Below are 57,671 nucleotides of genomic sequence, written 5' to 3'. Positions count from 1 at the left end.
CCTGCACAGACTGTTTCAATGCTGACTATCATGGCCGCAGCCTTTGCTGGCGCTAACCAGCAGCGAGCTCAACCACTGGGTTTACGTGCTGATCGCCGTCACTTGGGGGAGTTACACCTGCATCAAAAAAGCCACGCCGTTGAATGCGGTAGAGGGCTTGTTCGTCGAGACTCTGTTTTTAACACTTGCCATCGTGCTCGCTGTTGCGCTACTTGGATGGAGCCTTGCCTGGCCAGATCCTATGTCAACTCAGGCTCAGTGGCTGCTTCCCCTGGCAGGCGTAATATCGGTCGTTCCCTTGATAATGTTTGCCTACGCCATCGGCAGAATCCCGCTTTCCCAGGCGGCCTTATTTCAATTCGTATTGCCCATCACGCAGTTTTTGATCGCTGTGTATGTGTACAAGCAACCGATCTCGATGAGCGGGTTGCTGCTGTACTCATTCACGGTAGCCGTGCTGATAGTGCTCATGACCTATGAAATAGCGACTCAAAAAACATAATAGTTGCAAGGTAACGCGCATGTGTTCTAAACCTCCAGACATAAGCCCCACGGCGCTTATCATGCGTGCAATGCAAAAATACACCAAAAAGAACAACCCACATTAAACCCAACAGAAAAATACTACACGCATTTAGGAAGTCCTACATTTGCTCAATGCTGGCAACATGGCTTTTACTGAGTGCCATTCAGGAACGATCAGCCTTCTTCCCGCCCCCCCAAAACAGACACTCAACAAGCATGCTTAAACCTATCAAAAACAAGAACGACAACTTATATTACGCTTTGTCTGTCTTCATGAATCTGGACGTCCAGAGAAGCTTATTTGTACTTTACCTACTGCAACTCGGCATCACCCAGGGAGAGGTAGGCATTCTACAGTCGTTCTTGTTTTTTTCTTCAGTCGCGCTGGAAATCCCCTCTGGTTTACTCGCAGATCGATATGGTCGCAAGTGCACGCTTATCATCAGCTTTTTAGGCTTGTGTATAAGTGGAATTGGATTTTTGCTATTTTCATCTTTTGTTCCCTTCGCAATCATATTCTGCCTATTCGGTGCCAGCATTGCCATGGGATCTGGTTCAGACAGAGCATTGCTGTATGACAACTTACTGGCAGAACATCGGGCTGATGAGTATCCTAAAATATTGTCACGCGCCCGTGCTATTGGTGCGATATCACTGAGCTTATCCATGCTTCTTGGCGGCGTCATACAAGACACTTTATCTTGGAATGGAGTCTATATTTTTTTTGCGGCATCAAAACTTATCGGCGCCATAATTGTAGTATTCAACCCCGAAATCAAGCATCCACCCATTTCACTGGGCACCAATAAAGCAAACGCATTAAATGTGAAAACCACAGAGGGTAGCTTTACTTCACTCATCAAATTTTTCAGCTCCAACAGAGGTGCTTTTCTGATACCTCTCTTTGTTGGATATGCTCTATTTGAACTCTCAACCATTCCTCTTTTCATCTACGGCCAGCCATTCTTCTCCCAGCAGGGTCTAGAAATACCTGTTATTGCCGGCATTTATGCCGCCGTTGAAATCATATCGGCTGCCATGTTTATGGTTGCAGGATATATTTGCTCCAGATTCACGCTTGGGGTGATAGCCGTCACTACCACCCTCATTGTCACCGCACTGCTCTTCACCCTATCCTTGAATACCGGAACACTCTCTTCAGTCGCAGTATTTATTTTAATCATGTCACTCCCCGCCATCTATGAAACTGCCTACGAGACCTACATCAATGACAACATAGAGTCACGTATTCGAGCCTCCTGCCTCTCCGTCGCCAATCTAGTCAATTCGATCATCATCGGTATCTCCTACACTGTCTTCGGCGGGCTGCTGGATAAATATGGTTTCTCGTCTACGTTGATTGTTGTTGCAGGGGTCTGTTTTATGGGTCTCTTTTTTGCAAGTACTACCTTACTGCTAGGTGGGCAACAACGTCGTAAAAAGAGCAAAAAGCTTGAATCAACCCGGTTTACTGAAGATGCGCCGTGACTGGCCCAAAGTCGGGTGGATAAATATGTCGATAAACCTGTAGGAGCAAGCTTGCTCGCGAAGAACCCGAGAACGCCGCGTCCACTCAGGACGCCGGCGTCATCGTTGGCGTTTTTCGCGAGCAAGCTCGCTCCTACAGGGGGCTCGGTTGTGATCAGCCCAACTTCGCCACGATGTCGTCTTTGATCAACAAGCGTTTCTTCTTCAGCTTCTCCACATCCTCATCGCTGGCACTTGCCGATTCCGCTTTCAGCACCGCCTTGTCAGCGTCGTCGTACTGCGTGAGCAGCGAGTCCAGGCGTTTGTCGCTCGCCCTGCGTTCGTGAACGACTTCCTTGCTCAACCCCAAGTCCTCATACAGGTCGTGTTTCACTGGCATGGCGTACCTCCGCATGTTGATCAATGGCCTACGCCCTAGAAGCTAGACCATTGCGAGGGGTCTTGTCATGTTCAGGGTCAATACAGCCCCGTTCGTCGCGGCGCGGGTGTTTGGATCAAACCTTTGCGGCGCCCTGCCCTCCACTCTAGATAGCCACCCGAGGGAGAACGGTTTCATGACGCACGCTGCCACCGCTGTCGACACCCAATGCATCAACACCCTCCGCACCCTGGCCATGGATGCCGTGCAAAAGGCAAATTCCGGCCATCCGGGCACGCCCATGGGCCTGGCGCCGGTGGGTTATACGCTGTGGAGTCGCTTCTTGCGTTACCACCCGCAGCATCCCGATTGGCCCAGCCGTGATCGGTTTGTGCTGTCCGTCGGCCATGCCTCGATGTTGCTGTATTCGCTGCTGCACCTGGCCGGTGTGGTGGAACTGGATGCCGACGGCAAGCGCACCGGCCAGGCCGCTGTCAGCCTGGACGATATCCAGCAGTTTCGCCAAGCGGGCTCCAAAACCCCCGGCCACCCCGAATACCGTATGACCACTGGGGTGGAGACCACCACCGGCCCGCTGGGTCAGGGTTGCGCCAACAGCGTCGGCATGGCGATGGCCGAGCGTTGGCTGGCCAAGCGCTTCAACCGCGAAGAAAAAACCCTGTTCGACTACAACGTTTACACCCTGTGCGGCGACGGCGACATGATGGAGGGCATCAGCAGCGAAGCGGCGTCCATGGCCGGGCATTTGAAACTGGACAAGCTGTGCTGGATCTATGACAACAACACCATCAGCATCGAAGGCCACACTGAGCTGGCGTTCAGCGAAGATGTGATCAAGCGCTTCCAGGCGTATGGGTGGCACACCCTGCATGTGACCGATGCCAACGACTTGCAAGCCCTGAGCAATGCCTTGGAGGCGTTCCATTGCAACCGCGGCGCGCCCACCCTGATTGTGGTCGACAGCGTGATCGGCTACGGCTCCCCGCACAAACACAACACGGCCGCCGCCCATGGCGAGCCCCTGGGCGAAGAGGAAATTCGCCTGACCAAGGCGGCCTATGGCTGGCCCGAGGATTCCAGCTTCCTGGTTCCCGATGAGGTGCGCACGCAATTGCGTGATGTTTTGCTTGAGCGCAGCGAGCCGCTGTATGAAAAGTGGAGCGAGCACCTGTCCCAGCTGGAACAGTACGAGCCGGAATTGGCCGATGAATTGAGGCGTATGCGTGCCGGGGAAATGCCGGAGCACTGGCAGAAACACCTACCGGATTTCGATACCGACGCCAAGGGCATCGCCAGTCGTGCCGCCGGCGGCAAGGTGCTGAATGCGTTTGCCGAACAGATCCCCTGGCTGCTGGGCGGCTCGGCCGACCTGTCACCGTCGACCAAGACCAACCTCACCTTTGACGGTGCCGGACGTTTCAGCGCCGAGGACTACAGCGGGCGCAACCTGCACTTCGGCATTCGGGAACATGCCATGGGCGCCATCGCCAATGGCATGGCGCTGTCCTACCTGCGGCCGTACACCTCGACCTTCCTGGTGTTCAGCGACTACATGAAGCCGCCGATCCGCCTGGCGGCAATCATGGAGCTGCCGGTGGTGTTTGTGTTTACCCATGACTCGATTGGCGTGGGTGAAGATGGGCCGACCCACCAGCCGATCGAGCACCTGACCCAGTTGCGCGCAACGCCGGGGCTGCTGACCTTGCGCCCCGGTGACGCGAATGAAACCCGCGAACTGTGGAAGGTGGCGCTGGCACAGACCCATCGGCCGAGCTGCGTGGTGCTGTCGCGCCAACCGCTGCCGACGCTGGATCGTACGCAGTACGCGCCGGCATCCGGGGCCGCCAGGGGCGCTTACGTGCTGGCAAGTGCGGATGCGCCCCAGGTGATTCTGCTGGCCACAGGCAGCGAAGTCAGCCTGGCGGTGGCGGCGTACGAGCAGTTGAAAGAAGAAGGGATTGCCGCGCAGGTGGTGTCCATGCCCAGCTGGGAGTTGTTTGAGGACCAGGACCAGGCCTACCGCGACAGCGTGTTGCCGTCGGCGGTGAAAGCTCGGGTCGTGGTGGAACAGGCGGGCCCCCTTGGCTGGGACCGGTATGTGGGGCAGACCGGGGCCAAGGTGGTGATGAACAGCTTTGGCGCGTCGGCGCCGCTGGCCCAGTTGCAGGAGAGGTTCGGGTTTACCGTGGAGAATGTGGTGAAGCAGGCGAAAGCGCAGATCCAACTGACTCAACAGTGATCGAAATGTGGGAGGGGCGGTGCGACGGTTCGACTTGCCCCCGATAGCGGTGTGTCAGTCGCATATCAGTTGACTGACACACTGTCATCGGGGGCAAGCCCCCTCCCACAAGTTTCCGCTTTCAGTTCAGTTCTTTGGTCAGGAATGGCGCAGTCCGGCTGGCCTTGCTTTTGGCAACCTTCTGCGGCGTACCACTGGCCACCACCTTCCCGCCCATATCCCCCGCCCCCGGCCCTATATCGATCACCCAGTCACTCTGCGCCACCACGCGCATTTCATGCTCCACCACGACCACCGTATGCCCAGCGTCCACCAGTTGGTTCAACTGGCTGAGCAGGCGGTCCACATCCCGTGGATGCAACCCGGTGGTGGGTTCGTCCAGCACATACAAGGTCGCGCCCCGCGCATTGCGTTGCAGCTCGGTCGCCAGTTTGATGCGCTGCGCTTCGCCACCGGACAACTCGGTCGCCGGTTGCCCCAGGCGCAGGTAACCCAGGCCGATATCCCGTAGCACCTGCAGCGAACGCAACACCGCTGGCTGCTCGGCAAACACCTCCACCGCCTGTTCCACCGTCAGCCCCAGCACCTCGGCGATGCTCAAGCCTTGCCATTTGATCGCCAGGGTCTCGGGGTTGTAGCGCGCGCCGTGGCAGGTCGGGCATGGCGCGTACACGCTGGGCATGAACAGCAGTTCAACGCTGACAAAGCCCTCGCCTTCACAATTCGGGCAACGGCCCTTTGCGACATTGAAGGAGAACTGCCCGGCATCGAAGTGACGCTGCTTCGCCGCCGGGGTGGCCGCGAACAGCTTGCGCACGTTGTCGAACAGCCCGGTGTAGGTCGCCAGGTTGGAGCGCGGGGTGCGGCCGATGGGTTTCTGGTCGACCTGCACCAGGCGGCGGATGTGCTCCAGCCCGGCGCGGATGTGGCCCCCGCTGGTTTGCGGGGCGTCGTCTTCCAGGCTTGGTTCTTCGTCGTTTTCCATCACACGCCCAAGGCCGGCGCCCACCAGCTCCAGCAGTGCCTGGCTGACCAGGCTGGACTTGCCCGAGCCAGAAATCCCGGTGACCGCCGTGAAGCAGCCCAATGGGAAATCCACGTCAAGGCCCTTGAGATTATTGCGCGTCACACCTTCCAGTTGCAGCCAGCCGGTGGCTTCACGGCGCACCTGAGTCGACACGCGCTTTTGCGCGAACAGGTACTCACGGGTCTGCGACGCCGCCACCTGCGCCAGCCCCGCCGGCGGGCCGCTGTACAGCACCTGCCCGCCGTGTTCACCGGCCGCCGGGCCGACGTCGATCAGCCAGTCGGCGCGGCGCATGGTTTCCAGGTCATGCTCCACCACAAACAATGAATTGCCGGCCGCCTTCAAGCGGTCGAGGGCAGTGAACAACGCTTCGCCGTCCGCCGGGTGCAGGCCCGCCGAGGGCTCGTCCAGCACGTAGATCACACCAAACAACTGCGAGCCCAATTGCGTTGCCAGCCGCAGTCGCTGCAACTCGCCGGAGGACAGGGTCGGCGTGCTGCGCTCCAGGGACAGGTAACCCAGGCCCAGTTCGGTCAAGGTACTGACCCGCTCCAGCAAGTCCTGGGCGATGCGCTGCGCGGCCAGGCGTTTCTCCACCGACAGCTTCATCTTGTCCTGCCCCGCCGCCACCGGTCGCAGCAACTCTGCCAACTGCGTCAACGACAGTTGCGACAACTCACCGATGTCCACCCCGGCAAACTTCACCGACAGCGCCGCCTGGGTCAGGCGCTTGCCGTCGCACAGCGGGCAGGCGCTGCCCTGCATGAACTGCGACACGCGCTTTTTCATCAGTGCGCTCTGGGTATGGCTGAAGGTGTGCAGGATGTAGCGCCGTGCGCCGATAAAGGTGCCCTGGTAGCTCGGCTCCAGCTTGCGCTTCAACGCATCGCGGGTCTGTTCCGGGGTGAAGCCGGCGTACACCGGGACGGTGGGGGTTTCTTCGGTGAACAGGATCCAGTCACGCTGCTTTTTCGGCAGGTCGCGCCAGGGGATATCCACGTCATAGCCCAGGGTCACCAGGATATCGCGCTGGTTCTGCCCCTGCCACGCCAACGGCCAGGACGCCACCGCACGCTGGCGAATGGTCAGGGAAGGATCGGGCACCATCAACGCCTCGGTCACTTCATACACGCGCCCCAGGCCATGACACTGCGGGCATGCACCCTGGGGCAGGTTCGGCGAAAAGTCTTCGGCGTACAGCATCGCCTGCCCCTTCGGATAACTGCCGGCGCGGGAGTACAGCATGCGGATCAAACTCGATAACGTGGTCACGCTGCCCACCGACGAACGCGCACTCGGCGTGCCGCGCTGCTGTTGCAGGGCCACGGCAGGCGGCAGGCCCTCGATGCTGTCCACGTCCGGCACGCCGACCTGGTCGATCAACCGCCGCGCATAGGGCGCCACCGACTCGAAATAGCGGCGCTGGGCCTCGGCATACACCGTGGAAAACGCCAGGGACGATTTGCCGGAACCCGACACCCCGGTGAACACCACCAGGGCATCGCGGGGAATATCCACGTCGACGTTGCGCAGGTTGTGTTCGCGGGCGCCGCGCACGCGGACAAAGCCGGCGGGTTGGGCAGTGATCGGAGGAATATTGCGCTGTGAAGTCATGGACAACCTTGTCGGGCGGTGAGCACGCTGCGCACCCGTTGCGTCAGCGCTTCGGGGCTGTAGGGTTTGCTCAGCAGATGAATATCGGGGCTCAGCAGGTGATTGCTGGAGAGAATGTCACGGGTGTGGCCGGAGGTGAACAGCACCGGCACGGCAGGTGTCTGCTGGCGGGCCCAGTCGGCCAGGTCGGTGCTTTTGACGCGGCCGGGCATGACCACATCGGTGAAGATCAGATCCGGTGGCGAGCCTGCCTGCAATTTCGACATGGCCTGGTCGCCGTCTTCGGCGGTGAGCACGGTGTAGCCGGACTGTTCGAGCAATTCCACGACGGTCAGGCGTACGCCTTCATTGTCCTCGACCACCAGGATGGTTTCCTGTCCGCCGCTGTGCTGCACCTGGTCCATATGCACATCGAGGCTTTCCGGTTCCAGGCTGTGGGGGAAATACATCTGCACCACCGAGCCCTTGCCCTCCTCGCTCCACATTTCCACATGCCCGCCACTCTGGCGCACAAAGCCGAACACCATGCTCAGGCCCAGGCCGGTGCCATAGCCTTCACGCTTGGTGGTGAAGAAGGGTTCAAAGGCACGCTTGAGGGTGCTCTCGGACATGCCGACGCCGGTATCGGCCACCTCCAGGCGCACATACTCGCCGGGCTTGATACTTTTACCCGCGCAATCGGCCGGATTGAGGATGATATTTTCGCCGGAGATGCGGATCACGCCTTCGCCCTTCATGGCGTCGCGGGCATTGATCGCCAGGTTGAGCAGCGCGTTCTCCAGTTGGTTGCGGTCGACATTGATAAACCAGGCATCCTGGGGCATCTGCACGTCGATATGGATGGTTTCGCCCAACGCCCGTTGCAGCAACTCGCCAAGCCCCGCGTAAATGCGTTGCGGGTTGTACACCGCCGGCGACAGCGGTTGGCGCCGGGCGAACGCCAGCAGTTGCGAGGACAGCTTGGCCCCACGCTCCACCGCCGCAATGGCGGCCGTGACACGCCGCTGCACCTGGGCGTTGTCCGGTTCCTGGCGGGCCAGCAGGTGCAGGTTGCCGGCGATCACTTGCAGCAGGTTATTGAAGTCGTGGGCCACGCCGCCGGTGAGGCCGCCAATGGCTTCGAGTTTCTGCGACTGGCGCAACTGGTCCTCGGCCGCGGAGCGCGCCTGCACTTCGGCGGCCACCCGTTGTTCGAGGTTGTGCGTGAGTTCCCGGCGTACTTGTTCGGATTTCACCAGTTCGGTGGTCTCCACCACAATCGCCAGCACGCCAGCCGGTTGTTGATCGTCGCCGGCCACCGGGCTGTAGTAGAGGTCCAGCCACACGGTTTCCGGCTGGCCGTTGCGCAACAGCACCAGGTCCTTGTTGTTGAATGACAGGGTGCCGCCGGCCAGGCAGGTGTCCATCACATGCCGATTGAAGTCGGCCACTTCCGGCCAGCCGAGCTCAACCGGTGTGCCCAGCAGGTAGGGGTGACGGCCACCGGCAAAGGCCGAGTAGCTGTCGTTATAGATCATGTGCCCCAGGCGTCCCCACAACATCACCATCGGCACGGGCGAAGCCAGCATCATCTGTACGGTACACGCCAGGCTGGTGGACCAGCGGTCAATGGGGCCCAGGTCGGTGCCCGACCAATCGAATGCGCGGATCCGCTGGGCCATTTCACCGGCCCAGCCTTCGCAGCCGTGGGGGTTGGATAAGAATTGCATCGGTTGGCTCTGTGCGCTAAGAGAACATCGGCAAGTTTTGGAGCGCTGCAAACCCGGATGGTTTCACCTCATCTGCATCAGAAGTGATTACAGCAGAAACCACGGGATTCAGTGAAAATCCCGACTGCGCACATTGATCCCTTCCAACAAGGGCGTCAGGTCGGTCAGGCGCCCGGCGATCAAGTGCCGCACCTCGCCCACCGCTTCCCAGCGCCCGTCCACCTTCAACAGCCGCGAGCCCACCAGCGCCTGGCGTTGACGCTCGGCCAAGTCACGCCAGACCACCACATTGAGGTTGCCGAATTCATCTTCCAGGGTGACAAAGGTCACACCGCTGGCAGTCCCCGGGCGCTGTCGACCGGTCACCAGCCCCGCGACGCAGACATTGCGTCCATGTTCCACCGCCATCAGTTCATGGGAACTGCGGCAGCGGCGCTTGCGCAATTCATCCCGCAGCAACGCCAGCGGATGCGGCCCCAGGGTCGTGCCCACGGTGGCATAGTCGGCCTGCAGGTCCTCGCCCACGCTCGGTGCCGGCAACTCGACCAGCGCTTCATCCGGGCTCGGCAGGCCGGCAAACAGCCCCAGTTGCTTGTGCACGCCAGCCACCTCCCAGCGCGCCTTGTGCCGGTTATCGGCCAGGGCGCGCAAGGCCCCGGCATCCGCGAGCAAGGCCTGGGCACGCGCATCCAGCCCGGCGCGCTCGTCGAGGTCGGCAATGTTGCTGAACGCTCGACGCAGGCGCGCGGCTTCGATGCGCCGCCCATCCTCTTCGCGAAACCCGGAGATCATGCGCAAGCCCATGCGAATCGCCGGCTGCGCGCCGTCGATGGGCTCCAGGCTGCAATCCCAATCGCTGGCCTGCACATCCACCGGGCGAATCTGCAAGCGATGGCGCCGTGCGTCCTGCAGGATCTGGTCCGGGCTGTAGAAGCCCATGGGCCAACTGTTGATCAGCGCACAGGCAAACGCCGCCGGTTCATGGCACTTGAGCCAGCAACTGGCGTAGGTCAGCAAGGCGAAACTGGCCGCGTGGGACTCGGGGAAGCCATAACTGCCAAAGCCTTTGATCTGCTCGAAAATCTGCGCGGCAAAGGCTTCGGTGTAACCGTTTTTCAACATGCCAGTGCGCAGGCGCTGCTGGTGCGGCTCCAGGCCGCCGTGGCGTTTCCAGGCGGCCATGGAGCGGCGCAACTGGTCGGCCTCGCCGGGGCTGTAGTCGGCGGCGACCATGGCGATCTGCATCACTTGCTCCTGGAACAACGGAATGCCCAGGGTGCGTTCCAGAACGGTTTTAAGCTCCGGCGAAGGATAGGTTTCGGGTTCTTCCTTGTTCCGCCGCCGCAGGTACGGGTGCACCATGCCGCCCTGGATCGGCCCCGGTCGCACGATGGCCACCTCGATCACCAGGTCATAGAACTTCTGTGGCCTGAGCCTTGGCAACATCGACATCTGCGCCCGCGATTCAATCTGGAACACGCCGATGGTGTCGGCCTTGCTGATCATCGCGTAGGTGGCCGGGTCTTCCTTGGGGATCGTCGCCAAGGCCAGGTCGCGGTTGCGGTGGCGGCGCAGTAAGTCGAAGCAACGCCGGATTGCACTGAGCATGCCCAAGGCCAGGATATCCACCTTGAGCAAGCCCACGGCGTCGAGGTCGTCCTTGTCCCACTGGATGATGGTGCGCTCGGCCATGGCGGCGTTTTCCACCGGCACCAGGGTGTCCAGCGGGTATTCGGAAATCACGAAGCCGCCAGGGTGCTGGGACAGGTGCCGAGGGAAGCCGATCAATTGCTGGGTGAGCGTGAGCACCCGGCGCAACAGCGGGCTGTCGGGATCGAAGCCGCCTTCGCGCAGGCGCTCCAGCGGCGGGGCATCGTCGCTCCAACGCCCGCAGCAGTCGGCCAGGGCGTTGATCTGGTCCGGCGGCAGCCCGAGGGCCTTGGCCACATCGCGTACCGCGCCGGCGGCGTGGTAACTGCTGACCACCGCCGTCAGCGCCGCGCGGGTGCGGCCGTAGCGCTGGAACACGTACTGCAGCACTTCTTCGCGGCGCTCATGTTCGAAGTCCACGTCGATGTCCGGCGGCTCGTTGCGCTCCCTGGACAGGAAGCGCTCGAACAACAGGCTCGTCAGGCTCGGGTCGATCTCGGTGATACCCAAGGCAAAGCACACCGCCGAGTTGGCCGCCGAACCGCGGCCCTGGCACAGGATCGAACGGCTGCGGGCGAACTGCACAATGTCATGCACCGTGAGGAAATAGCTTTCGTAGCCCAGCTCGCTGATGATCTTCAGTTCGTCATGGATCTGCTGCAAGGTCTTGGCGTCGACACCCTGCGGCCAGCGTTGGGCGATGCCCGCTTCGGTCACGGCGCGTAGCCAGGATTTGGCGTCGTGGCCACTGGGCACCAGTTCACGCGGGTAGTGGTAGCGCAACTGGCTGAGGTCGAAGGTGCAACGCCGGGCAATCGCCTGGGTTTCATCGAGCAAGGCGTGCGGGTACAGCGCGGCCAGGGCATCGAGGCTGCGCAGGTGCCGCTCGCCATTGGGGTGCAGGCGCGTGCCCGCTTCGGCCACCGGCACGTGATGGCGGATGGCGGTCATGGTATCTTGCAGGGCGCGGCGGCCACGCGCATGCATGTGCACATCGCCACAGGCCACCGCCGGGAGGTGCAGGCTGGCGGCCAGGCTCAGGCGTTGTTCCAGGTGGCGCGCATCGTCCTGGCCGCAGTGCAGGTGCACCGCCAGCCACAGCCGTTCGACGAAGGTGCGGCGCAGCCACTGGATCGAGACCTGGGTGTCGCTGTCTTCGGCGACCCACAGTGCCAGCAGGCCGGGCAGCGGTTGCGCGAAGTCCTCGTGCAACAGGCGATAGCGGCCTTTTTCCGCGCGCCGCCGGGCCACGGTGATCAAGCGGCACAGGTGCTGGTAGCCGCTGAGGTCTTCCACCAGCAGCACCAGTTTCGGGCCGTTTTCGATGCGCATCTCGCTGCCGATAATCAGCGGCAGTTCCACCGCCTTCGCCGCCTGCCAAGCCCGCACGATGCCCGCCAGGGTGCATTCGTCAGTGATCGCCAGGGCGCTGTAGCCTTGGCGCTTGGCCCGCTCGAACAGCTCCAGCGCACTCGACGCACCGCGCTGGAAGCTGAAGTTGGACAGGCAGTGCAGCTCGGCGTAATTCATGCAAACCAGCCTTGCAGCCACAACCCATCGCTTTGCCCGACGTTACGAAAGGCCCAGCCTTGCTGGCCGGCGCGGGTCTGGATCAGGTAGTAGTCGCGGCGGATATCGGCGCCGTCCCACCAGCCGGACTCGATGCGCTCCGGCCCCATGAGGATGTGCACACCGTGCTCGGCCAAGAGGGTGGGTTCGCTCAGCAACCAACCGGGGCGTTGCACCTTGTGCAAGGTCGGGCATGGGCTTTTATCGGTCGCTGTTTGCCAGGCGCATTCGGGGCGGTGGTCGGCGTGGAAGCGCAAGCCCTGCACGGCCTCATCGCCCAGGCGTGCACGCAGGCGTTCGCGCAACTGTTCCCACGGCAAGGTCTGTTGCGGGCGGTCGTCGAACAGGTCCTGGCGCTGCGGCACGAACACCGGCAAATCCTGGGCGACCAGGCGAAAGCCGCGTACCGGTGAGGTGACCTGTACCTGCTCCAGGCGACCCCGGGCCAATTCAAACAGCATCGCCGGTTCACGCTCGGCGCTGAGCAGGCCGACCTTGATCAGCGTGTCCGGCGCCTGGGCGTGTTCCAGGTGCAAGTCAAAACGCTGTACGCCACTGTCACGGCCACACAGGAAGGCCGACAGATCGCCCGTCAGGCGTCGCAAAGGAAACAGCAGCGCCTGATGGGACTGCACGTCGAAATTCAGCTCGATGCGCACATCGAACCGGTCCGGAGGCTGATAGAACGCCAAGGCCAATGGGCGCTGGCCGGTCAACGCATCCAAGTGCTTGAGCAGGCCGGCATCAAAACGTCGCGCCAAGGTGTGCCGAGGCAGCGCCTGCACCTGGGCCAGGCGGCGCAGGCCCATGCGCGACAACGCTGTGGCGGCCTGCGGGTCGAGGCCGGCGCGGTCGATGGGCAGCGGCGCCAGGGCCTGCAGCAAGCCGTCATCCTGCACCGCCAAACCATCGTAGATATTCGCCAGCACCCGCGCCGCCGCCGGGTTGGGCGCCGCGACGATACGGTGACGAAAGCCCAATTCGGTCAGCTCCTTGCGCAAGCGTGCTTCAAACCGCGGCCACGGCCCGAACAAGCCCAGGCTCGATTCGATTTCAAACAACAAGGCACGCGGGTAATACAGGCTGACCTGGGAACTGAACTGGTAGGCCCAGGCAGCCAGGAACTGTTGGTGGCGCTCGATCTCGGCGGGGTCGTATTCGACGCTGGCAAAGGTCTTGGCCAGGGCATGCGCCGCCGTCAGGGATTGGCCCGGGCGCAGGCCCAGGGCGTGGGCGGCGTCATTGACGGTTTGCAGCACACGCCGCTGTGGCGTGCCGGCCAGCAGGGCCAGGGGTTGCTCCGGCTCGGGATGCACACGCAGCACTCCGTCCAGCGCCAATTGCGGGAAGACAATACACACCCAGCGCATGACAACCTCAGTGCCCCGCCAGGGCAATCGGCGCCGGATGGGCCAAGCCGCCCCGGCACTTGAGCACCCGTACCTGCGCGGGCCTGGCCTCGACGGCCAGGCGTAGCGCGGCGGGCGATGAGTTGACCGACTCACTCAAGGCGCGCCAGGCAAACGCCAGGGTCTGCCCGGTTTCCGCCGCCACTTGCAGGCGCCGCAGCGCCCGGTCATCGGCCTTGCGCGGCCAGCACAGCACCGCGCCGCAACTGCCGGAACGCAGGCATTGCTCCACCGCCCACAGGGCGTCGCGTTCCTCGGCCTGGATCACCGAGAGCAGGCGCAGGTCCACTCCAGCGTTCTGCCAGGCATGGGGGTACGGCGTGTACGGCGGCGCCACCAACACAATGCGCTCCCCCGCCTTCGACAAACGCGCCAGGGTCGGCAGCACCAGTTGCAACTCGCCCACACCTTCCTTGGCCATGAGGATTTCACTCAATGCCGCCTCCGGCCAGCCGCCCGTGGGCAGCACTGCGTCCAACGCCGCCAGCCCGGTAGGGTGCACGCTGGACGGCGGCGCGGCAGGCCGGCCCTTCCAGACACGCCCGCCATTAAACAGCGTGTCCAGCGCAACCACGGCGCCCATCAGCCTTGCCTCACCAAACCGCAGAACACCCCTTCGATGGCCAGGTCCTGGTCAGGCCCCACCACGATGGGTTGATACGCGGGGTTGCGCGGCAGCAGACGCACGCTGTCGCCACTGCGCTCGAAACGCTTGATGGTCACTTCGCCGTCCAGGCGCGCCACCACGATCTGCCCGTTCAAGGCCTCGGCACTGCGGCGTACGCCGACCAGATCACCGTCGAGAATACCGTCCTCGATCATCGAATCGCCCTGCACGCGCAACAGGTAGTCCGGGGTTTTCGCGAAGGTCGACGGGTCCAGTTGCAGGCGACTGTGCACTTCAGCATCGGCGCCGATAGGCAAACCTGCGGCCACGCGACCGAGCACCGGCACATCCAGCCATTCCGGGCGCACCGGCTGGTTGAGCAAACGAATGCCACGCGCCTGGTGGGGGTTGACCTCGATAAACCCGGCTTCGGTCAGCGCCAGCACATGCTTGCGCGCCACGCTGCGCGAGGCAAAACCGAACGCCTCGGCGATCTCGGCGAGGCTCGGGGGCTGGCCTTGCTGCGCGATGCGGTCGCGGATAAAGGTCAGGATGGCGGTACGGCGGGGGGTGAGAGTCGTCATGGAGTACATTTGTACTCCTGTGGGAAATTTCTGACAATAGCCGCTAGTCGCGCGATAGCGGACAAGCGTTATCGAACCGTCCCACATAACCGCCGGATAAGCTCTACTCCCCTGCCCTGCAAACGCCCGCAAAGTCCGTCGCCTGACTACACAGTGCGAGGGATTGCAGATGGCGTTATGGGTTTGGGCTCCGGTGGATGGGGCTGTTTCATGATCGAAGTGACCAGCCAAACCATTGGCTATTTGGTACTGGCCACCCTGGATTCAAAGACGCGAGACGTCGAATCCGTTATCAGCGACTTCAAGCGCTGCCTCAATCACTACGACGCCTGGGCTTCGAGCTTTTTCAGCTTTTCGGCGCTGGATATCGAACAGGTCTTCAAGGTGGGGGATGAAGTGGCGCTGGTCGCGCCGATCAACCGCTCCCTGTTTCCCAGCACAACCACCGCAACCTGCCGGGCAGACGGCACGCTGACCCTGGTGCATATGTTCCAGAGTTCTCGATTCGTACCCATCGGCGATACGCCCGTGATGGTGCAGCGCATCGATCCGGACGGTGGCCCGCTCGGGGAGCCCCTCCATAAAACCATCGGACCCAGCGGCATTCTCGAAATCAAGGAATGTGATCGCAACCAGCAGTACCGGGTCAGTTTCTACCCCAACGTTTCCAAGGCGCACTTCAAGGCGCTGTACGCCTCTTACCAGTCGGTTATCGAACCGCTGGAAGGCTGGTTGCGCCGTGAGTGGACCACCACCTTCGCCGCCTTATGGATGGGTTATTCCGAAGCCAACTTTCTCAAGCGCTACCTCTCGCTGCACCAAGCCTACGCACGCGGGTTCAGCGGGGCGTTGTATTCACTTTGGGACAACATCAAGCAGATGCTTCAGTGGTTTCTGGACCCACTGAAGCATGCCGAAAAGCTACTGCATTACCTGAGCCAGGAAGAATTCGAAAAGCTCTTGAAGCTTGGCACCGAAAGCATCGCAAAGGGCCTGCTGGTGCTGAGTGATGAGCCGTTGCTGTTCATTTATCTGTCGGCAATGGTCAGTTGGATGCGGATGTTACCGCCGCCCTATATGAATGAGCTGCTGGGGGAAATCAGCGCTGAAGTATTGATCAATTTGCTGCTGTGCCTTGCCACGGCCGGTATGGGGATGGCGGTACGCATCAGTACGAAGGTGCTGGGCAGCATCAAGTCTCAACGTGTGCGCACATGGCTTGAGCACATGGCTGGGCAGTTCGGGAAATTTCGTGCGGATGATCACACGCAGGTGGCCAAGCCGATATTGCTCAGTAGCCAGGCGACGACGATCAAGACGATTCCGGATGCGCCCTTGAAGGCTGGGGATCAGGTGGTTGCCAACGCGGTGCCGGTGGTTCGGGATAAGGCCACGCAGCGGACGGTGCTGGTGCGGCAGGAGCCTGTGGATGATGTGCCGGCTTCTGCTCGAAACCCCAATGGGGATGCGGCGGCGCCTGCGGACAAGACCGCCACTAACGGCTGCCCGGTGTCGATGGTCACCGGCGAGGAATTGCTGACCCTTACCGATGGGACGCTGGACGGGATCTTGCCGTTTGAGTGGACTCGCTTGTACCGCACCAGTGCGGTGGAAGTGGATTGCGGGCTGGGGTTTGGCTGGAGTCACTCGCTGGCGCATCGGCTGGTGGTTGAGGGTGATTCGGTGGTTTGGACCGATCATGAGAATCGGTCGACCACCCTGCCCTTGCCCACGGCTGTTCGGCCTGCGATCACCAACAGTCTGGCCGAAGCGGCGATCTACCTAGGGTCGTTGCCTGATGAGTTGGTGCTGGCTCAGGCATCGCGTTTCTACCACTTCCGCGACGGTGTACTGACGGCGATTAGCGACGCGTATGACAACCGGCTGCGCATTACCCGGGACTTTCTGGGGCGTGTTGAGCGGGTGGACAACGGCGCGGGGCGCTCGCTGTTTTTGCGCTATGCATCGGGCCGCATCGTGGCGGTGGATTACCAGATTCATCGCGTCGTGGATGAGGGGCCGTTTGTTTGGGTGACGGAGCAGACGGTTGTTTCCTACGCCTATGACGAGCTTGGACGACTGGTTTCAGCGACCAATGCCGTCGGCGAAAGCGAAGTTTATCGGTACGACGAACAGCACGTCATTCTTGAGCGTGGCTTGGCCGGTGGGGCGAGCTTTTTCTGGGAATGGGAACGGTCTGGCAAGACGGCGCGGTGTGTGCGGCATTGGGCGAGTTTCTCGCAGATGGACACGCGCTATGCCTGGGATGACAACGGCCAGGTCACGGTGTTTAACGCCGATGGCAGCCAGGAAGTCTACGTGCATGACCAGCGGGCGCGGCTGGTACAGCGGGTTGATCCTGACGGGGCCGAGCATTTCAAATCCTACGATGACCAAGGCCGGCTGACCGTTGAGCAGGATCCGCTGGGGGCGATCACCGCGTATCAGTACGACGAAGCCGGGCGCTTGGTGGCGGTGTTTCCTGGGGACGATGAGCCGAAGACCTACGAGCATGACAACGGCTTCGTACGGGTTGTAAGGCGGGGTCAGGCGGTTTGGAAGTATGAGCGCAATGACCAGGGCGATGTCATTCGCAAGATCGATCCTGACGGTCACGTTACCGATTACACCTACAACAAATGTGGGCAGCTGATTGGGGTTTGGTACCCGGATCACAGCTGTCAGCGGCTGGTGTGGAACGAGCGTGGGCAGTTGCTTGAAGAGCAATTGCCGAATGGCGGGATCAAGCGTTATCGCTATGACGATCTCGGGCGGCAGATTGCGCGGGAGGATGAGCATGGCGCGCTGACCCAGTACCAGTGGGACGACGTTGGGCGGTTAGTCCAGGTCGTCTTGCCGAGCGGCGACACGCGTAAATATACCTACAACGCTTACGGAAAAATCATCGCCGAACGCGATGAACAGGGGCACGTCACCCGCTACGAATACGCCGACGGCCTGCACCTGATCAGCCGCCGCATCAATGCCGATGGCACCCAGGTCAAGTACCGCTACGACAACGCGCGGTTACTGCTGACCGAGATCGAAAACGAGGTGGGCGAGACCTACCGGCTCCAGTACCACAGCAACGGCCTGATCCAGCAGGAAATCGGCTTTGACGGTCAGCGCACGGCGTACGTATACGACCTCAACGGCAACCTTCAGGAAAAGACCGAACACGGCGATGACGGCAGTCAGCTGGTTACCCGCTACGAGCGCGACCATGCCGGACGCCTCATCAGAAAAACCCTACACGATGGCAATACCGTCGATTACGCCTACGACCGCCAAGGCAACCTCCTAAGCGTCGAAGACGGCCACTGGTCCCTGGCCTACGAGTACGACAGCCAAAACCGCCTCACCGCCGAACACCAAGGCTGGGGCTCCCTGAGCTACGCCTACGACGCCTGCGGCCACCTGAAAAACCTGCGCCTGCCGGACAACAACCGCCTCACCTTCAATCACGACAAAGGCGGCCACCTCGCCACCGTCGAACTGAATGGCTCGGTCCTCACCTCACACCTGTTCACCGCCGGCCGCGAACAGCAACGCCAACAAGGCCAACTGCTCAGCCACTACCAACACGACCACCAAGGCCGCCTGTTCAACCAGAGCATCGTTGATGCCGAAGGCCCGGTCTATCGCCGTCATTACGACTACGACAAATCCGGCAACCTCACCCGCCTGCTCGACACCCGCAAGGGCGAACACCGCTACCACTACGACCCACTCAACCGCCTCACCCGCGCCGACCACTCCCAAGACGAACAGGAACGCTTCGGCCACGACCCCGCCGGCAACCTGCTGATGCACAACCGCCCCGGCCCCGACATCGTCGCCGGCAACCGCCTGATGATCCAGGGCGACCACCACTATGACTACGACGCCTTCGGCAACCTCATCCGCGAATGCCGCGGCAAGGGCCACGCACTCGTCACCGAATACCGCTACGACTGCCAGCACCGTCTGATTGGCGTTAAAACGCCCAACGACCAGATCGCCAGCTACCGCTACGACCCGTTTGGGCGGCGTATCAGTAAAACCGTAGATGGGATTACGACCGAATTCTTCTGGCAAGGCGACAAACTCATCGCCGAACACCACGCGGATCGGCACCGCAGCTACCTCTACGAACCGGACAGCTTTCGCCCGCTGGCGCTGTTGGAAGGTTTCGGTCCAAAGGAAACCAAGGCCTACCACTACCAACTTGACCACCTCGGCACCCCGCAGGAACTCACTGCCCAAGACGGCGAAATCGTCTGGTCCGCGCATTACCGCGCCTACGGCGAAATAACCCGCCTCGATATAGGAAAAGTCGACAACCCACTGCGTTTCCAGGGCCAATACTTCGATCCGGAAAGTGGGCTGCACTACAACCGCCATCGCTACTACAATCCGGATGTTGGTCGCTACCTGACGCCGGACCCGGTGAAGTTGGCGGGTGGGATCAACGTGTACCTGTACGTGCCAAACCCAACGGGATGGATTGATCCGTTGGGGTTGAATAACTGCCCTGGAGATAACGGGTGCAGGGAAGAGGTAAGTGCTAAGGATCCGGTTAAGTCAGCACAAGTGCACCCAGGGGAAGCTGAACTTCCTAAAACTGGGGGAGCTGAGCGCGCAGCCAAGTACTCCTCAAAGTGGGAGGTAGCAAGCTTAGATGAAAACATTGTCAAGTTTACCGGCACTCACCCAATCGTGACGACGACAGAGGGACTGTCAGATATTTTGTGTGCGGGCCGGTAACGGCCTGCCGTCAGGCAGGCCCTGCTTTTACCAGGTAGGCCTGATAAATCGATCTCCGTAAAGAATCGCAAATTGATTCATCGCACTTTTCCAATCATGGGCCGCTGAGCCCCAGTTGGCGGTGATATTGCGCAGTCCAAGCCAGATCAGTTTTGTCGCCGCATCGTCGGTCGGGAAGTGGCCGCGCGTCTTGATGATCTTGCGCAACTGAGCGTTGATGCTCTCGATGGCGTTGGTCGTGTAGATCACTTTTCGGATCGCCGGCGGGAACACGAAAAATGGGACCACACGATCCCAAGCGCGACGCCAGGCAGCCACTACCGTCGGATATTGCTTGCCCCATGGCCCACTTTCAAACGCATCCAGCGCCTGCTCGGCCGCTTCGGCGGTCACCGCCTGATAGATCGGCTTAAGCGCCTTGGCCAGTTCGCGACGCTTGTCCCAAGCCGCGTAATCAAGGCTGTTGCGGATCAGATGAACAATGCATGTTTGCAGTGTCGTGTCTGGAAACACGGCGTTGAGCGCTTCTGGCATGCCTTTGAGGCCATCGGTCACAGCAATCAACACGTCTTCGACGCCGCGTGTCTTGAGGTCGTTGAAAACCTTCATCCAGAACTTGGCGCCCTCGGTATTTTCTATCCAGATGCCGAGAATATCGCGTGTTCCGTCAGGCAAAACACCCAGGGCCAAGTAGATCGCCTTGTTGCGAACCAGCCCCTCTTCGCGGATTTTGACCCGTAGAGCATCGAAGAAAATAACCGGATACATCGGCTCCAAAGGCCGCTGTTGCCATGCACCGATCTCTGCCATGACCTCGTCGGTCACAGAGCTGATGAAGTCCGGAGAAACATCAGTACCGTACTGCTCGGAAAGAAACGCCCGGATCTCTCTGACCGTCATTCCACGGGCATACATGGCAATGATCTTGTCATCGAACCCGGTGTAGCGGCGCTCGTGCTTGGGAATCAGGATAGGGGAAAAACTGCCGTCCCGATCACGTGGAATATCCAGTCGGAGCGGGCCATCGCCGGTGAGAACCGTCTTGCCGCTCTTGCCATTGCGCTGGTTGGTTTCATCCTCTGGGCGCTGTGCGCCCGGCGGATAGCCCAGGTGATGACCGAGCTCAGCACTCAGCGCTCGCTCGATCAAAGCCTTCTTGAACGCCGCAGACGCGTCCTCGATGGCTTCAGCGGTCATCGGACCATCGGTGAATTGCTCGAGAAGCTCTTTCGGGATTTTCGGCAGCTCTCGCAACGCGGGTTTCTTTTTGGTTGGCATACATGCACCTCTTACTCATGTTATGCCCGAACACAAAATTACTGACACCCCCACGACAGACAAAGGCAAGAAGATCTACAAGAACCCTGAAAATGGGATTGAAATTGTAGAAGACCTCAACGGGGACTACTTCAGAATCCATGACCCATCACAGCCGGGTAAAAGGCGCTACTTGAGCCTTGAGGGCGTGGTTCCTAACAACAGGATATCTCCCTCAGGAAAGCAAATCGGTAGAACGCAAAGCGAATACAATGAAGCGACACACTTTAATAAAAAGGCACACAAAAAATGAAAGTAATCTGCACCCCACTCACCTTAGAGGCCATGAGTTTATTAGACGTAGACGAATGCCCAGAATATTTACTCGAAAGCGTTATCCTTACCCGCGAAGAGTACGGACAACTTATTGAGTCCGGCGTGCTTGAAGCGATAAACACCACGCTTGGAAAAATCATCGACGATTACGAAGACGAAGCCATTTACAACGTTGAGGAGCTCACCAAAACCTTAGAGATCCTCAACAACCATTTGACGCACGAAAACTCATCTACTATGAGCAAAATAATTGCTTTAAACACCCTTGCGATCAAAAACAGAACAGGCCTGTTTTTCTTCTTCTAGAATTTTACAAACCCTGCATTAGTCCCCTTTCACCCCCACGCCACCACCAACAACCCCACCCCCAACACCAGACACAACGGCGAATAAAAATACGTATCCCACCGCGCAAACCTCGACCCACCGACCTTCTTGAAGAACCCCACCAACTCCGAATCCCCAATCGCCCGGGCAAACATCAGTACGGCAATCGCGCTGATGCCCCACTGCAACGCCCCGTGGGACACCGCCGAGAAGTACAGCCCGGCGCGCAGGCACACCAACAGCGCAATGGCCACCAACCCCATCGCCACCAGGAACGTGCCCAATGCCGAGGGCTTGAATGCAGGTCTGGGTCCGTTGGCGAATTCGCCGGGCAGTTGGGGAATGGCGGCCTGGAAGCCGAGTTTGCCGCCGGCGGCCCAGTACAGGTGGACCATGCTGATGCAGGTAAAAACCCCGACAATCCATCGTGCGACAACAAAGCTCATGGCTGGCTCTCCCTGAAAAGGTGCGAAACAGGATAGTCGCCCTGAGATTTTTTGCAGGCATTTCGTCGGCGGCTGATGGTAAAGTGCCGCCCCATGAAACTTGCCCGTGCCGACCGCTCGCTCATTGCCTGGATGCTCTACTGCTGCGTCCTGTTCAATGTGTTCGCCTGCAGTATCGGTCATGGGCAGATGGTCGGGATGCAGCTCAATGGCATAGGCGGCCAGTTCTGTACGGTGGACCCGCGTACCCAGGCGCCCAAGCCGTCCAATTCCACTGAAGAGAATTTACCGACGCTGTCCAAGGCGTTTGGTTGCCCGCTGTGTTCCACCGGCGGCATGGGCCCGGCGCTGAGTTCCAGCCTGAATGTGGCGGTGTTGCCACAGCCCCAAGCACCACCGCCTGCCATTGTCCTGGCTGCCGACATCCCTGCCCGCTTCACCTGGCCTGCGGCTAATCCGCGCGCGCCGCCTGCCTTCACCTGATGCCTTCGCTTTCCGATCTGCACTGAGCACCGTTTCCGCAAGGAAGTACGGGCGCCTGTGCGTTGTTTTCAAGCAAGCTTTTCAGGATTCAACCATGAAACATCTACCCCTGTTGGCAGGCCTGTTCGGCTGCCTGCCTGTCTGCGCCTGGGCCCTTGAGTTGGCCCCGACCACCATCGATGGCGAACAAGCCGCCGAACCCGGCCTGGCCCTGGATCAATCCAGCGGCGTAGCGTCGCGGTTGGGCTTGAGTGTGCGGGAAACCCCGGCGTCGGTGGCCATCGCCAATCGCAATGACATCGAGCGCCATGGCGCCAAAACCTTTCGCGATGCCGCCAACACCTTGCCCGGCGTCAACGCCAGCGCCCCGCCGGGGTTTGGCGGGTTTGTCTCCTATCGCGGTTTTACCAGCAGCCAGATCACCCAGATGTTCAACGGCATCAATGTCGCCACTGGTCTGGCCCGCCCCGTGGATGCATGGATCTATGACCGGGTGGAGCTGGTGGGTGGCCCCTCCTCGCTGATCAACGGCGCAGGCTCCGTGGGCGGCTCGCTCAACTACGTGACCAAGCTGGCCACCCGCGAGGAACAAGCCGCCGAAGGCCAGCTCACCTACGGCAGCTACGACACCGCCGGCATGGCCTTCGGCGTCAACCATGCCCTGACCGAACCTGGCGCCGAGGTGCAGCATTACGCCCGCCTGGATGTGAGCCGCAACACCAACCACAGCTACATCGACCGCGATCAGCGCGACGCCTGGAGCCTGGCGTTTTCCTTGCTCAGCGACCTCACGCCCAACCTGTCCCACACCCTGGCGCTGGAATATCAGGATGAGCATGAAGACAGCCCCTACTGGGGCACGCCGGTGCTCAACCCCAAGGCGGGCGAGTTGAAGATCGACAAACACAACCGTTTCAACAACTACAACGTCGCCGACGGGCGCTACGAACAGCGCACCCTCTGGGCGCGTTCGATCATCGACTACCGCCTCAACGACAGCACCACCCTGAAAAACACCCTTTACCACTTGGACAGCCAACGCGATTACCGCAACCTTGAAACCTATCAGTACAACGCGAACAACACGGCGGTAAACCGTTCGACGGCCTATCAGGTGCGCCATCAAGGTGAACAGAACGGCAACCAGTTCGAGCTGCGCCACGACGATAGCCTCTTCGGCCTGTCAACTACCTGGTCCGGCGGCTTCGAGTACAAGGTCAACAGCACCACCAATACACCGTGGAACGTACCCGGCAACAGCACGGTAGACCCCAACAACTTTGACCCCGGACACTTCTTTGACCTCCCGCGGACCCGGGAAAGCTTCGGCAAGGACAAGACCAACGCTGTCACCACCAAGGCATTGTTCGTGGAGAATCGCCTGGGTCTTACCGACAAATTGTCGCTGTTGACCGGCCTGCGTTATGACGCCATCGACCTGGACGTCACCAATCATCGCGCAATAACCGCCACCAACCCCCGCCACTTCAAACGCAGCTGGGAGCCGGTGACCGGACGCGTGGGCCTGACCTACCAGTTCATCCCAACGGCCAATGTGTATGTGCAATACAGCACCGCCGCCGAGCAACCGAACACCACCACGCAGGTGTTTGATGTCTCGACGGGCAAGCAGTGGGAAGTGGGCAGCAAGTTCGATTACCTGGACGGCCGTGGTTCGGCCACCGTCGCCGCGTACAAGATCGAGCGCAAGGACTTTGCCGTCACCGACCCACAGGATCCCACCAACAGCATTCCGGTCGGCGCACAGTCATCCAAGGGGATCGAATTGGCCAGCTCGCTGCGCATCACGCCAAAGTTGCTGGCGGAAGGCAATTTCGCCTGGGTGGACGCCGAATACGATGACTTCAACGAGAAAATCGCCAGTGGCGCAGTGGTGTCGCGCAAGGGCAACACGCCAACCAACGTACCCAAGCGCGTGGGGAATCTGTGGCTGACCTATGATTTTGCCGAGGATTGGCAAGGGGGCGTGGACGCCCGATATGTAGCCGAGGTGTATGCGGACAACGCCAACACCCAGACAGTGCCGGCCTACACGCTGTTCGGAACGTTCCTGCGCTATAAGGTGGATTCACACACCTCGGTGACGGGCCGTGTGCGCAACTTGACGAATGAGGTGTATGCCGAGTTTGCCCATGTGTCGCCGGCGTATTACTTGGGCTCACCACGAACCTTTGAGTTGGCGGTACAGACCCGGTTCTGATCCTGGAATGCAACTAAATGTGGGAGGGGGCTTGCTCCCGATAGCGGTGAATCAGTCGACCATGCCGTGACTGATACGCTGCAATCGGAAGCAAGCTCCCTCCCACCCTTGATTTGCATTGAACTGAAAGATCCGTGGTTATTTCAGGCTCGCCTCAACCTTCTGCGCCACATCCTCAGTCAACCAAGCCTTCCACACTTCAGGATGCTCCTTGAGAAACGCCTGGGCCACCTCCCGTGGTGCCGTGTGGTTTTCGCTCATGGTCGCCAGCGCCTTGTTCAACGGCTCAATCGGAAACTCGACTTTCTCGAAGAACTGCGCAATCTGCGGATGATCTTTCTGGAACGGCGTCGATACCCCGATACTCAACTTCGACGCCAACGACCGGGTCGGCTTCGGATCAGGGTTATCCGCATCGGTCAGGGTCTTCCATGCCTCGGCATCAAACGGCGGCTCTTCCAGCTGGATCAACTTGTAACGCCCCATCAGCGGCGTCGGCGACCAGTAATAGAACAGCACCGGCTTGCCGCGGCGGATCGACGAGGCGATCTCGGCATCCAGTGCCGCGCCCGAACCACTGCGGAAATTCACGTAGCTGTCATCCAGGCCGTAGGCCTTGAGCTTCTGTTTGTTGACCACTTCCGAGGTCCAGCCGATGGGGCTGTTGAGAAAGCGCCCCTTGCCGGGGGATTCCGGGTCCTTGAACACGTCCTTGTAGCGCGCCAGGTCCTTCACACTCTTGAGGTCCGGCGCCAGGGGCTTGATACCTTTGGCGGGGTCACCCTTGACCACGTATTCCGGCACCCACCAGCCTTCGGTCGCGCCTTTGACCGTGTCACCCAGGCCCACCACTTTGCCTTCGGCCTCGGCCTTGACCCACACCGGGCTGCGGCCGGCCCACTCTTCACCGATCACCTGGATGTCGTTCTTTGCCAGGGCGGTTTCCAGGGTGATGGTGGTGCCGGGCAAGGTATCGGTGGGCAGGTCGTAGCCCTTCTCGACAATCACCCGCAGCACTTCGGTGATCAGGCTGCCGCTTTCCCAGTTCAGGTCGGCAAAATGTATCGGCGCCTCGGCGGCGTTCACTGGCAACGTGGCCATAGACAGCCCCAGGCTCGTCAGCGACGCAGCCAACAGCGTTCTCAATCCTTTCATGCCTTCGCACCTCGCGATATCGCAGCCAATGGCGGACGGCTTTGCTACGTATGCGCGAAGCCTCTGAATAGTTAAGTCAACTCAACTGTAGTAGAGGTTCCGGGAGATAACGGGTGTTCGCGGTTTTTGCTGATTATTCACTGGCCTTGAAGGTGACCAGTTCGCCTTTGCGCCATTTGGCGGCCTTGCCGGTCACGGCCTTCAGGGTTTTGGTCAGGCCTTCCTGCAGTTGCTCGTTGGCGGCGAACACCAGCATCACGCTGTGGCCCTCCTTGAACACGATGCCCTGGCCTTCGGCCGAGGACACAAAGGCGTAGTCGCCCAGGCCATAGACCGTCAACTTGATATCGCGGAACTTCAATTCGAACTTGCCGCCCTCACGACTGGGCAATACCGCCGCCCGGAAATGGTCGCCGACCTTGAGCTCAAGGCGCGGTTTGTCATCCACCACCATCGCCGCCTCGGTATCGATTTCGGCAATGTAGATGCCTTCCGGCGTCTGCTCGGTAATATAAACAAAACGGGATTGGAACTGTTTGACCAACTTTGCGCGCAAATCACCCAGCACGAATAACGCGTGCATATCCAGATTACTGACTGCCAAGGAAACGCCCCCACATGGAAAGAGCGCTGTCCGCCAGAGCGGGCAGCACAAAAAAACGGCCATCACGGCACGATCACACAACTCATTCTTTGAAAAAACTGAAGAAAATCCTGCTGTCGAGCCGAAAGACTAGTACAGACATGCTCGATGGGCCTTGTGCAAGGTCATCAGGCGCCACAGGAGATCACAGGTTCAACGGCCCGAGAATACGGGTCGACCAACTTCAGAGAATAACCCGATTAAAAATGCAGTTTTCCGACATGCATACACAAATGAATACGCTGTCATGGAACCGGACGCTGACTGCTGACGACAATACTAAAACAGCAGCACCGATCAAAACCAGTCAAAACGCTGCAATCCAGTCATCCCGCCAGATCGAAAAGGAGCAGGCCATGCAACGATCACCCTACAGCGCTATGTCTTCGCAAACCCGTTCATCCTGTCAGGACGAGGCTCAATACTACCGCTTGAACAGCTTCGAGGGGTACCCGGATTCGGTTCTTTACCAAGTCGTACCTGCCGGCCGGAACTTCTTCCACGTGCGCGAAGTGCTCAGCGGCCGCATCAAAGGCTTTCGCAGCGACCATGTCAAGGCCTGTGAACTGGCCAGAAAACTGGAAGCCATGTTGCACGCCCCCCACGGAGCAATCGTTTCGTCCGCCCGGTAACTTTACTGCGCCGCCGAACCGCAACAACTGCCATACTGGCCCGTCCACTGAAGTTTGCGCCCCACGGGCCAGGTTTCTCCAGTGCAGTTATCTCCAAGGGAAGGCTCTACGTGACGGAATTTGATATCGGCGAATTTTTCATCCATGGCGACGCAAGGGAAGTAGATGGTGAGTTTCAAGCAGTGATCGTGATGCGGGCCAAGCCACCGCTGACCACTGTGACCACGCACCAAGTGGAAAAAGACCGCTGGTTCAAAACTGTCGATGCAGCCGCCGTCGCTGCAAAAGAGGCCGCCAAGGCGTTAAAGACTGCTGTGGATGCCGGGGCCCTGAATTCCTGAACATTCGATAGAACTCCGCTGCGCTACAACCCTCCCATGCATAACGACCACCCTGCATGGAGAACGAAATGGACGCGCCAATCCCCACCCTTGAAACCCTGTTTGAACAATTAGGCCTGGATTCAACCCCGGAGGCCATCGACGCATTTATCGTCGCCCATCCGCTGCCCGAAGATGTGAAACTGATCGATGCGCCGTTCTGGTCCGCACAACAGGCCAGCTTTCTCAAGGAAGAACTGCGTGACGACGCCGAATGGGCGATTGCGGTGGATGAGCTGAACCAACGCCTGCATCAACCGCACTAAGCAGCCGTCAATGCAGGCTGTCTGACTGCTCCAGCCGCAACAGCGCCTGCCAGGCAGCCCTGCACTCCTCCGCCTCATCGCGACTGGCGAACGCCGTACCGCGCTGCTCTCCATTGAGCAATACCACCCAACAGGCCTTTTGACCCAATGCCCGCAAGGCTTGCGGTACACCACTGCCAATCATCACGGCGACATCGACTTTGTTTTGCATGGAACTTCTCCGCAGCATTAGTTAGCTGGCTAACAATGTTCGCCATGCTACGGTTTTCCTGCTGTTGGAAAAAGCTATCCCCGGAATAGCTCCCTTGCATAAACCGCAATAATCCTAACGCCCGCCTTTCGCGGCCTCGGGCTTGTAACCCAGGCGCAAACCGCCCCAATGCCGGCCCTTGACCATGATCGGCACCGACAGATCGTGCATCAGCTCACCGGTGTCGCGGGTATAGGTTTGCAACAACACCGCCTGCTGATGGCTGCCGCAGCGAATCCCGGTACGGTCATCGAACTTGCGCTTGGTGCGGTTCTGCACAGCGTCCACCTGCGCATCACCGGTCAGCGCCTGGGAAAACGCCTTGTTGTGCGTCGGCACATAGCCCTGGGGCGTGCAGGCAATGGCGAACACCAACCCTTCGTGACGCGGCAACAGCGCCTCCTGGATCGCCGGCAACACCTGGTCGGTGTAACCGTCGAAGCGGGTGTGGTATTTGCTCGGACTGGTGTTGGCAATCGGCGTGTAGCTGCGGTCGAACAGGTCATCCAGGCTGATGCGGTTCTGCTGCACATCGGCCTCGAATTGCGCGGCAATGCGGCTGGCGCCTTCGCGAGCCAGGTCATAGATGCGCTGGTGGTAGTCATCCAGCCCGACTTCCGCCAGACGCTCGCTGATGGTTTCGGCCTGGCCTTCCATTTGTACAGCCGCGTCGGCCAGTTGGCGGGTTTGCTGATCGCTGACGGCGAGGTCGCTGCGCATCTGCTCCACGGCATGGAACAGGCTATCGAGCTGGGTGCGGTTGGTGTCGGTGCCCTGGGCAATTTCATTGACCTGGCCTTCCACATCCGCCGCCAGGCTGGCGATATTTTGCAGCTGCTCGCCAGCGTGCTCTACCTGCTCGACACCGGTGTGCAGGTCCGCCGAGAGCTGGCGAATCTGCTCCACCACCTGGGCAGTGCGTTGCTGGATGTCGGCCACCATCACACCGACTTCATCGGTGGCCGTGGCGGTACGCCCGGCCAGCCCGCGCACTTCGTCCGCCACCACGGCAAACCCGCGACCATGTTCACCGGCCCGCGCCGCCTCAATCGCCGCGTTCAGCGCCAGCAGGTTGGTCTGGCTGGCGATGGACTGGATCACCAGGGTCACGCGCTGGATTTCCTCGCTGCGCTGGCTCAAGGCTTCGATCAGCTCACGGCTGGCATTCGCACGCTGGCTGAGCTGGTGCATGCGGCTGATCGACTGGGCCAGCACTTCACGGCCTTCGGTGCTGCGCTGATGGGCCTGGCTCGCGGCGCTCAATGCCTCACGGCTGAGCTGGGACGTCACCTTCTCAGTGCCGATCATCACTTCGGCACTGCTGACGATCTGCTTGGCCGCACTCAACTGCGACTGCAGGCGCGCCGCCAGTTGCTTGACCGAATAGGCCACGCCGGCGGCGGAGAGTGCGTTATGGCTGGTGGTATAGGACAGGTCGCGGGTCAACTCGCCAATGGCATCGGCGGTGTCGGAAGGCGCAATAACCGGCGTACGATTTTTCAGGCGAGGCAGCCAGATCACCAGCACGGCCAGTGGCAGGCAAAGGTAGAGCGGCAAATTGGCGAACACGAGGCCCAGCAGTACCAGCACCAGGGCGGTGCTCTGCAACAACGGCGTGAGCCAGCCGGGCAGCCCGCGTACCACCGGTTGCGGTGACACAGCTGCGCCCATCAGAGATCCGTCTCCAGCCATCTTCGTTACCCCACTGCTTGTCATTATTGTCGCTGCATTAAACGCCACTATCGGGCCATTATCCATGGGCCTTTAGTGGGGTAGCTTGCAGCAGATCAATAGACGGGGCGTAACGGGTCTTGCCCTGGGGAACCGCGTGGCGGCCCCCCAGCTTCACCGCATCAGGCTTGGCGCTGGTGCTTGTCGATCTGCTCGTGGCGCTCTTGCGCTTCGATGCAGTACTTGGTGGTGGGGCTGATCAGCAGGCGCTTGAGGCCGATAGGCTCGCCGCTGTCATCACACCAGCCAAAGGAATCTTCCTTGATGCGCTCCAGGGCACGCTCAAGCTGCGGCAGCATGCGCTGGTCGCGGTCGATGGCGTTGACCAGCCAGGTACGCTCTTCTTCCACGGAAGCGGCGTCGGCCGGGTCGGCCGGGGTGTCCAGGCTTTCAATGGCGATACGGTTCTGTTCAATGCGCTCGTGGTGTTCCACTTTCATGTCTTGCAGCAACTTCTCGAAAAAAGCGTGCTGTTCGGCATTCATGTAGTCATCCGCCGGCATGGCCAGCAACTTTTCCTTTGTCATTGATTTCTCTATAAAAAATACGTGCATTAAGGCGAATAAGGGAGCGTTCCGGCAGGCCTCTGCAGGTCTCGGAAAGGCGCCGTCCATTTCAAGCGCCACCCGGCACTCAATTTACGAGGGGCGGCAGTCTAAGGCCGACTTGAGGGCGCAGCAACTGAAATGACAGGCATTTTTTCCCGGATAACCCCAAAAGGCACCAGGACGGGCTTGGCGAATGGTTATCGGAGTGCGTTTATAGCAGGAAAGTTCGTGAAACAGCTATAAGCTGCAAGCGACAAGCTGCAAACATCAGCATGCTTGCAGCTTGAGGCTTAACGCTTGCCGCTGCGCCTCAGCGCTTGAGCTTACGCTTGTTGCGGTATTGGTCGATGACCACGGCCACCACAATGATCAGGCCCTTGATGATGTCCTGGATATACGCATCCACCCCGACAAAGGTAAACCCGCTGGCCATCACCCCGAGGATCAGCGCGCCGATCACCGTGCCGGTAATGCGCCCTACCCCGCCCGCCAGGCTGGTACCGCCGATGACCGCAGCGGCAATCGCATCCAGTTCATAGGACATGCCCATGCCCGCCTGCCCGGTCGCAGCACGTGCCGAAGCCACTACGCCGGCCAGGCCTGCGAGCAAACCGGCGATGCTGTAGACAATGATCAGGTGGCGCTTGACGTTGATCCCCGAGGTGCGCGCCGCCTGCATGTTGCCGCCGATGGCGTAGGTGTACTTGCCGTACTTGGTGTAGCGCAGGGCGATGTGGAAGATCACCGCCACCACCAGGAAGATGATCACCGGCATCGCGCCATGGCCGATGGCCGTGTACGAGTCCGAGAGCATGCTCACCGGCTGGCCTTCGGTGTAGTAACGCGCCAGGCCACGGGCCGAAACCATCATGCCCAGGGTGGCAATGAACGGCGGAATGCCAGTGACAGCAATGATGCTGCCGTTGATCGCCCCCGCCAACAGCCCCACACCCAGCCCCATCGCCACCGGAATCCATACCGGCAAGTCGGTCAGGCTGGGGAACACCGCCCGGGAAAAGTCGGAAGTCTGCGCCAAACTGGCGGCAATCATCGCCGACAGCGCCAGCACCGAGCCTGAAGACAGGTCGATACCCGTGGTGATGATCACCTGGGTCACACCGATCGCCAGCAAGCCGATGATCGACACTTGCAGGATCATCAGCACCAGGCGCTGGGAGTTCATCAGGAAGCTCTGGTCGCGCACGATCCAGCCGAACAATTCAAACACCAGGCCAATGCCGATCAGCACCAGGAAGATGCTCAGCTCGGTGGGCATGCGTCGACGACTTTTGGTTGGCACCGTCGCAGGTTTGTTATCCGTTATTGCGTTCATAGCCCATCACCTTTTTATTCTGTACGTCAGTGGACTGCGGTCATCCCGGAGGCCAACTGCATGACTTTTTCCTGGGTCGCATCGCTGCGGTCCAGGGTGCCCATCAATTCGCCCTCGTGCATCACCATGACCCGGTCGCTCATGCCCAGCACTTCGGGCAACTCGGAAGAAATCATGATCACCGCCATGCCTTCGCTGGCGAGGAACGAGATCAGCCGGTAGATCTCGGCCTTGGCGCCCACGTCGATGCCCCGGGTCGGTTCATCGAGGATCAGCAGGCGCGGGTTGGTCATCAGCCAGCGCGCGAGCAAGGCCTTCTGCTGGTTGCCGCCGGACAAGGTGTCGATGCACTGCTCAAGGGACGGGGTTTTCACCCGCAGCTTCTTGCACATGTCTTCGCACAGCGCCCGCAGGGCTTTCTGCTGGATAAAGCCGTTGCCGGTGTAGTGCGGCAGCACCGCCATTTCCATGTTTTCCAGCACCGACAGGCACGGGAACAGGCCACTGAGCTTGCGGTCCTCGGTCAACAGGGCAAAACCTTTCTCGATGGCCATGTGCGGGTCGGTAATGCGCACCGCCTTGCCATCCAGGGTGATCTGGCCACTGCTGCTGGGGGTGATGCCGAAAATGGTCTCGGCCACGTTGGTGCGGCCCGACCCCATCAACCCGGCGATGCCGAGGATCTCGCCGGCATGCAAGTCGAAGGACACGTCCTTGAACACGCCGTCCAGGCTCAGGTCGCGCACCGACAGAAGCAGATCGCCGATGGGCGTCTCGCGCACCGGGAACAGCTGGCTCAGCTCACGGCCGACCATCATCGAGATCAGGCTGTCGCTGTTCATGCTGTCGGCGCGCTGCAGGCCGATGTACTGGCCGTCGCGGAACACCGCCACTTCATCGGCGATGGCGAACACTTCGTTCATTTTGTGCGTGATGTAGACGATGCCTTTGCCCTGGGACTTGAGGTCGGCAATGATCGAAAACAGATGGGCCACTTCCTTCTCGGTAATGGCCGAGGTCGGTTCATCCATGATCAGGATGTCGGAGTCGTAGGACACGGCCTTGGCAATTTCGACCATCTGCCGTTCGGCGATGCTCAGGTTACCCACGTGTTCCTCGGGGTCCAGGTTGATACGCAGGCGCGCCAGCAACTCGGCGGTGCAACGATGCATTTCGCGGTGGTTGACCATGTGCAGGCTGTTGAGCTGCTCGCGGCCGATCCAGATGTTCTCGGCGATGCTCATGTGCGGCATCAGGTTGAGTTCCTGGTGGATCATCGCGATCCCGGCCTTCTGGGCCGCCAGGGGGGTTTCAAACACAATCGGCTTGCCACGCAGGCGAATCTCGCCGGCGTCAGGCTGGTAGATGCCGGCGATGATCTTCATCAGCGTCGACTTGCCCGCACCGTTCTCGCCCATCAGCGCCAGCACCGTGCCAGGGCGAACGCGCAACTGCACGTCGGCCAGGGCCACGACGCCGGGAAAGCCTTTGCTGATGTTGACGATTTCCAGCAGGTAGGGTTCGTCCAGCGGCAGCGGCTGGATACCGGGAGGCTGCGAGACAGCGGCTTGAGCGAGCATAGGGAGGTACTCCATCGGCAAGGCGGGCACGACCGCCCTGCCGGCTTATTGTTGTTATGTAGGGACTACTTGAAGTCTTTGACGTTGTCCGGGGTGATCAGCTGGAACGGGATCACCACGTTCTGCTCGATGGGCTCGTTCTTGGCCATCTTGCGCGCGGTCTCTACCGACTTGTCCGCCTGGCCCTTGGCATCCTGGAAGGCCGACACGGTCATGTCACCCTTGGTGATCGCGTTCAAGCCGTCTGGCGTGCCGTCGACACCGGCGATCAACACGCCCTTCTTGCCCGCAGACTTCAGCGCCATGGACGCGCCGATGGCCATTTCATCGTTGTTGGCCAACACCGCGTTGAATTCACGGCCCTGGGTCAGCCAGTCGTTGACCAGGGTCATGCCCTTGTCACGCAGCCAGATCCCGGTCTGTTCCTGCTCGATCTTGATGCCTGGGTACTTGCTCAGGACTTCCTTCACCCCCTTGGTGCGGTTGGTGGTGGAGTTGTTCGCCAGGTCGCCCAGCAGGATCACGATGTTGCCCTTGCCGCCGAGTTTTTCTGCGATGTACTGCATCTGCAACTTGCCGGCCTCGACGTCGTCGGAGGTCACCGCCGCGACGCCCGGCGCCAGGGTCGGGCTGTCAGGACGGCGGTTGACGAACACCAGCGGGATTTTCGCTGCGGTGGCGGCCTTGATGATGTTGGCGGTCGAGGCGGTATCCACCGGGTTGACGATGATCGCGTCGACTTTCTGGCTGATAAAGTTCTCGACCTGGCTCAACTGCTTGACCACGTCGGCACGCGCATCTTCGAACTGCAACTGCACGCCGTCACCCTTGGGGTAGGACTTGGCTTGCTTGTCCATGTCTTCGCGCAGGTAGGTGAGGAAGGTGTCATCGAAGGCGGACATACTCACGCCTATCTTGAGATCGGCGGCCGAGGCAACACCGCTGGCGAGCAGCATGGACAAGGCCAGCGCGGTAAAACGGATCGGGGTCTTCATGAACGGTCTGTCTCCACTTTCTTGTTGGTTTTTTGGACGTTGCGTTTATCAGAGCTCGGCAGGCAGCCGCACGACCGGTGCGCCGGGAATGCAGCAGACCAGCGCGCCTTGGTTTTCGACGCACAGCACATTAAGGAAGGAGAAGTAAAACGGCCGGGCGCGGGGCAGATCGCGTGGCGTGTGGGCAGGGCGTAAAACTCGCAGTACAGCGTTGAAGATTTTCATCTGACGGTACCTGGTTGTTTTTGATCTTGTTTTTGTTGAGTCGTGCGGATCGAGTCCGAACGTACTTTATGCAACCTGGAAAAGACTTTATTGGAAAATAATTTCCATATCAACCTGTTTTAGAATTTTATTCTATTTTTGTTGAAACCACCTGCTGGCGCTCGGCGCTCAGGCGTGCGGCGTCCAATATACGGGTGGTTTCCAGTGCATCATAGGCGTCCACCGGCAGCGGTCCCTGCCCTTGCACAGCCACTTGCAACTGCCGATAGAACTGCGTCCAGCAGCCCTTCTCCGACGGCACCCGCTCGCGTTCCGGGCCTTGTTCGAACCAGCCCCAGCGTCGGTGTTCTTCCGCCCCCCAGTGCTCGCCTTCGGTTTTCGGCGACTTGCCGGCCATCAAGGCCTCTTCCTGGCCGTCCAGGCCTTCAACGGTGTAGCACCCGGAGGTGCCGCTCACACGAAAGCGTGGCGCCTGGCTGTTTTGCAGGGCATTGCCCCACAGGTGCGAGATGACGCCGTTGGCATGGGTCAGGGAGACAAAGAAGCCATGGTCCACCGTAGGGTGTTCGGCGGTGTAGTGCAGTTGGGCGAACACCCGGTCAACCGGGCCGAACAGTTGCAGGGCCTGATCGACCAGGTGGCTGCCCAGGTCGCGCAACCAGCCGCCACCGCTGGCGTTGCCCACGGCTTGCGGGCTGTAGCGTTCCACGCGGGATTCGAAACGGGTGATTGTGCCCAGGGCGCCAGCGTCGATCAGTTTGCGCAGGGTCAGGTAGTCCGAGTCCCAGCGCCGGTTCTGGTAGACGCTGAGCAACGAGCCCTGGCGTTCAGCGGCGGTGATCAAGGCCTGGGCCTGTTCGGCGTTGGCGGCGAAGGGTTTGTCGCTGACCACGGCTACGCCGTGTTCGATGGCCTCAAGCACCAGCGCGGGGCGGCCCTTGAGGGTGGTGGAGATGACCAGGGCATCGACGCCGGCTTCGACGATCTGGCCGATGGAGTCGAAGGCCTTGAGGCCTGGGTGGTCGGTTGCCAGTTGCTGGCGGCGTTCCGCAGACCTGGTGACCACGCCGACAAATGTGGCACCGGCCAATGTGGCAATCAGCGGCGCATGAAAGAAGCGCCCTCCATGGCCGTAGCCGACTAGTCCGATTCGCATACCTACACTCCTTGCTTGAAGTGAAAACCCGATTCAACTGTGGGAGGGGGCTTGCCCCCGATTACAGTGTGTCAGTCAATGAATATCTATCTGATCCACCGCCATCGGGGGCAAGCCCCCTCCCACATTTTTCACAGCATTTCTTCAGTGATTCAGCCGTAGAAACGTGGGCGATCCGGCAAGCTCACCTTCACAATCTGCTCACTGCCCTGCGCTTCAATACACGCATCCGCCGCCACCGCCGCCGCAAAGCCATCCCACGCCGACGGCCCACCCACCTGTCCGGCGCGCACGCTGTCGATGAACGCCTGCAACTCCACGTCATACGCGCCGATAAACCGATCCTTCCAGTCCATCAGGATCGCGTTGGACAGCTTCGCGCCACTGCGCATCTGCACCTGGGAAGGCTCCGGCAGCTTGGCGATACCGGTCTCACCCACCACTTCGCACTGGATGTCATAGCCGTACTGGCAGTTCACAAACACTTCCACATCGATGCGCGTGCCCTTGGCGGTTTCCAGCAGCACGATCTGCGGGTCACGCAGGTGGGCCAGGGCCTTGCTGGATTTGCGCGGGAACACCACCTGCACCGACACGTAGTCATCGTTGAGCAGCCAACGCAACACATCCAGCTCGTGGATCAGGGTGTCGGTGATCGCCATGTCGGTCTTGTAGTTTTCGACCACCGTCGGGTTACGGTGCGCGCAGTGCAGCATCAGCGGCTCGCCGATCTGGCCGCTGTCGATCACAGCCTTGAGTGCGCGATAGCCTTCGTCATACGGCCGCATGAAGCCGACCTGCACCAGGCGCTTGCCGTAAGCTACCTCGGCGTCAACAATCTTGCGGCAGCCCTCGGCGGTGACCGCCAGGGGTTTTTCGCAGAACACCGGTTTGCCGGCGGCGATGGCGGCGAGCACGAATTCTTCGTGGCTCGGGCCCCAGGACGTCACCAGCACGGCCTCGACCTGCGGCGAGTTGATCAACGCATGGCCGTCGGCGTACACCTCAGCGTCCAGCTTCAAATCGGCGACGACCTTGGCGGCCTGCTCCAGGTTGATGTCAGTCACCGCCACCACCTGGCTGTTGAGCAAGGTCTGGCTGCAACGACGGATATGGTCCCGGCCGATAGCGCCTGTACCGATGACACCTAGCTTCAAAGACATACAAACACTCCTCTTGTTATTAGTACTGCCGGGCCTTCGCCAGGTGTTCATTGAGTTTTTTCGCGGCGGCATTCGTGCGTTCGCTGGTGGACACTTGCGCCACCCCTACCCGCCACCACGACAGGTAGCCGTGGACCATGGTCTTGGGCAGCACCTTGATATCGATCAGCGTCGACACCGTTTGCGTGCGCGCATCCGCCAGCGCCGCTTCGAGTTGCTCCACCGTGCTGACTTTGTAGGTCTTGCAACCATAGGCCGCCGCACTCATAGCGAAGTCCACCGGCACCAGGCCACCGTCGAGCTTGCCGCTCTCAGGGTTGCGGTAGCGGAATTCAGTGCCGAAGCTGTCCATGCCATTGCCGATCTGCAGGTTGTTGATGCAGCCGAACGCCATGTTGTCGAGCAGCACCACGTTGATCTTGCGCCGCTCCTGGATCGAGGTGGCCAGCTCCGAGTGCAGCATCATGTAGGAGCCATCGCCGACCAGGGCGTACACCTCTTTAGTCGGCTCGGCGAGTTTCACGCCGAGCGCCGCGTTGATCTCGTAACCCATGCACGAATAGCCGTATTCGACGTGGTAGGTGTTGACACCCTTGCTGCGCCAGGCGCGTTGCAGGTCGCCGGGCAGGCTGCCCGCGGCGGCGACGATGATCGCGTCGTCGGCCAGGGTCTGGTTGAGCACGCCCAGTACGCAGCTCTGAGTCAGGCACGAGCCGGTCAGCTCGATGAATTCACGCAGCACGCCACGGTCAAGGCGGTCGTCGACCTCGGGCACAAAGGCGTCGCCGTCGTATTCCACCTGGTGCACACGGTCCACTTCGGCGTCCAACTGCGCCTTGGCCTCGACGACCTGCCCACCCCAGCCAGAGCGATAATCGCCGAGGGCATCCGCCAATGCTTCGAGGGCTACCTGCGCGTCAGCCAGCACTTGCACGCCGTCAAGCTTCAAGGCATCGCAGGGGCTGATGTTGAGGTTAAGGAACGTCACCTCCGGGTGCTTGAACAGCGATTTGGACGAGGTGGTGAAATCGGTGTAACGCGTGCCCACCCCAATGATCAGGTCGGCCTCGGGCGCCAGCAGGTTGGCCGCCAGGCAACCGGTTTCGCCAATACCGCCCACGTTCAGCGGATGGCTGGAGACCACGGCGCTCTTGCCCGCCTGGGTTTCGGCGAAAGGAATATCAAAGCGCTCGGCAAAGGCTTGCAGCGCGGCATTCGCGCCTGAGTACTTCACCCCGCCACCGCAGATGATCAGCGGCTTGCGCTTGCCCCGGAAGGCGGCCACTGCATCACCGATCATCGCGCGGGTGGCCGGGCGCCGTTCGATACGGTGCACACGTTTTTGCAGGAAGTAATCCGGATAATCCCAGGCCTCGGCCTGCACGTCCTGGGGCAATGCCAGGGTCACCGCGCCGGTTTCAGCCGGGTCGGTGAGCACGCGCATGGCGTGGATCGCGGCGCTCATCAACTGCTCGGGGCGGTTGATACGGTCCCAGTATTTGCTCACGGAGCGAAAGGCATCGTTGGTGCTGATGCTCAGGTCGTGGAACTGTTCGATCTGTTGCAACACCGGGTCGGGTTGGCGACTGGCGTAGACATCGCCGGGCAACAACAGCAACGGAATACGGTTGGCCGTGGCGGTCGCGGCGGCGGTGAGCATATTGGCCGCCCCCGGGCCTACGGAGGCGGTGCACGCGTAGATCTTGCGGCGCAGGTGCTGCTTGGCGAACCCGATCGCCGCATGGGCCATGCCCTGCTCGTTGCGGCCCTGGTGCACCACCAGGTCGCCGCTGTCCTGCTCCAGGGCCTGGCCCAGGCCCAGCACGTTGCCGTGGCCGAAAATGGTGAACACCCCGGCGACGAACTTGCTCTGCACGCCATCGACTTCGATGTATTGGTTGTCCAGGAACTTCACCAGGGCCTGGGCCATGGTCAGTCGGGTTGTGGTCATGTCGCGCCCCTTATCGTTTCTGCAGGTGGGCGATGCTTGCGCCCAAGGCCTGCTGGATATCCGCCAGCCTGTGCACGCTCTCGGCAAACGGCTCGAACGACAGGTAGCCGCTGTAGCCGGTGCTGAGCAAGGTGTCGATCTGCGCCGCGTTGCCGAGGATGTCGCCCTCGCCAACCAGAACACGGTGGCCGTCGCGAATCGAACTCAGCGGCGCCTCGGTATCTTCGACGCCGGAGATATGGACCAGGCCGGTCAACTCCGGGAAGAACTCATGCTCGCTGGCCAGGTGATGATGGAAGGTGTCGTGCACCAGGCGGAACACATCCAGGCCGCCGATGGACTTGATCGCGTCCACCGCCACACGCTTGCGCCGCAGCGCACACTCTTCAAAGCCCAGGGGTTCGATAAACCCGAGGATGCCGTACTCGCGCAGGATCGGCGCCAGCTCGCTCAAGGCCGTGCGCAAGCCGGCCGCACGCCGGGCCTCGTTGCGCGTGTCCCCCGGCTCGTTGAGCGGGCACATCACCAGGCCCTGGGCGCCGCACTCGCCGGCGTAGGTCGCCAGCTTGATTGCCTGGGCACGGCGCTCGTCGTTCCACACGTCAAAGGGGTACAACGCGTTGATCGACAGCACCGTGATGCCCTGCACCGCGCACAACTCGCGCACGCGGCTGGCCGGGGTGCCAAACTCGATCTGCTTGTCCGCCAGGTCATTGCGCAGCTCGATGGCATCGCACTTGAGTGCCGCGGCCAACTGGATGAAGTCCGGCAGGGACAGGTTGGGCGCGACCATGCGGTTAAGGGCGAAACGTAGAGGCGACTTCATTGTTGTTATTCTCCGTCCAGAACCGCTGATTAGAGGTCCAGCAGCCAGCTGTGCTGCGGGTCGTTGTGGAAATGCCAGGCGCGCTTGGGGCCCGCCATCACGTTCAGGTAATAGGACTCGTAGCCATACGGCACACTGACCGGGTGGTAGCCCCTGGGCACGACGACCAGATCGCTGTTTTCCACGGCCATGGCCTGGTCGATGCTGCGGTCGTCGGTGTAGACGCGTTGGAACACAAAGCCTTGGGGCGGGTTGACCTGGTGGTAGTAGGTCTCTTCCAGGAAGCTCTGGTGCGGCAAATCATCGGTGTCGTGTTTGTGCGGCGGGTAGCTCGATGAATGCCCGGACGGCGTGCGCACCTCCACCACCAGCAGCGAATGGGCTGGCTCGCTGTCGGGCAGGATGTCGCACACATAGCGGGTGTTGGCACCTTTGCCGCGCACGCTGCGCTTGCAGGTTTCCGGGCGGATCAGGCGCGGCTCGTAGCCCTCACTGCCAGGCGCGGCGCAGACCGCGATCTGCACGTCACTCAGGGCGGTGACCTGGGCATCGGTGCCCGGCGGCAGGTAGGCGGCGAACGGTGATTTGTCTTCAAACACCGACTGGCGATCGCCCAGGTTCTGCCAGTTGAAGCCCTCGCCCTCGATGTTCACGCGGCCGCTGAGCAACACCAGGCACAGTTCCTGGTCACCGGCGCTGACCGGCAGGGTTTCGCCCAGGCTCAGGCGGTAGGCGGCGAACCCCACGTACTCCAGGCGCCCGGGTTCCAGGGCGACCATGGTCTGGCCGCGTTTGCTGCTTTTGACCAACAGGCTCATTGTCCGGCCCTCTCATTCAGAAGCGCACGCAAGGTGTCATAGCCTTTTTTCGCATAGAGATAGCTGGGCGCCACGGCCGGGTCCTGTTCGGCTTCCACCACCAGCCAACCTTCATAGTGGGCGGCCAGCAGCACATCGAGCAGTTCGGCGAAGTCGATATCGCCATCGCCGGGCACGGTGAAGGTGCCGTTGACGATGCAGTCGGGAAAACTCCACATCTGGTTGCGCGCCAGTTGCACCACCGGTTTGCGCACGTCCTTGAAATGCACGTGGCAGACGCGGTCGATGTGCTTGCGCAGTACCTCGATGGGCTCGCCGCCGCCCATGTAGCAATGGCCCGAATCGAACAGCAGGCCGACTTCGGGGCCGGTGCGCAGCATCAACTGGTCGATGTCTTCCGGGGACTCGACATAGGCGCCCATGTGGTGGTGATACGCCAGGCGCACGCCCTGGGACAGGGTGAAGCGCGCCAGTTCGGTGAGCTTGTCGGCGTAGTCCTGCCAGGCCTGTTCGCTGTGGAAACGTGGGCGTTCGATCAGGCGGATGCGCGAGCCCTGGATCGAATCGGCCACCTCGCCATAGACCAGTACGGTGGCGCCGTTCTGTTTGAGCAACTCGACATGGCCGGCGATGGCCGCGATTTCTTCCGCCACCGAGCGTCGGGCCAGGCGGCTGGAATACCAGCCAGAGACCAGCGCCAGGTCGTACGGGCGCAATACGTCGCCGACGCCCTTGGCGTCCTTGGGGAATTTGCCGTTGAGTTCGAAGCCTTCGTAGCCGATTTCCTTGCCTTCGCTCAGGGCGGTGCTCAGGGGCGTTTCACCGCCCAGGGCCGGCAGGTCGTCGTTGCTCCAGGAGATCGGGTTGATGCCAATTCGGATTGCGGGCATGGCTGCACCTTTATTATTTTCAGGTATCACTGAGATCTGCTTTTTGCTGTATGTGGGAGGGGGCTTGCCCCCGATAGCTGAGTGTCAGACACCACTGCTGTCACTGAACAACCGCAATCGGGGGCAAGCCCCCTCCCACATTGGATTGCATTTCAAATCAGGAATTGGGTTTAGCCTCGGGAGCTGCGCCAGGCGTTGATCAACTGTTCAAAGGTGGCTTGCACCCGTTGGATCAGGGTTTCATCGTCGATCTCGCCGGCCATCCACGCCCGGCTCGGTTCCTGGAAGATCGTGCGGCCCACCGCAAAACCCCGGCACGTAGTGCTCAGGCGGGCCTGCTGGAAGCCATCGGCGAGGCATTCGGCCGAGGCATTCAGGCCCAGCAGCACCACGCCTCGGCAGTACGGATCGCGCTCCTGGATCAGGGCGTCGAGCTTCTGCCAGTCCTCGGCCGACTGCGCTTCGATCTTCCACCACGCCGGGTAGATGCCCAGGTTGTACAGGCGCTTGAGGCTGCGATAGAGCACGTCGGGATACGTGGACGGGTGGTCCTTGGGCGGGATGACTTCCAGCAGCAGTTCATGCCCGCTGACAATCGACGCCTCGTACACCGCTTTCAGTTGCGCTTCCTGTTCCAGGCGCAGCAGCGGTTCGTCGTCCGGGTGGAATTGCACCAGGCACTTGATGATCTGTTCCTGGGGCCAGGCGATCAGGTTGCTGCCCACCGAACGGCCATGCTCGAACACCAGCGGCCGCGAGTTCTGCACTTCCACCGGGCGCGCGACCCACCAGCCACGGCCGCTGGCGGCGTTGAGTGCGTCCTGGCCGAAGCGCTGGTCGGCGAGCAGGCCGACATCGGCTTCCACGCCTTGTTCGGCGAGCTTTTGCTCGACGCGTTCGATGGCCTGGATAAACAGTTGCTTGGCCTCGCTGATGCGCGCCAGGTCCTGGCCGCCCTTCTGCGCCAGGTCCACCAGTTGCCAGCGATGGTCGAAGGCAAACACGAACAGCTGCTTCCAGCTTTTGCGCGGCACCGTCACGCGGTGCAGGCGTTGCAGGGTCACGTCCTGGTCCGGACGGGTGATCGGCACCGGGCTGTTGAACAGGTATTCCAGCTCCGCCGGCGTCGGCATGGCCGGTGCGCAGGCGTGGCGCGAGACCACCAGGCCACCGCAGGCGTTGGCCAACTGGCTGCAACGCTCATCACTGGCATCGTTGAGCCAGCCGCTGAGGAAGCCCGACATGAACGCATCGCCGGCCCCCAGCACGTTAAGGACTTCAACGCGCACGCCAGGGTAGATGGCGCCGTCTTCCAAGCGTGCGGGGATAGCGCCGTGGATCACCGTGCAGCCTTGCGGACCGAGCTTGACCACCAGGGTCGCCGGGGTCAGTTCGCGCACTTTGCGCAGGGCGACGAGCAAATCTTCACTGCCGCCCGCGATGAGGAATTCTTCTTCGGTGCCGACGATCAGGTCGAAGCACGGCAGGATCTTCTGCACGTGCTGGCTGACATTCTGGTCGGCGACGAAACGGGTTTCGCCATCGGCCTTGCCCGCCAGGCCCCACAGCACCGGGCGGTAGTCGATATCCAGCACACGCTTGACGTTGTGCCTGGCCGCGTAATCCAGGGCCTGGATGCTGGCCTTGTACACGCCGTCGGTGGAGAAATGCGTGCCGGTGATCAGCAGGGCTTTGCTGGACGCGATAAAGGCTTCGTTGATGTCCTCGGCGCGCAGGGCCATGTCGGCGCAGTTTTCGCGGTAGAACACCAGGGGGAAGGTTTCGCGGTCCTTGAGGCCGAGCAGCACCAGGGCGGTGAGGCGTTCCGGGTCGACCTTGATGCCGCTGACATCGCAGCCCTCGCGGGCCAGGGATTCCACCAGGAAACGGCCCATGTGGTCGTCGCCGACCCGGCTCAGCATCGCCGACTTGAGCCCGAGCCTGGCGGTGCCGAAGGCGATATTGGCGGAGGACCCGCCGAGGTACTTGGCGAAGCTGGACACGTCCTCAAGCCGCGCACCGACTTGCTGTGCATAGAGGTCGACGCCCAGGCGCCCGAGGCAAATCAGATCCAATTGACGCCCACTGGCAAAACGAGTCTGGCCCATGCTGGCTCCTGTTATTTTTATCAGCCTGCGTTGTGCCGCCGTGGGGGCGGCAAACGCTCTTGGTGGGAGCAGACTAGAACGTCCGGCGGCGCCAATCAATATTTATTCCAGATATTTTTTCATTGGAATATTTTTTCCATTAAGCTCGTACAGGGGCGCTCCCACCACAGTGCATCGTTTCAGCAGGCCACGCCGGCCGTGATGCCGGGGTATTTTTTTGCGCCTACCCTGTAGACTTGCGCCACCCATCAGCGCAACAGACGAAAACGCCAGAAGGATTGCCCATGTCCCGCACCGATCCCGAGACCACCCTGGAAGACTCTATCGCCAGCCCTCCGATCAATGCCGAGCGCCTGTTGCAGCTAATCACCGACGAATACGAGAGCCTGCCGCGCCAGCTCAAGCGCATCGCCAGCTACATGAGCCAGCAGAGCGACCGGATCATGGTCGACCGCATCAGCGACATCGCCCGCGAATGCGAAGTGCACCCGTCGGCCATCGTGCGTTTCTCACAGCGTTTCGGGTTCAGTGGGTTCAGTGAGATGCAGGCGCTGTTCCGCGAGGCCTACACCCACAAGACCACGCCGGTGCAGAACTACCAGCAGCGCATCCGCAGCATGATCGCCAACAAGTCGCAGAAAGCCAGCGGCGGCGACCTGGCGCGCGAATGCGTCAACGCCACGCTGTCGGGCATCGAGCGCCTGGGCCTGGAGCTGGATGATGTCGCCTTCGACAAAGCCGTGGACCTGGTGGTCAACGCCGACAATATCTACGTGGTCGGCGTGCGCCGTTCCTTTGCGGTGGCCGACTACCTGGTCTACAACCTGCAGCACACCAACAAGCGCATCCACCTGATCTCGGGCCTGGGCGGCAGCTACCGCGAGCAGATGCGCAGCGTGCGCGCCAATGACCTGGTGATCGCCATCAGCTTCACGCCCTACGGCAAAGAGACCCAGCACTGCCTGCGCATCGCCCAGCACCACCAGGCCAAGACGCTGATCATCACCGACAGCAACCTGTCGCCCCTGGCCAAGCGGGCGAACGCAGTGCTGTTGGTGAATGAAGGTTCGTCGTTTGCCTTCCGCTCGTTGAGCGCCACCTTGTGCCTGTGCCAGGCGTTGTTTATTGCGGTGGCGTACCGGTTGGAGTTGAAGGTGGATGAGATTCACGAGCAGGTCGGGTTCGACGACTGAACCTGCCGGCATTGGAGATCCCCTGTGGGAGGGAGCTTGCTCCCTCCCACATGTTTATCGGCGGCGCATCAGGTAGTAGGCTGCGGGAATGACGAACAGCGATAGCAACGGCGCCGTCAGCATCCCGCCAATCATCGGTGCAGCAATCCGGCTCATCACCTCACTGCCGGTGCCGCTGCCCAGCAAAATCGGCAGTAACCCGGCAATGATCACCGCCACCGTCATCGCCTTGGGCCGTACCCGCAGCACCGCACCTTCGGTGATGGCCGCCAATAGATTGCCATCCTTGCGCTCGGCCCAGGCGTTCTTCAGGTACAGCAACATGATCACGCCGAACTCCGCCGACACCCCCGCCAGCGCAATAAAACCCACGCCCGTGGCGACCGACAGGTTGAAGCCCAACCAGTAGAGCAGCCACACGCCGCCGGTCAACGCGAACGGCAAGGTCGCGAGGATCAGCAGCGCCTCCCCCACCCGGCGAAAGGTCAGGTACAGCAGCACAAAGATGATCAGCAAGGTGGCCGGCACCACCAGTTTCAGACGCTGATTGGCGCGTTCGAGGAACTCGAACTGCCCCGAATAGCTGAGGCTCATGCCCGGTTGCAGCTTTACCTGCTGGTTGATCGCCGCACGCAGGTCCCGAACCACCGAAGCCAGGTCACGATCACGCACGTCGATATACACCCAACCGGAAGGCCGCGCGTTTTCACTCTTGAGCATCGGCGGGCCATCGTTGACCTTGATCCTGGCCACCGTGCCCAGGGTGATCTGGCTGCCCTGTGGCGTGTACACCGGCAGGTTGCGCAGCGCTTCCACCGAGTCGCGCCATTCCTTCGGGTAACGCAGGCTGATGGGGAAACGCGCCAGGCCTTCCACGGTTTCGCCAATGGTTTCACCGCCCACCGCACCCGACACGATGGACTGCACATCGCTGATGTTCAGCCCGTATTGCGCAGCGGCGGCACGGTCGATGTCGACGTCGATGTAGCGCCCGCCGGTCAAGCGCTCGGCCAACGCCGAACTCACGCCCGGCACAGTCTTGGCGACCTTCTCCACGGCCTGGGTCACCGCATCGATCTGCATCAGGCTGGTGCCCGCGACCTTCACGCCAATCGGGCTCTTGACCCCGGTCGCCAACATGTCGATACGGTTGCGGATCGGTGGGATCCAGATATTGGTCAGGCCCGGCACCTGCACCACGCGGTCCAGTTCCTTGACCAGTTTGTCCGGGGTCATGCCGGGACGCCATTGGTCCTTGGGCTTGAACTCGATAGTGGTCTCGAACATCTCCAGCGGCGCCGGGTCGGTGGCGGTTTCGGCGCGGCCGGCCTTGCCGAACACATGGGCGACTTCGGGCACCGTCTTGATCAGCCGGTCGGTGCGTTGCAGCAGTTCACCCGCTGTCTGTGTCGACAAACCCGGCAGCGCCGAAGGCATGTACAACAAGTCGCCCTCATCCAGCGGCGGCAGAAATTCACCGCCCAGTTTCGAGATCGGCCACAGCGCGCTCGCCACCATCAGCAGCGCCACCAGCAGGGTCATGCGCGGCCAGCGCAGCACCGCCTCCAGCGCCGGCTGATAGAGCTTGATCAGGCCGCGATTGAGCGGGTTGCGTTGCTCGTCGGGTATGCGCCCGCGAATCCAGTAGCCCATCAGCACCGGGATCAAGGTCACCGACAACCCGGCGGCGGCCGCCATGGCGTAGGTCTTGGTGTAGGCCAGCGGCCCGAACAGCCGACCTTCCTGGGCCTGCAAGGTGAACACCGGGATAAACGACAGCGTAATGATCAGCAGGCAGAAAAACAGTGCCGGGCCGACCTCGACCGCCGCGTCCGTCATCACCTTCCAATGTGCATCGCCCTTGAGTTCCCGGCCAGGGTTGGCGTGGTGCCAGGCTTCGATTTTCTTGTGGGCGTTTTCGATCATCACCACCGCCGCATCAACCATCGCGCCGATGGCAATCGCAATACCGCCCAGGGACATGATGTTGGCGTTGATGCCCTGCAAGCGCATGACGATAAACGCGATCAACACCCCCACCGGCAACGAGATGATCGCTACCAGGGACGAGCGCAGGTGCCACAGGAAAATCCCGCACACCAGGGCCACCACCAGGAACTCTTCCAGCAGTTTATGGCTGAGGTTGTCCACGGCACGGTCGATCAGCTTGCTGCGGTCGTAGGTGGTGACGATTTCCACACCGGGCGGCAGGCTGCTTTTCAACTGTTCCAGTTTGGTCTTGACCGCCGCGATGGCTTCCCGCGCATTCTTGCCGCTGCGCAGGATCACCACGCCGCCGACCGCTTCGCCCTCGCCGTCCAGCTCACTGATGCCCCGGCGCAGGTCCGGGCCGAGCTGGATGTTCGCCACATCGCCGAGGGTGAGCGGTACATTGTTGGCGTCGAGGCGCAGCGGGATGGCGCGGAAGTCAGAGAGATTCTTCAGGTAGCCGGAGGCACGCACCACATACTCGGACTCGCCCAGGTTCAATACCGAGCCGCCGGCTTCCTGGTTGGCCTGGTCAATCGCTGCTTTCACCTGCGCCTGGGTGATGCCGCGACTGGCCAGGGCCAGCGGGTCGAGCTGCACCTGGTATTGCTTGACCTGGCCACCGATGGTGGCGACTTCCGCCACATTCGGCAGGGTCTTGAGTTCGAACTTGAGGAACCAGTCCTGCAACGCGCGCAATTGCGCCAGGTCTTGCTGGCCGGTGCGGTCCACCAAGGCGTACTGGTAGATCCAGCCCACGCCGGTGGCGTCCGGCCCCAATGACGGTTTGGCCGATGCCGGCAGCCGCGCCTGCAACTGGCTGAGGTATTCCAGCACCCGCGAGCGCGCCCAGTACAGGTCGGTGCCTTCGTCGAACAACACGTACACGTAGCTGTCGCCGAAGAACGAAAAACCGCGCACGGTCTTGGCCCCCGGCACCGAGAGCATGGTAGTGGTCATCGGGTACGTGACCTGGTTCTCGACAATCTGCGGCGCCTGGCCCGGGTACGGGGTGCGGATGATTACCTGCACATCCGATAGATCTGGCAAAGCGTCGACGGGTGTGTTCTGCACCGACCAGACACCCCACGCGGTGACGAACAAGGTGGCGAGCAGCACCAGGAAACGATTGGCCACCGACCAGCGAATCAGTAGCGCGATCATGGCTGGGCTCCCGGCTGCATGTTCATCGCAGCTTCCGCAGCGGTGGCGGTAATGCCCTTGAGACTGGCCTCGGAGTCGAGCAGGAACTGCCCGGACGCGACCACCTGCTGACCTTCCTGCAAGCCACTGAGGATCACCGTACGATCCTGGTTCTCCACGCCGGTTTCGACCTCGACCGGACGATAGCGCCCACCCTCCTCGGCCAGCATCACCAGCACGCGTTTGCCGGTGCGGATCAATGCTTCGCTGGGCACCTGCAACAACGCTTGCCCGCTGGTCTGCGCCAGGCTGACCTGGGCGGTCATGCCCGGGCGCAGGGCGCCTTCGGGGTTGGGCAGCTCGACCCGCACTTGCACGGTGCGGCTGTCCGTGGCGGTGGCCGGCAAGATCGCGCTGACCGTGCCGTCGAGCGTCTCGCCCGGCAAACCGACGAAGCGGCTCTGCACGGTTTGCCCCACTTTCAACGTGGCCCCCCGGGCTTCGGGCACGGCGACCTGCAACCACACCGAGCCCAGGCCGTTGAACCGCGCCAGGGTCTGCCCCGGCGCCACGGTCATGCCTTCGCGCACGTCGAGGGTTTGCAGCGCGCCGCTGATCGGGCTGGTCACGGTCAAGACCGACTGCACCTGGCCGCTGCGTTCCATCTGCGCAATCAACCCGGCCGGCATCCCGCTCAGGCGCAGGCGTTGGCGGGCAGCGGCAATCAAACCGCGCTCGGCGCTGCGTCGCAGGGCCAGGAACTCTTCCTGGGCGGCCGCCCACTCGGGTATCAGCAGGTCCACCAATGGCGCGCCGGCCTTGAGCACATCCCCCGGTGCCCGTGCGTAGACCCGCTCGACAAACCCCGCCGCCCGCGCCTGCACCACCGCCACATCACGCTCGTTGAAGGCCAGGATGCCCGACAGGTCCAGGCGGGAGGTCAGCACGCCGCGGCTCACACTCGCCAGGCGCACGCCGATGTTCTGCGCCAGGCCCGGATCGATCTGCACCGCCGGCGTGGCCGTCGATGCCGCCCCATCGGCGTAGCGCGGCACCAGTTGCATGTCCATGAACGGCGACTTGCCGGGCTTATCGAATTGCTGTTGCGGGAACATCGGGTCGTACCAGTACAGCGCCTGCTTGTCGGCTTTAGCGGGCATGGAGGATGCACCGGGCTGCCACTGCGCCAGCCCGTAGCCCGCGCCCAGGCCCAGGCCCAGGCCCAACAGCAACACAGCGGCCACGATTCGATTATTCATTGGCGGGTTCCCCATAGGCGAAATACAACTGCGCGCCGACCAGGGCGCGTTGTTCGATGGCATCGATCTGCTTGAAACGGGCTTCGACCAGCTCACGGCGGGCGTTGACCACCGTCATCAAGTCGCCTTTGCCGGCGCGGTAACCGGCCAGGCTCAGGCTGACTTTTTCCTCGGCCAGCGGCACCAGGCTGTCCTGGCTGCGCTGTACCGCGCGGTCCAGGCGCTGGTAGTCGGCCAGGTCGTCATCGAGCATCTGGATATGCTCACGGGTCGCGGCTGCGCGCTCGGCGTCAAGCTGGTCCAGTTCGGCCTGTTTGGCGGCGATGCCGGGGTTCTGTCGACGGCCGGGAAAGATCGGCAGGTCAAAGGTGAACTGCACGTTGACCATGTCACCGAACTCACGGCTGCGGTGCCCGTAATCGACCTCCCAACTCCAGTCCGAAGTCTTTTGCGCCTTCGCATCCTGCAAGCGCGCCTGCGCTTCGCGGGTGCGCGGCACGTAGGCTTGCAGTGCCGGGTGCTGGTGCAGGTTGTGGTTCAGGCTATGGGGGTCGAAGGTCCAGTTGGGCAGTTGACCGCTGGGAGCTTCGTTAGCGGCCGCGCCGATCCAACGCTTGAGCGCGGCACGGGCCTGGGCACGTTGCTGGGTCAACTCATCGTCGCGCCCGGCCAGCTCGGCGGCTTCCTGCCGGGGGATGACCGCGTCGGCGGCCTGGCCACGGCCGCCGGCCAACTGCGCACGCACGGTGTCTTGCAGCAGACGGTTCTGTTGGTAGAAGTCCTTGAACAAGGCTTGCTTGCGCGCGACCGCATACGCCCGAATCCATGCCTGGGCCGTGGCCTGGCGCACGTTCAGGCGCTCGATGCGCCCCTCGGCAGCTGCCCGTTCGATGGTTGCATCGGCCAGCTCGACCCGGGCCTTGCGCTTGTCGCGGCTGGGCACCTGTTGCTGGATGCCGATCATCTGTTGCGTCATCTCGTCGCCATACAACGTGCCGCGATTGGGCCCGCCAATGGGAAAGTTCTGCAGGCCGACCACCAGCTTGGGGTCAGGCAATTCGCCCGCCGGGATCGCCGCCTGGGTGGCGGCCTGCAACTTGGCCGACTCGGCCTGCAGCGACGGTGCATTGTTTTGCGCCAGGCGCAGGGCGTCATCCAGGGTCAGCGCACTCGCCAACGCCGGCCACGCCAGCACGCCCACCACCAGGGCGCGCATGTAGGAGGCATTCATGTTGAAAATTCCTGTTCCGTTGCGCTGTGCACCGCGTCAGGCGGCCCACAGCAAAACCATCCCGGTCAGGGGATGCGTCTTGAGGTGCAACAGGGGTCAGGAACGGGGTGGGCGCCAGACGCCGGATGGCGTGCGGTCAGGGATGAATTCCGAAGAGGCGCTGACGCGCAGCGGATAGGCCGAGGGCAACGGCGCCTTGAGCACCGCCAGGGACAGTTGCAGCAGGCTACCGGTCTTGCATTCCTGGCCGGGCTTGCAGGCTTTGCCATGTTCAGCACCGTCCTGACAGCAGTCGGGCGACATGTCGCTCATCATCGGCATGCCCGACATTTTCATCGGGCAGGGCTCGGTGCTCGACGGCACACCCGCCATCCCTGTCAGGGGAAGCGTGAGGCTCAGCAGCAGGACCAGGACTAAACGCAGAAGGCGGCTCATGGGGCGCGAGTCTAGCCAAGCACGGGTTAAGCCGCTATTAACAATTGCGTGAGACGTTGGCCGTTACCCCATCAGGTCCGCTGGCTGAACCTAAGCTGTGATATCGAACACAACATTGACATGGAAGGGTGGCTCCTGATTCTTCTGCACCATGCAGTCGAGGCTGCCGGCTGCGCGACCGCTGGCAGGCAGAGAGGTGAAGTTCAACGACCCGCTGATGGCATACGCAAACCCAAAGGAGTCCATCACCGCGAAAAGAGCTCGGGCTTCACGGTTACTCCCTAACACGTAGGTAAGCGCCGTCTGGTCAACGTCCAGCAAGATGGCAACATAGTTCTGAATTCCTAACTCGTTGTACTGCCTGCCAATGAATTCAAAGTAGTTCTTGCTGATGCCGCCGCCATCGACTTCCCTGAGGCTGACAACTGCCGCGTCAAAGTTCTGGTTTGGCAAAGGCCCTCCTACGACGTCTCCTCGCATATAGCCTGTACCTGTAACCGTTGGCAGCCGTACCGGTACTGGCTGGGTAATAAAGCCCGCCAGGTCGATCTGGCCCTGACTGACACTGATGTGTTGGCTGCCGTTTTCTCCCGGGAAGTTGAACGTCCCCGTCAACGTGTCCTTCTGGTCCAATGAAACAGTGAGACTGCCATTTACAGCCGTGTACGGCGTGACACCACCAAGCTCATGAGCCCAATAGATACCCCGAGCAGTAACGCCAAGCACGAAGGTGTGCGACCCACTGCCCGCAATGATGTTCGGTATACGAAAATTGAAACCGTTGAAATCATTGACCGTGGGTCCCAACCTTTGCGTTGCCGCAATGTGTATATATCCACCTGATCGGTACATCAGCATTTCACCGGGATCGCCAATAAACGGTTGGTTCGGTGGAATGACTTGTGGGTTGACGACAGTTGCCGTCAATGTGCCGGTAGTTTGATTCATGACCGTGCTCTCAGTGAGTTGGGACTTAAACAAACTAGGCACTTTCAGAGCCCGGCGATACTGTCAAACTTGACAGGTATAAGCCTTCGTACCCGTAAGACAAAAAAAGCCGCGCCTGTGGAAACAGACGCGGCCTTGAGAAACCTGAGCGAGGATCAGTGCATGAAGATCGCAATCAGGATGATCACCGGGATAGGCACACCGAGGAACCAGAGCAGTAATGAGCGCATGTTGTTCTCCTTGAATTGATTAACGAACGAAGTGTTCGGTTTCGACATACACCACGGCATCGCGGCGGCGACCGCCAAAGGTGGCGGCGAGGCTGGCGAAGAACGCACCGATCAACAGGGCGACGAAGGTCCACAGCGAGGTATACGCAGCCACTTTTGCGGCGGTTTCCGCAGCTTGCTTGGCTTTGAGCTTGGCGTCTTCCACCGCTTTACGGGCGTCACCGTAGACTTTGTCGATGCGCGCTTCGGCATCCGCCTGGCTGAGGTTGGTGCGCTGGCTGATCAACTGGGCCAGGTAGGCACGGTCTTCAGGTGCAAGCTGGCCGTCGTTGCTCAGGGTGCGGGTGAAGATGCGGGCCACCACGCCATGGGCGGCGTCATCGCTGACGGCGACCGGGCGATCATCACGGAACAGGCTGTCAACGTAGTAATCGAAATCGCCGCTGTTGGCACCTTTGGCGGTACTGCCGGCGGCTTGGGTGATACCGCTGGCCGCACCGGCTGCAACGCTGGCACCGGCTTTCACGCCACCGCTGACCACACTGCTGACCGAACCGACCACCAATACCGCAGTGACCAGCGTGGCAACGGCCCAGGCCAGGAAGCCATGGGCGGTGTCGCGAAAGTACACCTCATCGCCATGCATATTGGCCCACTTCACGCGCAACCGGCCGGCGATATAACCGCCCAGGCCGGATGCAACGATCTGGGTAAAGGCCAGCCAAACAATCGTGGAAATACCCAAGCCCTTGGCACTGATACCGCTATCGGCCCACGGCGACACTGCCGAAAAGCCCAGGCCGAAGCCCAGCAGCACCAGGATCAGCGACAGCGCAGCCGCGGCGGCGGCCCCGGCAAAAATCGCCCCCCAGGAAACCCCGGAGAGCGCGCTCGACTCTTGCAGCGTGGATGAGGATGTGATCATTGTTGTTTTGCTCCAAGGCAGAAAAATAGTGTTACAGGTCTCAAAAGGGACAGTGCAGGCACCATGCCAGCCTGGACAAAAAATAAAATTCTTAGATTTCAATGAATTAAGTAAATTGAACTAACCTGATCCATGCAACTTGCAAGAAATGGCCGTTTGAAGCGGGCGTTATGCATTCCCCGGCAGGCGATGAAATCTGTGTCAGTTTTGCCAACATGAAGTTTTATTTAGGAAGCATTCAGCCGTTTCTTGGCAAAATGCCCCCACTTCTAGTGTGAATCGCTCACCAGGTAATCCTATGACCCGTATTTTGACCATCGAGGATGACGCCGTAACGGCCCGCGAGATCGTCGCCGAGCTGAGTAGCCATGGACTGGATGTAGATTGGGTAGACAACGGCCGCGAAGGCCTGGTCCGCGCCGTGAGCGGCGATTACGACCTGATCACCCTCGACCGCATGCTGCCGGAACTCGATGGCCTGGCCATCGTGACGACCCTGCGCACCATCGGCGTTTCCACGCCGATCCTGATGATCAGCGCCCTCTCCGACGTTGACGAACGCGTGCGTGGCCTGCGTGCCGGCGGTGATGACTACCTCACCAAGCCGTTCGCCTCGGATGAAATGGCCGCCCGCGTCGAGGTGTTGCTGCGACGCAAAAGTACGGTCAAGGAATTCGAAACCGCCCTGCGTGTGGCCGACCTGGAGCTAAACCTGATCAGCCGCGAAGCCAGCCGCGCCGATCAACCCCTGAGCCTGCTGCCCACCGAATACAAACTGCTGGAGTTCCTGATGCGCAACACCGGGCAGATCCTGTCGCGGATGATGATCTTCGAGGAAGTCTGGGGCTATCACTTCGACCCCGGCACCAACCTGATCGACGTGCACATCGGCCGTCTGCGCAAAAAGATCGACCCACCGGGCCTCACGCCGCTGATCCGCACGGTACGAGGCTCCGGTTATGTCATTGCTGAACCCCTCTAAAGGCTGGCGCTCCTCCAGCAGTCGCCTGCTGGCGCTGTACAGCTCGCTGTTCGTGGCCTGGAGCTGCATCCTCATGGGGGTGCTGTATTACGAGGTGTCCGGTTACCTGGGCGACCTGTCGCGCCACTCCCTGATGCAGCGCCAGCACCTGTTCCAGCGCTTCGACGGCGAGGAACTGGTGGAGGCCCTGACCACCAGCATGACCTTCGACATGAAGGGCGTGGATGCCTACGGCCTGTTCGATGAACAATTCCGCCCCTTGAGCGGGCCGATTCGTGCGATCCCGCCGGACCTGCCGCTGGACGGCAAGATCCACGCCCTGGCCAATTGCGTCGAGTCCGACGACCCCAAATTGCCCAAAGACAGCTGCGACGCCGTAGCCACTCACACCGAAGACGGCCGTTGGCTGGTGCTGGTGCGGGCCAACGGTTCGCTGTTCGGCGTGACCCGGATCATCTGGCATGCCCTGCTCTGGGCATTGTCCCTGACGATTATTCCCGGCGCGGCCGGCTGGCACTTGCTGCGCCGCCGCCCGTTGCGGCGTATCCGTGGGATCCAGGCCAGCGCCGAAGCCATCGTCGCCGGCGACCTCACCCACCGCCTGCCGCTGTCCAACCGGCGTGACGAACTGGACATGCTCGCGGCCATCGTCAACGCCATGCTCGACCGCATCGAGAAGCTGATGAACGAGGTCAAGGGCGTGTGCGACAACATCGCCCACGACCTGCGCACCCCGCTGACGCGCCTGCGTGCGCAGCTGTATCGCATCAAGCAGGAGGCGGAGGCCGAGTCCGACTACGCGGTGAAACTCGACGATGCAATTGCCGAGACCGACACCCTGATGGCGCGCTTTCGCGGGCTGTTACGCATCTCCGAGCTGGAGGACCATCAGCGCCGCTCCGGTTTCCTGGTCATGGACCCGCTGCCGCTACTGCGCGAGTTGCACGACTTCTACCTGCCACTGGCCGAAGAAGGTGAACTGCAACTGAAGCTCGAAACCCCGGAGTCCCTGCCATGGATCACCGGCGACCGCGCCCTGTTGTTCGAAGCCCTGGCCAACCTGCTGAGCAACTCGATCAAGTTCTCCCCCCCGGGCGGCGCGGTGATTCTGCGCGGGGTCAACGATGCGGGCAGCACGCGCATTGAAGTGCACGACTCCGGGCCAGGCATACCGGCGGCAGAGCGGGATGCGGTGTTCCAGCGTTTCTATCGCGTGGATGAAAGCGACCAGCAAGGTGGGTTTGGATTGGGCTTGTCGATTGTGGCGGCGATCATCAACTTGCATGGCTTCAAGTTGGACGTGGGTACGAGTGAGCAAGGCGGTGCCAGATTGGTTCTGGAGTGCCGCCAGCAACTGATGCCCGAGGCCTGAGAACATGGGCGTCCCAATGTGAGAGGGGGCTTGCCCCCTCCCACATTGGACTGGATCAGGCCGGGAAGTTGGCGCGTAGGGCCTCAAGACCACCGCTGTAGACACCGGCAAACAGCTCCTCAACCGCCGCATCCGTAGTCCCCGCCACTGGTGTAAACACACCGGACCAGGTCACTTTCGCCGAAGCGTCCGTCAGCGCCTCAACCTGCAACGTCGCCAGATACGCACTCACCGGAAACGGCGACTGCTCGATGGTGTAGCTGTAGGTACGTCCGACGTTATCAAAGCTCTGCAAACGCTCGACGATCACTGCGCCGTCCGCCGTTTGCAGGTGACGCACACGGCCACCATCGCTTGGCTCGCTTTTGACAATCAACGGCAACCAGTCCGGCAGGCTGTTGAAGCCGCCGACCAATTGCCAGACCTGATCGGCCGACACCGGGATTTCAATCACAGAAGAGGCTGTTGCCACGATAAATACTCCAGAAAATGAAAAACAATTCAGATCGCCATGCTGTCGACAACACCACCGTCGACGCGCAATGCGGCACCGGTTGTCGCAGAAGAAAGCGGTGAAGCAATGTACGCCACCAGGTTGGCGACTTCATCCACATTTGCCGCGCGCTGGATGATTGATGTCGGCCGCGCATTGCGCACAAACACGTCCGCCTCATCCCGCGCGCTGCGCCCGGATTTTTGTGTGGCGTCCCTGAGCATCTGCTCCAGGCCGTCGGTAAAGGTCGGGCCGGGCAGCACGGCGTTCACCGTCACTCCCGTGCCCGCCAGGCGCTTGGCCAGGCCATGGGACACCGCCAAATTGGCGCTTTTGGTCACACCGTAATTGATCATGTCCGCCGGGGTGGCCACGCCGGATTCCGACGACACGAAGATCACCCGTCCCCAGCCCTGCCCGACCATGCCCGGCACATAATGCCGCGCCAGGCGTACACCGGAGATCACATTGACCTCATAGAAGCGCGTCCATTCGCTGTCCGGGGCATCGAAAAAATCCACATCGTTGAAGATGCCCAGATTGTTGACCAGGATGTCGGCACGCGGTTCGGCGGCGAAGAGTTTCTCTGCGCCCTCTGCGGTGCCAAGGTCAGCCACCAGCCCACGCAGGTCTGCGCCTGGGACAGCCTGACGGATGCTCGCCAGTGCGTCGTCGACCTTGCCGGCTTCACGCCCGATCACCACCACGGTGGCGCCGGAGGCTGCAAGTGCTTGGCTGATGCCCAGGCCGATCCCGGCAGTGCTGCCGCTGACAATCGCTACTTTGCCGCTTACATCGATTTTCATGGTTGAACTCCTGAAGTTAAAGCGGCAGGACGGGCGGTGCCGAAGCCCTGGACGCCGGGCAGTTTGTCTTTCAAGTTCATGATGGATTCCCAACAGTACAAAGGGTCGCTGTGACCGTTGAACAGATCCTGGATTGCAGAGCTCGGACCGTCCAAGACATACTGCGACCAACTTGAGTCCTCATAGGTCTTACATGATCGATCTTCGCCAATTGCGCTATTTCGAAGTAGTCGCTGAAGAAGAACACGTCGGCCGCGCCGCCGAGCGCTTGCACATCTCCCAATCGCCGCTGAGCCGGCAGATTGCCCAACTCGAAGAACGCCTGGGCCTGACCCTGTTCGAGCGCAGCCAGCAACGCATCCGCCTGACCCGTGACGGCCAGACCTTCCTGGCAGAAACCAAGGCGCTGCTGATCCACGCCAACCGCCTGGAGTCCCTCGGCAAGCGCCTGGGTCAGGGAGAAGAAGGCTGCCTGTGCGTCGGCTACATCGAAAACGCCATGCATGCCGGCGTGCTGCCCAACGCGCTGCGAGTACTGCGCGACGACCGCCCGAATGTGCACATCAAACTCTACAACCTGCCCTCCCTCGAACAACTCGAGGGCCTGCGCCAACGCAGCCTAGATATCGCCCTGGTCGGCGAACCGCCGGCCGCCGGTGATCCGGACCTGACCGCCTTGCAGGTGCTGGACGACCAGATGCTGCTGGCCTTGCCCGAGCATCATCCGTTGGCACGCCAAAGCGAGTTGCTGCCCGAACACCTGGCCGACCAGGAGTGGATCGGGGTGCAGCGCAAAATTGGCGCCAACCCCGCAGATGACTTCGCCGCCGCCTGCATTCGTGCCGGGTTCACGCCGCAGATCCCCATGGAAGCCAGCGAGCCGTTTACCGCACTGGGGCTGGTGGCCTCGGGGTTGGGCGTGGCGATGGTGCAAAAAGGCCTGAGCCGCAATGCCCCCCCCTGCGTGGTGTTGCGTGAATTGCCTTGGCTGACGTACACCACGCCACTGTGGGCGGCGTGGCACCGGGTCAATCTGCGGCCGTTGGTGGAGACGTTCAGGAAGGTGCTGACCGAGGCTTAAGCAACTCGTCCTGTACCTGTCAGAAGTGACAGTTGTGCGTCCATCGAACCGGGCGTTTACTGGTCTGCGGGGTTCACCCCCAGAGGGTCATTCTGTCAGCCAGGGGAGGACGGATTATGCAACGTTTGTTGAGACAACTGATTGCACCGATGGTGTTGAGTGTGGGTGTGTTGCTTTGCGGGTATGGATTGAGTGCCTGTGCGGCGACCTACGTGCCTTCAGCTTTCCCGGCCGGGCCGCAATGTGAGACGGTTTGGGTAAACGACAGTGAACAAACTGTCGGAAAATGCAATTCGGCCACCCCCAGTGCCAATGCCA

At 61.2% G+C, this 57,671-nt stretch carries 48 protein-coding genes (2 of these 48 running past the window's edge); 15 read left to right on the top strand and 33 right to left on the bottom strand.

What is annotated here, in order from left to right:
- Window positions 1–480: the 3' portion of a hypothetical protein gene (locus M2497_RS14105; RefSeq protein WP_248488031.1), read on the top strand. 510 nt of this gene lie to the left of the window's left edge; only the last 480 of its 990 coding nucleotides appear in the window; its start codon lies beyond the left edge, outside the window; it ends in the stop codon at window positions 478–480.
- Window positions 481–798: 318 nt separating this feature from the next.
- The gene (locus tag M2497_RS14100; RefSeq protein WP_248488030.1) at window positions 799–2,013 is read left to right on the top strand and encodes an MFS transporter; all 1,215 of its coding nucleotides are present in this window, start codon (window positions 799–801) and stop codon (window positions 2,011–2,013) included.
- A gap of 154 nt (window positions 2,014–2,167) precedes the next feature.
- On the opposite strand, the gene M2497_RS14095 is transcribed toward M2497_RS14100, so the two are convergent.
- Complete coding sequence (locus M2497_RS14095; RefSeq protein ID WP_248488029.1) at window positions 2,168–2,392, bottom strand: DUF465 domain-containing protein; 225 nt, start codon at window positions 2,390–2,392, stop codon at window positions 2,168–2,170.
- A 175-nt stretch (window positions 2,393–2,567) separates the two neighbouring features.
- On the opposite strand from M2497_RS14095, the gene tkt reads away from it, so the two are divergent.
- Window positions 2,568–4,631 (top strand): transketolase, encoded by a 2,064-nt coding sequence (gene tkt, locus M2497_RS14090; RefSeq protein ID WP_248488028.1) that lies wholly within the window; start codon window positions 2,568–2,570, stop codon window positions 4,629–4,631.
- Window positions 4,632–4,752: 121 nt separating this feature from the next.
- Here the strand turns inward: tkt and uvrA are convergent, their stop codons facing one another.
- The 6 genes from uvrA to lexA all read right to left on the bottom strand — a co-directional run bounded on the left by uvrA (window position 4,753) and on the right by lexA (window position 14,809).
- Entirely contained in the window at window positions 4,753–7,272 is a 2,520-nt protein-coding gene (uvrA, locus tag M2497_RS14085; RefSeq protein WP_248488027.1) for an excinuclease ABC subunit UvrA, read from the bottom strand.
- A complete protein-coding gene (locus M2497_RS14080) occupies window positions 7,269–8,981 on the bottom strand; it encodes an ATP-binding protein (RefSeq protein WP_248488026.1) in 1,713 nt (570 codons plus the stop codon). Before M2497_RS14080 ends, uvrA begins: the two co-directional genes overlap by 4 nt.
- A 108-nt stretch (window positions 8,982–9,089) precedes the next feature.
- Complete coding sequence (locus M2497_RS14075; protein ID WP_248488025.1) at window positions 9,090–12,182, bottom strand: error-prone DNA polymerase; 3,093 nt, start codon at window positions 12,180–12,182, stop codon at window positions 9,090–9,092.
- Entirely contained in the window at window positions 12,158–13,570 is a 1,413-nt protein-coding gene (locus tag M2497_RS14070; RefSeq protein ID WP_248488024.1) for a DNA polymerase Y family protein, read from the bottom strand. Before M2497_RS14070 ends, M2497_RS14075 begins: the two co-directional genes overlap by 25 nt.
- A gap of 7 nt (window positions 13,571–13,577) precedes the next feature.
- Window positions 13,578–14,192, bottom strand: a complete 615-nt coding sequence (gene imuA, locus M2497_RS14065; RefSeq protein ID WP_248488023.1) for a translesion DNA synthesis-associated protein ImuA — start codon at window positions 14,190–14,192, stop codon at window positions 13,578–13,580.
- Entirely contained in the window at window positions 14,192–14,809 is a 618-nt protein-coding gene (lexA, locus tag M2497_RS14060; protein ID WP_248488022.1) for a transcriptional repressor LexA, read from the bottom strand. The genes imuA and lexA overlap by 1 nt, the downstream gene beginning before the upstream one ends.
- Window positions 14,810–15,010: 201 nt before the next feature.
- On the opposite strand from lexA, the gene M2497_RS14055 reads away from it, so the two are divergent.
- A complete protein-coding gene (locus M2497_RS14055) occupies window positions 15,011–19,546 on the top strand; it encodes an RHS repeat-associated core domain-containing protein (protein WP_248488021.1) in 4,536 nt (1,511 codons plus the stop codon).
- Between the two features lie 27 nt (window positions 19,547–19,573).
- Here M2497_RS14055 and M2497_RS14050 read toward each other — a convergent pair whose 3' ends face one another.
- Window positions 19,574–20,824, bottom strand: coding sequence for an IS256 family transposase (locus M2497_RS14050; RefSeq protein ID WP_248481889.1), 1,251 nt, complete (start codon window positions 20,822–20,824; stop codon window positions 19,574–19,576).
- A gap of 288 nt (window positions 20,825–21,112) precedes the next feature.
- Here M2497_RS14050 and M2497_RS14045 point away from each other — a divergent pair, with 288 nt between their 5' ends.
- Window positions 21,113–21,445 (top strand): hypothetical protein, encoded by a 333-nt coding sequence (locus M2497_RS14045; RefSeq protein ID WP_248488020.1) that lies wholly within the window; start codon window positions 21,113–21,115, stop codon window positions 21,443–21,445.
- 29 nt (window positions 21,446–21,474) lie between these two features.
- On the opposite strand, the gene M2497_RS14040 is transcribed toward M2497_RS14045, so the two are convergent.
- Window positions 21,475–21,912: a DUF3995 domain-containing protein gene (locus M2497_RS14040; protein ID WP_058425721.1), complete on the bottom strand. Its 438-nt coding sequence runs from the start codon at window positions 21,910–21,912 to the stop codon at window positions 21,475–21,477.
- A gap of 93 nt (window positions 21,913–22,005) precedes the next feature.
- Between M2497_RS14040 and M2497_RS14035 the strand changes: the two genes are divergently transcribed.
- Both M2497_RS14035 and M2497_RS14030 read left to right on the top strand, forming a co-directional pair.
- Entirely contained in the window at window positions 22,006–22,395 is a 390-nt protein-coding gene (locus M2497_RS14035; protein WP_248488019.1) for a DUF2946 domain-containing protein, read from the top strand.
- Window positions 22,396–22,489: 94 nt separating this feature from the next.
- On the top strand, window positions 22,490–24,616 hold the full coding sequence (locus tag M2497_RS14030) for a TonB-dependent receptor (protein ID WP_248488018.1): 2,127 nt from the start codon (window positions 22,490–22,492) through the stop codon (window positions 24,614–24,616).
- A 138-nt stretch (window positions 24,617–24,754) separates the two neighbouring features.
- On the opposite strand, the gene M2497_RS14025 is transcribed toward M2497_RS14030, so the two are convergent.
- Together M2497_RS14025 and M2497_RS14020 are read right to left on the bottom strand one after the other, a co-directional pair.
- Window positions 24,755–25,771 (bottom strand): ABC transporter substrate-binding protein, encoded by a 1,017-nt coding sequence (locus M2497_RS14025; protein WP_248488017.1) that lies wholly within the window; start codon window positions 25,769–25,771, stop codon window positions 24,755–24,757.
- 133 nt (window positions 25,772–25,904) lie between these two features.
- Window positions 25,905–26,354 carry a hypothetical protein gene (locus M2497_RS14020; RefSeq protein ID WP_050554011.1) on the bottom strand — a complete coding sequence of 150 codons (450 nt, stop codon included), beginning with the start codon at window positions 26,352–26,354 and terminating at the stop codon, window positions 25,905–25,907.
- A gap of 35 nt (window positions 26,355–26,389) precedes the next feature.
- Between M2497_RS14020 and M2497_RS14015 the strand changes: the two genes are divergently transcribed.
- From M2497_RS14015 to M2497_RS14005, 3 genes are all read left to right on the top strand, one after another.
- A complete protein-coding gene (locus tag M2497_RS14015) occupies window positions 26,390–27,046 on the top strand; it encodes a hypothetical protein (protein WP_248488016.1) in 657 nt (218 codons plus the stop codon).
- 110 nt (window positions 27,047–27,156) lie between these two features.
- The gene (locus tag M2497_RS14010) at window positions 27,157–27,387 is read left to right on the top strand and encodes a hypothetical protein (protein WP_248488015.1); all 231 of its coding nucleotides are present in this window, start codon (window positions 27,157–27,159) and stop codon (window positions 27,385–27,387) included.
- 68 nt (window positions 27,388–27,455) lie between these two features.
- Window positions 27,456–27,692: a DUF2789 domain-containing protein gene (locus M2497_RS14005; RefSeq protein WP_071496103.1), complete on the top strand. Its 237-nt coding sequence runs from the start codon at window positions 27,456–27,458 to the stop codon at window positions 27,690–27,692.
- A gap of 7 nt (window positions 27,693–27,699) precedes the next feature.
- Here the strand turns inward: M2497_RS14005 and M2497_RS14000 are convergent, their stop codons facing one another.
- From M2497_RS14000 to iolC, 14 genes are all read right to left on the bottom strand, one after another.
- Window positions 27,700–27,903: a hypothetical protein gene (locus tag M2497_RS14000; RefSeq protein WP_248488014.1), complete on the bottom strand. Its 204-nt coding sequence runs from the start codon at window positions 27,901–27,903 to the stop codon at window positions 27,700–27,702.
- A gap of 114 nt (window positions 27,904–28,017) precedes the next feature.
- The gene (locus M2497_RS13995) at window positions 28,018–29,613 is read right to left on the bottom strand and encodes a methyl-accepting chemotaxis protein (RefSeq protein WP_248488013.1); all 1,596 of its coding nucleotides are present in this window, start codon (window positions 29,611–29,613) and stop codon (window positions 28,018–28,020) included.
- Between the two features lie 182 nt (window positions 29,614–29,795).
- The gene (locus M2497_RS13990) at window positions 29,796–30,200 is read right to left on the bottom strand and encodes a TraR/DksA C4-type zinc finger protein (RefSeq protein ID WP_003191666.1); all 405 of its coding nucleotides are present in this window, start codon (window positions 30,198–30,200) and stop codon (window positions 29,796–29,798) included.
- Between the two features lie 331 nt (window positions 30,201–30,531).
- A complete protein-coding gene (locus tag M2497_RS13985) occupies window positions 30,532–31,554 on the bottom strand; it encodes an ABC transporter permease (protein ID WP_016975559.1) in 1,023 nt (340 codons plus the stop codon).
- A gap of 26 nt (window positions 31,555–31,580) precedes the next feature.
- Window positions 31,581–33,134: a sugar ABC transporter ATP-binding protein gene (locus tag M2497_RS13980; RefSeq protein WP_248488012.1), complete on the bottom strand. Its 1,554-nt coding sequence runs from the start codon at window positions 33,132–33,134 to the stop codon at window positions 31,581–31,583.
- A gap of 65 nt (window positions 33,135–33,199) precedes the next feature.
- Window positions 33,200–34,129: a sugar ABC transporter substrate-binding protein gene (locus tag M2497_RS13975; RefSeq protein WP_248488011.1), complete on the bottom strand. Its 930-nt coding sequence runs from the start codon at window positions 34,127–34,129 to the stop codon at window positions 33,200–33,202.
- A gap of 48 nt (window positions 34,130–34,177) precedes the next feature.
- Complete coding sequence (locus M2497_RS13970; RefSeq protein ID WP_248488010.1) at window positions 34,178–34,354, bottom strand: hypothetical protein; 177 nt, start codon at window positions 34,352–34,354, stop codon at window positions 34,178–34,180.
- Between the two features lie 127 nt (window positions 34,355–34,481).
- Window positions 34,482–35,510, bottom strand: a complete 1,029-nt coding sequence (locus tag M2497_RS13965) for a Gfo/Idh/MocA family oxidoreductase (RefSeq protein ID WP_248488009.1) — start codon at window positions 35,508–35,510, stop codon at window positions 34,482–34,484.
- Between the two features lie 152 nt (window positions 35,511–35,662).
- A complete protein-coding gene (locus tag M2497_RS13960) occupies window positions 35,663–36,673 on the bottom strand; it encodes a Gfo/Idh/MocA family oxidoreductase (protein ID WP_248488008.1) in 1,011 nt (336 codons plus the stop codon).
- 19 nt (window positions 36,674–36,692) lie between these two features.
- Window positions 36,693–38,624 (bottom strand): 3D-(3,5/4)-trihydroxycyclohexane-1,2-dione acylhydrolase (decyclizing), encoded by a 1,932-nt coding sequence (gene iolD / locus M2497_RS13955; RefSeq protein WP_248488007.1) that lies wholly within the window; start codon window positions 38,622–38,624, stop codon window positions 36,693–36,695.
- A 10-nt stretch (window positions 38,625–38,634) separates the two neighbouring features.
- On the bottom strand, window positions 38,635–39,450 hold the full coding sequence (locus tag M2497_RS13950) for a TIM barrel protein (protein ID WP_248488006.1): 816 nt from the start codon (window positions 39,448–39,450) through the stop codon (window positions 38,635–38,637).
- A 29-nt stretch (window positions 39,451–39,479) separates the two neighbouring features.
- Window positions 39,480–40,268 carry a 5-deoxy-glucuronate isomerase gene (iolB, locus tag M2497_RS13945; RefSeq protein ID WP_248488005.1) on the bottom strand — a complete coding sequence of 263 codons (789 nt, stop codon included), beginning with the start codon at window positions 40,266–40,268 and terminating at the stop codon, window positions 39,480–39,482.
- The gene (iolE, locus tag M2497_RS13940) at window positions 40,265–41,158 is read right to left on the bottom strand and encodes a myo-inosose-2 dehydratase (protein ID WP_248488004.1); all 894 of its coding nucleotides are present in this window, start codon (window positions 41,156–41,158) and stop codon (window positions 40,265–40,267) included. Before iolE ends, iolB begins: the two co-directional genes overlap by 4 nt.
- 170 nt (window positions 41,159–41,328) lie before the next feature.
- The gene (iolC, locus tag M2497_RS13935; RefSeq protein ID WP_248488003.1) at window positions 41,329–43,266 is read right to left on the bottom strand and encodes a 5-dehydro-2-deoxygluconokinase; all 1,938 of its coding nucleotides are present in this window, start codon (window positions 43,264–43,266) and stop codon (window positions 41,329–41,331) included.
- A gap of 284 nt (window positions 43,267–43,550) precedes the next feature.
- Here iolC and M2497_RS13930 point away from each other — a divergent pair, with 284 nt between their 5' ends.
- Window positions 43,551–44,459 carry a MurR/RpiR family transcriptional regulator gene (locus tag M2497_RS13930; protein ID WP_012723775.1) on the top strand — a complete coding sequence of 303 codons (909 nt, stop codon included), beginning with the start codon at window positions 43,551–43,553 and terminating at the stop codon, window positions 44,457–44,459.
- Window positions 44,460–44,513: 54 nt separating this feature from the next.
- On the opposite strand, the gene M2497_RS13925 is transcribed toward M2497_RS13930, so the two are convergent.
- From M2497_RS13925 to M2497_RS13900, 6 genes are all read right to left on the bottom strand, one after another.
- Window positions 44,514–47,612: an efflux RND transporter permease subunit gene (locus tag M2497_RS13925; protein WP_248488002.1), complete on the bottom strand. Its 3,099-nt coding sequence runs from the start codon at window positions 47,610–47,612 to the stop codon at window positions 44,514–44,516.
- Complete coding sequence (locus M2497_RS13920; protein ID WP_248488001.1) at window positions 47,609–48,850, bottom strand: efflux RND transporter periplasmic adaptor subunit; 1,242 nt, start codon at window positions 48,848–48,850, stop codon at window positions 47,609–47,611. Before M2497_RS13920 ends, M2497_RS13925 begins: the two co-directional genes overlap by 4 nt.
- A complete protein-coding gene (locus tag M2497_RS13915) occupies window positions 48,843–50,081 on the bottom strand; it encodes a TolC family protein (RefSeq protein WP_248488000.1) in 1,239 nt (412 codons plus the stop codon). The genes M2497_RS13920 and M2497_RS13915 overlap by 8 nt, the downstream gene beginning before the upstream one ends.
- 96 nt (window positions 50,082–50,177) lie before the next feature.
- Window positions 50,178–50,516 carry a hypothetical protein gene (locus M2497_RS13910; protein ID WP_248487999.1) on the bottom strand — a complete coding sequence of 113 codons (339 nt, stop codon included), beginning with the start codon at window positions 50,514–50,516 and terminating at the stop codon, window positions 50,178–50,180.
- Between the two features lie 90 nt (window positions 50,517–50,606).
- Window positions 50,607–51,464, bottom strand: a complete 858-nt coding sequence (locus M2497_RS13905; RefSeq protein ID WP_248487998.1) for a hypothetical protein — start codon at window positions 51,462–51,464, stop codon at window positions 50,607–50,609.
- A 249-nt stretch (window positions 51,465–51,713) separates the two neighbouring features.
- On the bottom strand, window positions 51,714–52,619 hold the full coding sequence (locus M2497_RS13900; RefSeq protein ID WP_248487997.1) for a hypothetical protein: 906 nt from the start codon (window positions 52,617–52,619) through the stop codon (window positions 51,714–51,716).
- A gap of 298 nt (window positions 52,620–52,917) precedes the next feature.
- On the opposite strand from M2497_RS13900, the gene M2497_RS13895 reads away from it, so the two are divergent.
- Both M2497_RS13895 and M2497_RS13890 read left to right on the top strand, forming a co-directional pair.
- Complete coding sequence (locus M2497_RS13895; protein WP_010564812.1) at window positions 52,918–53,601, top strand: response regulator transcription factor; 684 nt, start codon at window positions 52,918–52,920, stop codon at window positions 53,599–53,601.
- A complete protein-coding gene (locus tag M2497_RS13890; RefSeq protein ID WP_248487996.1) occupies window positions 53,579–54,973 on the top strand; it encodes a HAMP domain-containing sensor histidine kinase in 1,395 nt (464 codons plus the stop codon). The genes M2497_RS13895 and M2497_RS13890 overlap by 23 nt, the downstream gene beginning before the upstream one ends.
- A gap of 55 nt (window positions 54,974–55,028) precedes the next feature.
- Here M2497_RS13890 and M2497_RS13885 read toward each other — a convergent pair whose 3' ends face one another.
- Window positions 55,029–55,445 (bottom strand): SRPBCC family protein, encoded by a 417-nt coding sequence (locus M2497_RS13885; RefSeq protein ID WP_248487995.1) that lies wholly within the window; start codon window positions 55,443–55,445, stop codon window positions 55,029–55,031.
- Window positions 55,446–55,474: 29 nt separating this feature from the next.
- The gene (locus M2497_RS13880; protein ID WP_248487994.1) at window positions 55,475–56,272 is read right to left on the bottom strand and encodes an SDR family oxidoreductase; all 798 of its coding nucleotides are present in this window, start codon (window positions 56,270–56,272) and stop codon (window positions 55,475–55,477) included.
- A gap of 193 nt (window positions 56,273–56,465) precedes the next feature.
- On the opposite strand from M2497_RS13880, the gene M2497_RS13875 reads away from it, so the two are divergent.
- Complete coding sequence (locus M2497_RS13875) at window positions 56,466–57,353, top strand: LysR substrate-binding domain-containing protein (protein ID WP_248487993.1); 888 nt, start codon at window positions 56,466–56,468, stop codon at window positions 57,351–57,353.
- 116 nt (window positions 57,354–57,469) lie between these two features.
- Window positions 57,470–57,671: the start of a hypothetical protein gene (locus tag M2497_RS13870; protein WP_248487992.1), read on the top strand. 1,067 nt of this gene lie beyond the right edge of the window; 202 of the gene's 1,269 nt are visible here — the first part of the coding sequence; it begins with the start codon at window positions 57,470–57,472; its stop codon lies beyond the right edge, outside the window.

Source organism: Pseudomonas sp. CYM-20-01 (assembly GCF_023169845.1).
Taxonomy (GTDB): Bacteria; Pseudomonadota; Gammaproteobacteria; order Pseudomonadales; family Pseudomonadaceae; genus Aquipseudomonas; species Aquipseudomonas azotoformans.
The sequence above is the reverse complement of the archived record's forward strand: the minus strand, read 5'-3'. Positions and strand labels throughout refer to the sequence as shown.

What these genes read in the sequence shown, in the direction of transcription:
- M2497_RS14100 (WP_248488030.1), top strand. Translation starts at nt 799, where the DNA reads ATGAATCTGGACGTCCAGAGAAGCTTATTTGTACTTTACCTACTGCAA.
- M2497_RS14095 (WP_248488029.1), bottom strand. Translation starts at nt 2,392, where the DNA reads ATGCCAGTGAAACACGACCTGTATGAGGACTTGGGGTTGAGCAAGGAA.
- tkt (WP_248488028.1), top strand. Translation starts at nt 2,568, where the DNA reads ATGACGCACGCTGCCACCGCTGTCGACACCCAATGCATCAACACCCTC.
- uvrA (WP_248488027.1), bottom strand. Translation starts at nt 7,272, where the DNA reads ATGACTTCACAGCGCAATATTCCTCCGATCACTGCCCAACCCGCCGGC.
- M2497_RS14080 (WP_248488026.1), bottom strand. Translation starts at nt 8,981, where the DNA reads ATGCAATTCTTATCCAACCCCCACGGCTGCGAAGGCTGGGCCGGTGAA.
- M2497_RS14070 (WP_248488024.1), bottom strand. Translation starts at nt 13,570, where the DNA reads ATGCGCTGGGTGTGTATTGTCTTCCCGCAATTGGCGCTGGACGGAGTG.
- imuA (WP_248488023.1), bottom strand. Translation starts at nt 14,192, where the DNA reads ATGGGCGCCGTGGTTGCGCTGGACACGCTGTTTAATGGCGGGCGTGTC.
- lexA (WP_248488022.1), bottom strand. Translation starts at nt 14,809, where the DNA reads ATGTACTCCATGACGACTCTCACCCCCCGCCGTACCGCCATCCTGACC.
- M2497_RS14055 (WP_248488021.1), top strand. Translation starts at nt 15,011, where the DNA reads ATGATCGAAGTGACCAGCCAAACCATTGGCTATTTGGTACTGGCCACC.
- M2497_RS14050 (WP_248481889.1), bottom strand. Translation starts at nt 20,824, where the DNA reads ATGCCAACCAAAAAGAAACCCGCGTTGCGAGAGCTGCCGAAAATCCCG.
- M2497_RS14045 (WP_248488020.1), top strand. Translation starts at nt 21,113, where the DNA reads ATGAAAGTAATCTGCACCCCACTCACCTTAGAGGCCATGAGTTTATTA.
- M2497_RS14040 (WP_058425721.1), bottom strand. Translation starts at nt 21,912, where the DNA reads ATGAGCTTTGTTGTCGCACGATGGATTGTCGGGGTTTTTACCTGCATC.
- M2497_RS14035 (WP_248488019.1), top strand. Translation starts at nt 22,006, where the DNA reads ATGAAACTTGCCCGTGCCGACCGCTCGCTCATTGCCTGGATGCTCTAC.
- M2497_RS14030 (WP_248488018.1), top strand. Translation starts at nt 22,490, where the DNA reads ATGAAACATCTACCCCTGTTGGCAGGCCTGTTCGGCTGCCTGCCTGTC.
- M2497_RS14025 (WP_248488017.1), bottom strand. Translation starts at nt 25,771, where the DNA reads ATGAAAGGATTGAGAACGCTGTTGGCTGCGTCGCTGACGAGCCTGGGG.
- M2497_RS14020 (WP_050554011.1), bottom strand. Translation starts at nt 26,354, where the DNA reads ATGCACGCGTTATTCGTGCTGGGTGATTTGCGCGCAAAGTTGGTCAAA.
- M2497_RS14015 (WP_248488016.1), top strand. Translation starts at nt 26,390, where the DNA reads ATGGAAAGAGCGCTGTCCGCCAGAGCGGGCAGCACAAAAAAACGGCCA.
- M2497_RS14005 (WP_071496103.1), top strand. Translation starts at nt 27,456, where the DNA reads ATGGACGCGCCAATCCCCACCCTTGAAACCCTGTTTGAACAATTAGGC.
- M2497_RS14000 (WP_248488014.1), bottom strand. Translation starts at nt 27,903, where the DNA reads ATGCAAAACAAAGTCGATGTCGCCGTGATGATTGGCAGTGGTGTACCG.
- M2497_RS13995 (WP_248488013.1), bottom strand. Translation starts at nt 29,613, where the DNA reads ATGGGCGCAGCTGTGTCACCGCAACCGGTGGTACGCGGGCTGCCCGGC.
- M2497_RS13990 (WP_003191666.1), bottom strand. Translation starts at nt 30,200, where the DNA reads ATGACAAAGGAAAAGTTGCTGGCCATGCCGGCGGATGACTACATGAAT.
- M2497_RS13985 (WP_016975559.1), bottom strand. Translation starts at nt 31,554, where the DNA reads ATGAACGCAATAACGGATAACAAACCTGCGACGGTGCCAACCAAAAGT.
- M2497_RS13980 (WP_248488012.1), bottom strand. Translation starts at nt 33,134, where the DNA reads ATGCTCGCTCAAGCCGCTGTCTCGCAGCCTCCCGGTATCCAGCCGCTG.
- M2497_RS13975 (WP_248488011.1), bottom strand. Translation starts at nt 34,129, where the DNA reads ATGAAGACCCCGATCCGTTTTACCGCGCTGGCCTTGTCCATGCTGCTC.
- M2497_RS13970 (WP_248488010.1), bottom strand. Translation starts at nt 34,354, where the DNA reads ATGAAAATCTTCAACGCTGTACTGCGAGTTTTACGCCCTGCCCACACG.
- M2497_RS13965 (WP_248488009.1), bottom strand. Translation starts at nt 35,510, where the DNA reads ATGCGAATCGGACTAGTCGGCTACGGCCATGGAGGGCGCTTCTTTCAT.
- M2497_RS13960 (WP_248488008.1), bottom strand. Translation starts at nt 36,673, where the DNA reads ATGTCTTTGAAGCTAGGTGTCATCGGTACAGGCGCTATCGGCCGGGAC.
- iolD (WP_248488007.1), bottom strand. Translation starts at nt 38,624, where the DNA reads ATGACCACAACCCGACTGACCATGGCCCAGGCCCTGGTGAAGTTCCTG.
- M2497_RS13950 (WP_248488006.1), bottom strand. Translation starts at nt 39,450, where the DNA reads ATGAAGTCGCCTCTACGTTTCGCCCTTAACCGCATGGTCGCGCCCAAC.
- iolB (WP_248488005.1), bottom strand. Translation starts at nt 40,268, where the DNA reads ATGAGCCTGTTGGTCAAAAGCAGCAAACGCGGCCAGACCATGGTCGCC.
- iolE (WP_248488004.1), bottom strand. Translation starts at nt 41,158, where the DNA reads ATGCCCGCAATCCGAATTGGCATCAACCCGATCTCCTGGAGCAACGAC.
- iolC (WP_248488003.1), bottom strand. Translation starts at nt 43,266, where the DNA reads ATGGGCCAGACTCGTTTTGCCAGTGGGCGTCAATTGGATCTGATTTGC.
- M2497_RS13930 (WP_012723775.1), top strand. Translation starts at nt 43,551, where the DNA reads ATGTCCCGCACCGATCCCGAGACCACCCTGGAAGACTCTATCGCCAGC.
- M2497_RS13925 (WP_248488002.1), bottom strand. Translation starts at nt 47,612, where the DNA reads ATGATCGCGCTACTGATTCGCTGGTCGGTGGCCAATCGTTTCCTGGTG.
- M2497_RS13920 (WP_248488001.1), bottom strand. Translation starts at nt 48,850, where the DNA reads ATGAATAATCGAATCGTGGCCGCTGTGTTGCTGTTGGGCCTGGGCCTG.
- M2497_RS13915 (WP_248488000.1), bottom strand. Translation starts at nt 50,081, where the DNA reads ATGAATGCCTCCTACATGCGCGCCCTGGTGGTGGGCGTGCTGGCGTGG.
- M2497_RS13910 (WP_248487999.1), bottom strand. Translation starts at nt 50,516, where the DNA reads ATGAGCCGCCTTCTGCGTTTAGTCCTGGTCCTGCTGCTGAGCCTCACG.
- M2497_RS13905 (WP_248487998.1), bottom strand. Translation starts at nt 51,464, where the DNA reads ATGAATCAAACTACCGGCACATTGACGGCAACTGTCGTCAACCCACAA.
- M2497_RS13900 (WP_248487997.1), bottom strand. Translation starts at nt 52,619, where the DNA reads ATGATCACATCCTCATCCACGCTGCAAGAGTCGAGCGCGCTCTCCGGG.
- M2497_RS13895 (WP_010564812.1), top strand. Translation starts at nt 52,918, where the DNA reads ATGACCCGTATTTTGACCATCGAGGATGACGCCGTAACGGCCCGCGAG.
- M2497_RS13890 (WP_248487996.1), top strand. Translation starts at nt 53,579, where the DNA reads ATGTCATTGCTGAACCCCTCTAAAGGCTGGCGCTCCTCCAGCAGTCGC.
- M2497_RS13880 (WP_248487994.1), bottom strand. Translation starts at nt 56,272, where the DNA reads ATGAAAATCGATGTAAGCGGCAAAGTAGCGATTGTCAGCGGCAGCACT.
- M2497_RS13875 (WP_248487993.1), top strand. Translation starts at nt 56,466, where the DNA reads ATGATCGATCTTCGCCAATTGCGCTATTTCGAAGTAGTCGCTGAAGAA.